The sequence below is a fragment of the Bradyrhizobium sp. 153 genome (assembly GCF_023073835.1).
In the GTDB taxonomy this organism is placed as follows: domain Bacteria; phylum Pseudomonadota; class Alphaproteobacteria; order Rhizobiales; family Xanthobacteraceae; genus Bradyrhizobium.
The window spans coordinates 54,455-109,836 of sequence record NZ_JADPKH010000019.1; the positions used below are offsets into that span (position 1 = coordinate 54,455).

The window sequence follows — 55,382 nt, forward strand, 5'->3', positions numbered from 1 at the left end:
CAAACCCGAGACCTTCAAGCTGATGGTGACCGATCAGGTCGGACCAGGCTCCGGCGTCGAGCGCGACTACTTCTACTTTCCCGGTGACGGTTTTGGCTTCGGCCTCGGCCTTGCCGTCCGCACTGATCCCGGCAATGCCAAGCCGCCGCCCCCGGGCAATCTCGGCGAATTGAAGTGGGACGGCGCCTCCGGCTGCTATTTCGTGATCGACCCCAAGCAGGACATGTTCTTCGTCCTCCTGGAACAGACCCCGACCGAGCGCCAGCGCGTGCAACGGACATTGAAGCAGTTGGTCTATGAAGCCATGGAGAAGTGAAGTGCGCGGGCGCCGCGCGCTGATCGCGGGGCTCGTTGTTCTGGTCGGTGCCTTCGGTGCGAAGGCCGGCTCTGAGGGACGGGCCGCGCGCAGCTTCTCGCCCGAGGGGTTGGCGAAGGTTTCCGACTACATCCGAAACGAGATCGCCACCGGCAAGATCCCCGGCGCCATCCTGCTCCTCCAGCAGCACGGCAAGCCGGTCTATTACGAAAATTTCGGCGTCCGCGACGTCGCGACCGAGATCTCGATGAGCGCGGACACGATCTTCCGGCTCTATTCGATGTCGAAGCCGATCACCTCTGTCATGGCGATGATGCTGGTCGAAGAGGGCAAGCTTTCGCTCGACGATCCCGTCTCGAAATACATTCCGGCCTTCGCCAAGATGAAGGTCGGCGTCGAGAAGAAGGCCGAGGACGGCAAGGTCGCGCTGGCGTTGGAAGCGCAGAATCGTCCCGTCACGATCAAGGACCTGCTTCGCCACACGTCGGGTCTGCCCTATGGCTATTATGGTGGCGGCATGGTGCGGGAGCTCTATGCCGAGGCCAATCTGTTCCAAAGCAATCTCAGCAATGCCGACTTCGTCGCGAAGATCACCACGCTGCCGCTGGTCGAGCAGCCGGGCACCGCGTGGGATTACGGCTTTTCCACCGACGTGCTCGGCCGCGTCATCGAGGTGGTCGCGGGAAAGACCCTGCTTCAGTTCGAGAAAGAGCGGCTGCTCGATCCGCTCGGCATGACCGAGACCGCGTTCTTCGTCGCCGATCCCGCCAAATTCCCGCGCATTGCCGAGCCGATGCCCGAGGATCGCAACATCAACCCGACCACGCCGGTTCGCGACATCAGGCGGCCGTCGAAATGGGAATCGGGCGGCGGCGGCATGGTCGGCACGGTCGGCGACTACGCCCGTTTCGCGCAGATGCTGCTCAGTGGCGGCATCTATGAGGGACGGCGTTATCTCAAGCCCGAGACGATCGCGCTGATGGCATCCGATCACATCGGACCTGAGACGAAGATCGCGCGCGACCAGAACTATTACCCGGGCGCCACCAGCGGATTCGGCCTCGGCTTCGCCGTACGTACCGCGGTGCCGCCGGGGACTTCCTGGCCGCTTGGCGAATATCGCTGGGACGGCGTCGGCGGCACATTCTTCTTCATCGATCCCGAAGACGACCTGTTCGGGATCTTCATGGTGCAGACCCCCTCGCAGCGTGGCCGGATCCAACTGGCGCTGAAGACGCTGATTTATCAAGCGATGGGGCGGTGATCGCGAGCGGTTGGTTGGTCGGCCCGTTACTCCATCTACGCGACTTTACGCCCCGCGCACGATCTCGCGCACGTATCCGATCGTCTCCTCGATCTGGCTCGCATTGACGTCGAGATGGGTGCAGGCGCGGATGCGGCCGTCCATCATCGCAAGCGTCACGCCGCGCTGGCGCAACGCTGCGACCATCTTGTCGCCGGGAATGCCGGCGCCGTCGGGCTTGAAGAACACCAGATTGGTTTCGGGCTCCTGCACCTCGATGCCTGCGATCTGCGACAGCCCGCGGGCGAGCGCGCGCGCATTGGCGTGATCGTCGGCAAGGCGCTCAACGTGATGGTCGAGCGCGTAGATGCAGGCGGCCGCACAGATGCCGGCCTGCCGCATCGAGCCGCCGAGGCGCTGCTTCCATTGCCACACCGCGTCGATGAAGACGCGTGAGCCTGCAAGCACGCCGCCAATCGGCGCGCCGAGGCCCTTGGAGAAGTCGATCCAGGCCGAATCCCATCCCGCGGTCATGTCACGCGGCGAGATTCCGCTCGCCACGGTGGCGTTGAGCAGGCGCGCGCCATCCATGTGCGTGATGAGGCCGTGCTGCTTGGCGATCGCGACGATCTCGTCGAGCGCCGCCTTCTTCCAGATCGTGCCGCCGCCGATATTGGCGGTCTGCTCGACGCTGACGACGGTCTGCGGCGGCTGATAGCGCGTGCGTGGATGCAGCGCCTTACGGAGAGTCTCCGGCGTGAACTGGCCGTTGGCGCCCTTGAGCTGCGTCACCTGGAAGCCGCCGATCGCGGCATGCGCGCCGCCTTCGCGGGCGATGATGTGCGCGGTCTCGTGCGCAAGGATCTCGTCGCCGGGACGGCAATGCACAAGCGTCGCGGTGACGTTGCACATCGTGCCCGAGGGCATGTAGACCGCCGCTTCCTTGCCGAGCAGATCCGCCACGCGCTCGCACAGCGCGTTCACCGTCGGATCGTCGCCGACCTGCTCGTCGCCGACCTCCGCCCGCGCCATCGCCTCGCGCATCGCAGCCGTCGGCTTGGTCTGCGTGTCCGAGAGCAGATTGATGCGCACCGGCGGTGCCTTGGGGTCGATGGGGGGAGGGGTGTAGAGCATCAACTTGCTCCCTGAGGGATTGGCATTCACTCGCGGTCAGCGAGTTCTAGGTGGACGCCGAGCGGCGTGACGAAACCGCATAATAGCGATTTCTGTCTCGGTCACACGATAATCGATCAGATAAGGATAAGCGTTGACCGGCAAGCGACGGACGTATGCACGCGTGGTCTGCCGCCCTGCATAAGGATGCGGATGGGCTGAGACATCGGAGTGGCTGCCTGAACGAAAAAGGCCCCGGAAACCGGGGCCTTTAAACTTCGATCTGCCGAAACGATTAGCGCGAATAGAATTCGACGACCAGATGCGGCTCCATCTGCACCGGGAACGGCACGTCGGAGAGGTTGGGGATGCGCGTGTATTTCGCGGTCATCTTGCCATGGTCGACATCGAGATAGTCGGGCACGTCACGCTCGGGGAGCTGGCTGGCTTCGAGCACGTGGGTGAGCTGCTTGGAGGCTTCCTTGACCTCGACGACGTCGCCGACCTTGAGCTGGTAGCTCGAGATGTTGACCTTGCGGCCGTTCACCTTGATGTGGCCGTGGTTGATGAATTGGCGCGCGGCGAAGATGGTGGAAACGAACTTGGCGCGGTACACGACCGCGTCGAGACGGCGCTCCAAAAGGCCGATCAGGTTCTCGCCGGTGTCACCCTTGAGGCGGCTGGCTTCCACGTAGATGCCGTGGAACTGGCGCTCGCTGATGTTGGCGTAGTAGCCCTTCAGCTTCTGCTTGGCGCGCAGCTGCACGCCGAAGTCGGAGAGCTTGCCCTTGCGACGCTGGCCGTGCTGGCCGGGGCCGTATTCGCGGCGGTTCACGGGGCTCTTCGGGCGGCCCCAGATGTTCTGGCCCATACGACGATCGATCTTGTACTTCGCCTCACTGCGCTTAGTCATCGCGTCCTCTTCAGGTACATGGTTTGAGGAAACGCGCCCTCCTGTGTGACGGGGAAATCCCGGCACCGACAGGTCCGATCCCCAAAGCTTAAGGGACAGAACCACGGGTCGCGAAACGCTTCGCGGGCCGAAATCGGCCCGCGAGCAAGGCGGCTTTTAGGGGAGTTTGGGGTTCGCTGTCAATGCGAATGGACCCGGAATCAGGTACCCACCGCCCGGATCGGCTTTGGCCCGGCCGCACGCAATTCGCCAGCGATTTCAGTGTTCAGGACCTGTTCCAGCCGGGTCAGGACCCGGGCGATCGGGGCGGCATCCGTCACCCGATGGTCCCAGCGGATCACGACATGGATGGTCTGGTCCGCCTCAACCACCCCATAGCTGACGATGAAGGGTCCCGGCGTGATGGGGTGGAGCTCGCCGCCGCCATAAGCGGCCACCGAGCTCACCGCGAAGCTGCCGAACCAATTGCCGCGCTGCCGGCCGAAATTCAGCCCCACCGCCCAAGACAGGCGTCGCAGCGGCAACGGGAGGCGGGTCGCCCGCATGATCTTGCGGTACATGGGAACCTCCTCAACCGGTGCCGTCTTGGCGCGCCGGATCTCGGCGTCGACCGCCGCCAGCGTCATGGCCTCGGGGGCCGCAATTCGCTGTGGCATCACGCATTCCTCGCCATCCTCGACGCGGGCGACCGCCACCAGTGCCACGCTCCTGGGCAGTTCATAGAGGGCTGGCCGGGGCCATTTGGCGTAGAGCGTGCGGAGGATCGGCTCCTCACTTGCAACCAGGGCGAAAGCCTTCACGAACATCGCTGCCCAGCCGGCGCGCGCCGTTGCGCCCGCGCGAGCTTCCAGCAGAGGGCGGACGTTGAGCGAACGGGATAGCGAAACGAAGGGCACGCCCATCGAAGCGTGCATGAGGTCGCAGATCAGACGGCGCCGCAGGGAGATGGTCTTGGGCGTCCCGCGCATTGGTCTCCGGGTCCTGGGGATCAAAGATGAAAGTATGTGCAGCGAGTGGGTCGTCCGCTCGCCGCGTGCTCTAGCACGAACCAACGGGTTTGGACCCGGTCGGTTCGCCGCATCAGGGTGCCGGCGACGCCAGCGGCTTGGTTTTGTCGACGACGTAAATTCCAAGCACTTTCAATGATTTGTCACCATGGGTCTTGGCGTCGTGCACGGAACCCGCCGGGATCTGGTAGGAATCGCCGGCTTTCAGGCGCTTGTCCGGCTGGGCGTCGATGAGGAGGTCGAGCTCGCCCTCCAGGACATAACCCGTCTCGATCCCCGGATGGGTATGCCGGCCGGCGGCGCCGCCGGCCGGCACCTCGGCGATGGCGGTCACGGTCGTGTAGCCCTCCGGAAAGTCGATCTTCTGGAGCGGGGTGCGCTTGATGCCGGATTGCTGGGCAGAGGCCGCGACGGCGATGCCAGTGAAAGCGAGCGCAAGCAAAGTCTTTCTGAGCATGGTTTTTCCTCCCTGGAGCCGACGACCCTAGCAGCGCCGCGGTTCCCAGCAAGGCCGTATCGGCGATTCAGCGCCTGACCCCTTCGAACGCCGCCATGATGCCGCGCTGGAACAGCGACCAGTCGAAGCCGAGCGCGATCGCGCGGTAGCCACGGTCAATCAGAGCGTTGGCCTGGTCGGCGGTGCGGGCCACGCCGCCGATCGGCACGCCGCTTCTGAGGATGCCGACTTCCGCACGGGCGACCAGCTCGAGCAGCTCCGGATCGTCCATCTGACCGCGCTTGTTGATGGAGGTGGCGAGATCGCCCGGACCGATGACCGCGACGTCGACGCCCGGCGTCGCCATGATCTCGTCGATGCGATTGACGGCGTCGACATGCTCGATGGTGATCATGCAGATCATCTCGTCGTCGGCTGTAGCCATATATTCCGGCATCGACTGGCCCCAGCGGAATGGCGCGTGGAAGGGACCCCAGAGTCGATCGCCGCGCGGCGGGTAGCGCACGCTGCGCACCGCTTTCTCGGCATCGTCGCGGTTGGTGATCATCGGGAAGTTGATGCCGAAGGCACCGATGTCCATCGGTGCTTTCGCAAGCCATGGCTCGTTCGCGGCGATCCGAACCAGCGGCGTGCACGGCGTGCCTGTGGTCGCGGCGATCATCGCATGTGCTTCGGTCAATCCAATCGGGCCATGTTCGAGATCGACGATGATCCAGTCGAGCGAGCGCGCCATGATCTGCACCATCTGCACACTCGGGATCGTCGCGATCGCGCCAAAGGCGGGGCGCCCCTCGCGCCAGAGCTGGCGAAGACGGTTGAGTGGTGTGGAGGGGACCGACATGGGAAGGCCTGCGGCAAGGTGACGACGGCAAAGCCTAGCAGCGCGCCGTTGCCGCGCAAAGTCAGGCGAGGGCGCGGCCGCCGAAGAACGGCGTCAGCATCGCCGAAAGGCTATGCACGCGGTTCGAAGTAAAGATCATCTCGGCGCCGGACTGCGCGATGCCGACGATCCGCCGGCCAAGCAGATCCGAGACGCGGCGGGCGATCGCGGGCGCCGGGTCGATCCAGTCAACCGGCCAGGGCGCCAGCCGCTTGAGCCGGCCGAGCAGCAGCGGATAATGCGTGCATGCGAGCACCACCGTGTCGGTGCGCGATGTCGCATCCCCGGCGTCGCCCACGAAGCAGGGAGCGAGTTCGGCAAGGATGGCCTCATCGCTGATCGGAGCGCCGCTCAGCTCGGCTTCAGCCAGCGAGGCAAGCTGGGGCGAGCCGACCAGCGTCACCTCGCAGCCCTGCGCGAACTCGCGGATCAAAGCTTTCGTATATTCCCGCTTCACCGTGCCCTTGGTGCCGAGCACCGAGACGCGGCGGGTCTTCGACTGCGCGCAGGCCGGCTTGATCGCCGGCACCGTGCCGACGAAGGGCAGGGAGTAAGCGGCGCGCAAGTGAGACAGTACCAGGGTGGATGCCGTGTTGCAGGCGATAACGACGAGGTCGGGATCATGCGTGCCGATCAATTCCCCCATCAATGGCACCACGCGGGCGATGATCTCGTCCTCGCCATGGTGGCCATAGGGGAAGAAGGCGTCGTCGGCGACATAGACGTAATGCGCGTCCGGGCGTGCGGCGACGACCTCACGGAGCACCGTGAGTCCGCCAAGGCCGGAATCGAACACCAGGATCGTCGGAGAATTGGTCACGTCATTATCCTAAGGCGCCATGGTTACCAATCTGTTTTTAGGGCGGTTTTGCGGCGGGGCCGCTTGGGGCGGATCTGGATCGGCTGAATGCCCTGCGGAGGGCGACACATCCGCAAAATTCCCGGGGGGCACCGCTGAAGCGCTGCGCTGCGTCCGGCGCAGGAGGAAATGTGGCACGCGCAACGACGGAGCAGATGTGTCCCCGCCATTCCGTATCGGCGCCGGCCGCAGCGGTCACGCGATCCTGTTCGTCGTTGCCGCTCGCTCGGCCGCGAGCTGGCTCTGCAGACGCTCGATGTTTTGCAAGAGGCGCTGGCTGGTTAGCACCAGGAAGTAATAGCCGAACTGCGGATCCTGGAAATAAATCTCGAGCAGCCGGTCATAGGTGATCGTCAGCACGTGTCCGTCTTCGATGCATTCGACCGTTCCGGTACGCCGGTTGTCCGGCGTGAGGAAGCCCAGTTCACCCATCAGAGCTCCGGGCAAAATTTCGACGTTGATCTCCTTGACCAGAAACTTGCCCGTGACCGTGAGGAACATTTCGTTAGCGGGGTCGCGCAGCTTGAAGAGGATGTCGCCGCGGCGGTATTTGCGCTCGGTCATGAACGGCTTGAGCCATTCGATCGACATGTCGCCTTCGGCGGCATGGCGCGCCTTCTTGACCAGCTTGAGCATCTGCCGCAGGCGCAGGGCGTTGATCGGAAGCAACAGAAGATACAGCAGGAACGTCGCGACGTTGGCGGAGAGCGCGCCGAAAACGGCGAACAACGCGCAGCCGACCATGTTCGCGACGCGCAGCGGCACCATCGTCCGCATCAAGAGGGTGGCGACGAAGAAGCCGGCGCCGACCGCGGCAAACAGATTGGCCAGCGTGATGTTCTGGACAAAGATCTCCAGCAGCCGATTGAAGATGGCGTCGTAGGTGACGTTGTTGGGATCGAGGCCCATCTGGACCAGGATCTTCGCGATCCTGAGGTTGTCCGTTGCCGCGTCGAGAATGCGGTCGAGGATCGACGAAACGTCTGCGCTGCCGGACGGCATGATACTAACCCCGCGTAAGGCCTTCAGTCCTGGTCGGTATGCTCGACACGTGTAGCCCAAATCGAATGACGGCTGGCTGAAATGAAGCCTTTGGCCGTCATGCCGCAAGAGGCAAATTTTAGCTCGATCGGGCGTTTCGGCAATTGCCCGTTGGTTTGCGCGTCTGGCCGCGGCGCGCTGATGATTCGAGGCCTCGGCGCGGGCTTTGGTGCCGGGGATGGACCCGGGCGCCGCAACAACGCGGGGCCGCCCGATCTCCGCCTCAGGGCCTGGCGGCGGGCTGCACGACCTGCTGCTCGACGAGGCCAAGGCGTCCGGGCAGTGAGCCCGCGCGCAACAGCATGGCGATGCTGTTGGCCTCTTCCAGGCTGAAGTTGCCGGAGATCTGGCCGGAGCCGCCGGTGATGGGCTCGCGGATCACGGGGGTGGAGAGCACCCTGTCTTCGAGCACGATGGCGAAGGGCTTGCCGATGTTCTCTGCGGTGATGTGGGCGAAACGCCGCGTGCCGCGGCCGTTGAAACGGAACGAGGCGATCGGCTCTTTCGTGCTGCTCGCAAATCCCGGTCCCGCATAGCTGATGTCGTCGCCGTCGAGCACGCTGGCCTTCACCAGATAGGGGAGCTTGTCCTTGAAGCCGAGCAGGACTTCCGTGCCAGCGGGCGGCGTGCCGGATTGCGCCTGCTCCGGCGACATCGAGAGATCGATCAGGCGGAAGCTAACCCGCACCTTCTTGGCGAAGATCGCGGTGATGCGCTCGGGCTGCATCGTGCCCGGCAGCAAGATGCGGATGCGGTCTGTTCCCTCAACCTGGACGCTGGCGAGCGTGATGCCGGCGTCCTTGAGGCGCTGCTCGATCATGGCGATGGAATCTTCGACTAGGTCGTGCAGCCGTGCGGCAGATGCGGCGTCGGTCGGCGCGAGCCTGATCAGTCCATCTCCGGCATCGGTCACGCTGAGCGCTTGCGTGGCCAGCCCCTCCGCCGCCGAGGTGAGCATGTGCGTGAGCTGTTCGCGGCCCTTCGCGTCCGGGATTTTAACGTCGACGCCGCCGTCACGGATCGCAAGCCCGGAGAAGGCGATCCGGCCCTCGCGCAGGATCTTGTAAATGTGGTCGCGCAGGTCCGTGACAACCGCCTCGCGCAGGGCGTCGGTGTCGACCTTGTAGATGATGCGGGACCCGCCCAGCTTCTCCATCTTGTCGGCGACGAAAGCCGCGACCTTGGCGCGCATCTTGTCGAATTGAGTGTCGGCGAACGCCGCGCGAGGCAGCACGATCGTCGATGCCATCGCGAGCACGACGAGCAGGCTTGTGATGCGGTTCCGCAGATGCGTAGGCATAATCACCTCAAGTCTTGCGGCAGGACGCTGGTAGGCGAATCCGACGCCAGTTCTTGGTCCCGGGATCGGGCGCGGAGGTTCAAATTCGGTCTAGATCGAGCCTAACCGCCGCTGTCCACGGCCATGGACGAACGCCAAATCATCCATCATTCTGTCCGCGCTCGACGGGCCATCGGTCGAGGCCCCGCCGAACCAAATGTCAAAAGAAGGGGTGGGGACATGCATCTGAGGGAGGACGGAAATCCATGGCGGGCATCCACGCGCTCGATCGGCTCATCGGCAACGACTATCCGGATTTGTTGACAGACGCGGAGGTCCGGGCCTTCGAGCAGGTTCCTTACGCCGATCGCGTCGCGGCCGAGAGCACGTATGACGCGATCCGGCTGGGTGCAACGCGCAACCCCGACGGGGCGGCGATCCAGTTCCTGCAAAACGCCGATCCCGCCGACACGCCGGTCGTGGTCACGTATCGCGATTTCATGGCGCGCGTCACGCAGGCCGCCAACATGTTTCACGCGCTGGGCGCGGAGAAGGGCGACGTCATCAGCTTCATGCTGCCGCTGGTGCCGGATGCTTTCGTGACATTGTTCGGCGCCGAAGCCGCCGGCATCGCCAATCCCGTTAATCCGCTGCTCGAGCCGCACCAGATCGCGGAGATTCTGGAGGCTGCGAACACGAAAATCCTGGTGGCGCTTGGGCCGATGCCGGGCACCGACATCTGGCAGAAGGTCGAGCAGATCCGGCCGCAACTCAAGCATCTCAAGGCAACGGTCCAGGTGTTCGGCGGCGGCGATCCGGCGAACGGCATCTTTGCCTTCAGCGACCTGATCAAGCTGCAACCGGCGGACCGGCTTATCAGCGGCCGCAAGATCTTGGGCAGCGACATCGCCGCCTATTTCCACACCGGCGGCACCACCGGCACGCCGAAGCTGGTGCGGCACACCCATGCCAACCAGGTCTATCAGGCCTGGGCGCTCAATCTGCTGCTGAAGGCCAAGCCGGGCGCAAACCTGCTGTTCGGCATGCCTCTGTTCCACGTCGGGGGCTCGCTGACACAGGCGTTGCTGACGCTGTCAAGCGGCGGCTCGCTGGTCGTGCTGTCGCCGAGCGGCTGGCGCAATCCGAATGCGGTGAAGAACATCTGGGGGCTGGTCGAGCGCTTCAAGCCCGAGGCGCTGTCGAGCGTGCCGACGGTGCTCGCTGCCGCGCTGGCGGTGCCGCCGGGCAAGGCGGATATTTCGAGCCTGAAATATGCGGCAGGTGGCGGCTCGGCGATTCCGGTCGCGGTCGGCTCGGCGATTCAGAAGAAACTGAAGCTGCCGGTGATCGAGGTCTACGGCATGACGGAGACCTCGAGCGTGCACACGCTGGCCTATCCGTCGCGGCCCATCCGGCTCGGCTCGGTCGGCCTTCCCATGCCTTACGCGCGTGTGCGCATCGTGCAGCTCGATGCCGAGGGACGCCTGATCCGCGATTGCGCGCCCGACGAGATCGGCGTCGTCATCATGGCCGGGCCCGGCGTGTTCGGCGGCTATCTCAACGACGAGCACAACAAGGGCGCCTTCATCGATGAGGTCTGGGTCAATTCCGGCGATCTCGGTCGCCTCGATGCCGACGGCTATCTCTGGATCACAGGCCGCGCCAAGGACCTCGTGATCCGCGGCGGCCACAACATCGATCCGGCGCCGATCGAGGAGATCATGTTCAGACATCCCGCCGTCGGCTTCGCCGCCGTGGTCGGCCAGCCCGACGCCTATGCCGGCGAATTGCCGGTGGGGTATGTGCAGTTGAAGCCCGGCGCGAGCGTCGAGCAGGGCGAGCTCGAAGCGTGGGTGCGCGAGCGCACCCCGGAGCGCGCCGCCGTGCCGGTGCAGGTCATTCCGATCGATCCGATGCCACTGACGGGCGTCGGCAAGGTGTTCAAGCCGCAGCTGCGCTGGGACGCAGCGCAGCGTGTGTTCACCAAGGTGCTGGCACCGCTGGTCGAGCGCGGCATCGATTGCAAGGTCAAGGTCGGTCCGCACGGCAGCCACGGCTCCATCGCCACCGTGACGCTGACCGGCTTGCCGGCGGGTCAGCGCGAAGCGGTCGAGGGCGAGGTGCACGCGCTGCTGGCACCGTTCGTGATGCGCCACGAGGTGGTGCAAGCGTAGCAGCCCCGAAGGACCGTGGCGTCAGCTGGGGCAGCAGGGCGACGCTTCGCCGCATTATCCATACCCCTGTTTGAGGACCTCTATGTGACCGGTATCACATAGGAAGAATTAGCAATCGGCGACGCTACCGAATAGTCTCAGGGAATTGCATCCGGGGGGACGCAAGTGATTCCGTTTCGGCTATTTGCATTGTTGATATTGGCGATGAGCCTTGCGTGCGGACCGGCACACGCCGACCGGCGGGTCGCGCTCGTCATCGGCAATTCCGCCTACAAGAGCGCTCCGAAGCTCGGCAATCCCGTGAACGACGCCACCCTGGTCGGCGGCATGTTCAAGAAGGCCGGCTTCGATTCTGTCGACGTCAGGCTCGATCTCAGCGCCAGCGAGATGCGGCGCATGCTGCGCGAATTTGCCGGCAGGTCGCGTGATGCGGAGATGGCGGTGATCTATTACGCCGGCCATGGTATCGAGCTCGACGGCAACAACTATCTCATCCCGACCGACGCCACGCTGGAGACGGATGGTGACGTTCTCGATGAGACCATTCCGGTCGAGCGGGCATTGTTCGCGGTCGAACCGGCCAAGCAGCTGCGGCTGATCATCCTGGACGCGTGCCGGGACAATCCGTTTGCGAAGACGATGAAGCGCACGCTGGCCTCGCGCGCGGTCGGGCGCGGCCTCGCCAAGGTCGAGCCCACCAGCCCGAATACGATGATTGCATTCGCCGCCAAGGCAGGATCGACGGCATCGGATGGCGATTCCCGAAACAGCCCGTTCGCCGCCGCGCTGGTCGAGCACCTGCCGAAGCCGGGTCTTGATCTGCGCAAGGCCTTCGGCTTCGTGCGCGACGACGTTTTGAAAGCGACCGGCTACAAGCAGGAGCCCTATGTCTACGGCTCGCTCGGCGGCGACGACGTGCCGTTGGTCGCGGTCAAGCCGGCCGCGACTGGTCCGCAGGCCAACCCGCAGGAGGCCGTTCGCAGGGATTACGAGCTGGCGCTCCAACTCGGCACGCGGGACGGCTGGGAAGCGTTTCTGGCGGCGTATCCGGAGGGCTTCTACGCCAACCTGGCCAAGGGGCAGTTGAACAAGATCGCCGCCGAGGAGACGCGCGCGGGGGCCGAACAGAAGGCAAAGGCCGCCGAGCAGGAGAAGGCGAGGCTCGTTGCCGAGCGCGCCCAGAAGGCCGAGCAGGAGAAGGCGGCCGCGGCGGCCAAGGCCGCCGAAGAGGCGCGGATCGCGGCCGAGAAGCAGAAGCAGATCGAGCAGGCGAGGGCCGAGGCCGCCGAGCAGCAGCGCAAGGTGGCCGAAGCGGCGGCGGCGAAGGCATTGGCCGAGAAGCAAGCAGCGGAGAAAGCTAGGGCCGAACTCGCTGCAAAGCAGGCGGCAGAGAAAGCGGAGCAGGCCGCAAAGCCGGCGACCGACCGGCAGATTCCCGAAGTTGAGAACCAGAAGGTGGCCGCGCTCTCGCCTGCACCGACCTCGACGTTATCCGCAGCTGAGCTCGCCAAATCGGTTCAGAGCGAACTGCGCCGCGTCGGCTGCCTCACCTCGGCTGCAGAGGGCGAGTGGACTTCGGCCGCGCAGCGCTCGCTGACGCTGTTCAACAAATATGCCGGCACCCAGTTCGACGTGAAGCTCGCAAGCAGCGACGCACTCGATGCGTTGAAGGCGAAGCCGGGGCGCGTCTGCCCGCTGGTGTGCAATTTCGGCTTCAAGGCCGACGGCGACCAATGCGTGAAGATCACCTGCCGTGCCGGCTATCGCGTCGGTGACGACAATGAGTGCGAGAAGATCCCGGAGAAGAAGCCGGTTGCGACGCGCGAGGATTCGAAGAGGCGGGATCGGGACCGAAAACAAACGGAAGCCGCGCCCTCAGCGCCGCAGGCATCTGGTCAGGTGATCTGCAACGCGGCCGGGTGCAGGCCGATTGCCAAAGGGTGCCGGCTCGGGACGGCCAATCATCCTTCCAATCCGGCGTCTAAAATACCTGCCGAAATATGCAACTGATGATCAAGCGTTCATTTCGAGCGTACTCGTCGCGCTTAGAGCTCTCGGCCTGGACCTGCGCAAAGCGTTTGGCTTCGTGCGCGATGATGTGCTGAAGAGCACTGCCGGAAGACACGCGTGCCGCAGCCGAGCAAAAGGCGAAGGCGGCCAAGCAGGAGAAGGTGAGGCTCGTTGCCGAGCGCGCCCAGGTTGAGGCGACACCGTCCAAGCCGCATACATCTGGCCAGATCTTTTGCAATGCTGCCGGCTTGTCGGGAACGGATGCAGAATGGAGCGCGCTAGCACCGCTGATGCGAGTTCAGTGATGGTTGGCCGGACGAGAGACGTCTGCGATTGAGTCGGGTGAGTTAGCAAGTGTAGCCGACCACTTTACGTCCGCGTCGACAGAAAAATGGTGGGTTACGCCTTCGGCTAGTCCACTACAGACTCTACGCCGGCATCCGCGTCTCGATCAGCCGGGCCCAGAACGAGGCGCCGTGGCCCAAAATGTTGTCGTTGAAGACATAGGCCGGGTGGTGGCACTCGTTGCCGTCGCCCATGCCGACCAGGATCATCGCGCCGGGGCGGGCTTCCAGCATGAACGAGAAATCTTCGGCGCCCATCATCGGAATGAACTTGTCGTTGACGCGCTCGGTGCCGACGATGTCGCGGGCGACGTCGGCGGCAATGCCGGCCTCGCGTGCGTGGTTCATCGTCACCGGATACATCCGCGTGTACTTCGTCTCGGCCGAGCCGCCATAGGCGCGGGCGACGCTGTCGGCGACTTCGCCGATGCGGCGCTCGACGAGATCGCGCACTTCAGGATCGAGCGTGCGCACGGTGCCCGCGAGCTCGGCGACCTCCGGGATGATGTTGAAGGCCGTGCCGGCGTGGAATTGCGTGATCGAGATGACGGCCGATTTCAGCGGATCGACGTTGCGCGCGACGATCGATTGTAGCGCACCCACGATCTGCGAGCCGATCAGCACGCTGTCGATCGATTTGTGCGGACCCGCGCCGGCGTGGCCGCCCTTGCCGTGGACGGTGATCTGGATGTTGTCGGACGAGGCGAGCATCGCGCCAGGGGTGGTTGCGAAATGACCTTCGGGCAGGTTCGGCATGTTGTGCATGCCGTAGACCTCCTGGATGTTCCAGCGCGTCATCAGCCCGTCCTCGACCATGGCCCTGCCACCGCCGCCGCCTTCCTCGGCCGGCTGGAAGATCAACACGGCCGTGCCGTCGAAATTGCGCGCCTCGGCGAGATATTTGGCAGCGCCGAGAAGCATGGCGGTGTGGCCGTCATGTCCGCAGGCGTGCATCTTGCCCGGGACCTTGGAGGCGTAGGGCACGCCGGAGGTCTCCATGATCGGCAGCGCGTCCATGTCGGCGCGCAGGCCGATGGTCTTGCCGGATGCCGACTTGCGGCCGCGGATCACGCCGACCACGCCGGTGCGGCCGATGCCCGTCACCACCTCGTCGCAGCCGAATTCGCGCAGCTTGTCGGCGACGATGCCGGCGGTGCGGTGGACTTCGTAGAGCAGCTCCGGATTCTCGTGGAAGTCATGGCGCCAGGCGGCCATTTCGTCGGACAGGGCGGCGATGCGGTTGACGATGGGCATGGGGGATCCGTTTCTTGTGGGTTCTTGTCTTTCCGGGGGGATGCGAAGCATCGAGCTATGGTGCGCATTTGTGCACCAGAGAATCTGGAGATTGTAGCGCGAGATTCCGGGCTCACGCTTCGTGTGCCCCGGAATGACGAAGAAAATTCAGCTCTGCCCGAACACGCGCTTGAAGATCGTGTCGACGTGCTTGAGGTGATAGCCGAGGTCGAACTGCTCCTCGATCTCGGCGTCGGTAAGATACTTCTTCACCTCAGTGTCCTTCTTCAGCAGCTGAAGGAAGTCGCCTTCACCGCGCCATACCGGCATCGCGTTGCGCTGCACGAGCTTGTAGGAATCCTCGCGGCTGGCGCCCTTCTGCGTCAAGGCCAGCAGCACGCGCTGGGAGTGCACGAGGCCGCCGAGGCGGTCGAGATTCTTCTGCATGTTGGCGGGGTACACCAAGAGCTTGTCGATCAGGCCGGCGAGGCGCACCAGCGCGAAGTCGAGGGTCACCGTCGCGTCCGGGCCCATCATGCGCTCGGCGGAAGAGTGCGAGATGTCGCGCTCGTGCCAGAGCACGACGTTCTCCAGTGCCGGCGTCACATAGGCTCGCACCATGCGCGACAGGCCAGTGAGGTTTTCCGACAGCACCGGATTGCGCTTGTGGGGCATCGCGGACGAGCCCTTCTGCCCCTCCGAGAAGAACTCTTCGGCCTCCAGCACCTCGGTACGCTGCATGTGGCGGATCTCCACGGCGATGCGCTCGATGGAAGAGGCGATCACGCCGAGGGTCGAGAAATACATCGCGTGGCGATCGCGCGGGATCACCTGGGTCGAGATCGGCTCCGGCACGAGGCCCATGGCCTTGGCCACATGCTCTTCGACGCGGGGATCGATTTGCGCAAATGTGCCGACGGCGCCGGAGATGGCGCAGGTCGCGACCTCCTTTCGCGCCGAGACCAGACGTTCCTTCGCGCGCGTAAATTCGGCATAGGCATAAGCGAGCTTGAGGCCGAAGGTGACGGGCTCGGCGTGGATGCCATGGCTGCGGCCGATGGTCGGCGTCATCTTATGCTCGAAGGCGCGCTTCTTCAGGGCGGCCAGCACCTTGTCGATGTCGGCGAGCAGCAGGTCGGCGGCGCGAGTGAGCTGGACGTTGAGGCAGGTGTCGAGCACGTCGGAGGAGGTCATGCCCTGGTGCACGAAGCGCGCCTCGGGACCGACGATCTCGGCAAGGTGGGTGAGAAAGGCGATGACGTCGTGCTTGGTCTCGCGCTCGATCTCGTCGATGCGGCCGACGTCGAAAATAGCATCCTTGGCCTTGGCCCAGACCGTCTTGGCAGCTTCCTTCGGGATGGTGCCGAGCTCGGCGAGCGCGTCCGCCGCATGCGCCTCGATCTCAAACCAGATCTTGAACCGGGTTTGCGGCTCCCAGATCGAGGCCATTTCCGGGCGGGTATAGCGGGGGATCATCTGACGGCTCCAAGAGGTGGGCGGGACGCCCCTGGGGATGCTGGGGGCGTGGGCACCGGCCAAAATGCTTTTTACGCCGCGATTTAGCAGAGCGGGGAGGGCGAAACAAACGATCCGGGCCCGCGGCCGGGGGTGCGGGGTAACTATCCACCGGTGGGCGGAGCCAGCCACGCGCTGGACCAAAGATCAGCTATCAATCACGGATCATTGACTGACAGATATTGAAATCTGTCAGCGAGATGTGTATATCCGTCTCCGGACGCTCCGATTGGGCGTCCCGCGACAAGCCCCGGGGAGCCCGACATCCGAAGCAAGCTCGGATCGGAGGGCCGATTGAAGAACGGGGAAAGCGGACGAATGGAGACTTAAGACATGACGACCGAAATCCTCAATTTCACCGGCATGATTGGGCATTGGCTCAATTTGCTGGTGGCGCGCCAGATCGCGGCGCAGGCTGCAAAACTGCCTCATTAAGGCATAGGCTTTCCGAAACGACCGGCGAGGGCGCTTCGGAAACAGCCCTACTGCCGGGTAACTGAGCCCTGAACGGGAACAATGGTGCTGGCATGAATGAAGCTGTTGTCTTGACGCCGGAGCGGATCCTCGAAGTCACCGAGGACGTGCTCAGGCGCTTCGGACTTGCCAAGGCCACCGTGGTCGACGTTGCCCGTGCGCTCGATGTGAGCCACGGCAGCGTCTACCGCCATTTCCCGAGCAAGGCCTCGCTGCGCGAAGCCGTTGCCAAACGCTGGCTCGACCGCATCGACGCGCCGTTGCGCGCGATTGCCGAGGAGCAGGGCCCCGCGCCTGATAGGCTCGGCCGCTGGCTGCGCACGCTGTTCGCCGCCAAGCGTTCGCGCGTCCTCGACGACCCCGAGATGTTCCAGACTTATCTGACGCTGGCGCGCGAGGCCTGCGCAGCCGTCAAATGTCACAAGGACACCATGATCGACCAGATCGCGGCGATCCTGGCCGACGGCATCAAGCAGGGCGTATTCGAGGTGGACGACGTCAAGACGACCGCGCGCGCCATTTTCGATGCCACCGTCCGCTTCCACCATCCGGCCCATGCCGACGAGTGGAAGGACGCCGATCTTTCCGCGCGGGTCGATGCAACGCTGGCGCTACTGCTGCGCGGATTGAAGGCGGGTTAGGCCACGCCACCTGCCCAATTGGCGCGAGGGCCATCAACCTCTCGCCTTGTGAAGAAAGCTACCATTGCGGGCCGGGGGCGCCGAAGCCGAGCGTTTCCGCGCATGGAAGTTCGGCTCGGACGATGGCACCACCGGGGGACTTTCAGGGTATGCATTGACCGCGATTTCGACAGCATCCTTTGACCGCTTGCGCAGGCGGTAGAAGGTTAGCTCCTGATCGAGCATGGGGCAGCGGAAGTGGACGACGGCGGTGTCCGGCAGACGGCAGAGTTCGTCGATGAGCTCGCCTACTGTGATGATCGGGGGATGGTCGACTGCGTTGTGATGACCCTTACTCATGACCGTTTACTCCTTCTGCCGTACTAACCGGAGCCGGATGGGCTCCGTTCCAATTTCGTTCGGCAGATTGGCGAGCTTCAAGACGGAGTGCGGCAGCTTTGCTGCTAGATCCTCGTCAGCCCGCACGTTGCTGCGAGCCGCACGAGCTGTGCATCCGTGCGTGCGCCGGTCTTTGATTTGATCAAATAATGGTAGTTCTGGACTGTTTTCACACTGAGATTGAGATGCGTTGCAATCTGCTCGGTGGTAGCGCCGCCGGCGAATTGGCGCAGGATCTCGATCTCCCGCTCGCCCAGCTGATCCAGCGCTGAACCCGTCGGCGATAGGCTGTCCTCGGCGAGAATATGCGCGATGTCGTCGCTCATGGCGCGCTCGCCGCGCGCCACGCTGCGGATCGCATTCACGATGGCGGACGGCTCGCTGCTCTTGGTGACGAAGCCAGAGGCGCCGGCGCCGAAGGCGGCTTTCACCAGCACGGCTTCGTTGTGCATCGTGAAGATGAGAATGCGCGCCCGCGGGCTGCGCGCGCGGATGTTGCGGATCGCTTCCAGCCCGCTCGCGCCGGGCATCGAGATATCCAGCACGACCACGTCGGGGTCATGCGCCTTGAAGGCGCCATAGGCGTCCGCAGCATTGTCGGCTTCCGCGACGACACGAAGATCGCCCTGGCTTTCCAGCACACGCCGGTAGCCCTGCCGCACGATCGGGTGGTCGTCGACCAATAGCACGGAGATGCCTGTTGCCGCGATATCATTCACGTCGGCCTCATGCGGCGAGCGGGATGGTGGCGGCCACGCTGAGGCCGCGGTTCGCAGGCAGGATCGACAGCGATCCACCGGCGGCTGAAAGGCGTTCGCGGATGCCGGTGAGGCCGAATCCGGCCGATTGCGCGACGCGCTTGGCATCGCCGCCGCCGTCGTCTTCGACCCGGATCAGGAGCGCGTCGTGCTCGCCCGCGCGCCGCTCAACGCGTAGCGAGATCTCGCGCGCGGAGCTGTGGCGCAGGGCGTTGGTCAGGCATTCCTGCGCCACGCGATAGGCGGTGATGGCCGCCGGGCCGCTGATATCGGTAAGATCGCCCCTGAGGTCGAGCTGGATTGTCGGTCGCGCCGCGCTCTGCGAACGCCAGCTATCTACCAAATTCACGAGACTTGCCTCGAGCCCGAGCTCCTCGGGCAGGGGATTGCGCAGCCGCTTCAGCGCATCGCGCAGCGAGGCCATCAGATGATGGGTGGCCTGTGAGATCATCCGCGCATCCTGCGCGATGCCTTTATCCCTGTCATGCTTCGCGCTCGCCGTCTCGATGGTGTTGGCGAAGGCGAGGATGGCGGAGAGATTTTGTCCGAATTCGTCGTGCAGCTCCCGGGCGAGCGCGCGGCGTTCGTCGTCGCGGATCTCGATCAGCCGCCGGGTCAGCGCCGCGCGCTGCTCGGTCGCTTCCTCCAGCCGGCCGCCGAGCGCATCGACGGCGCTGCCGATCATCGCAAGCTCCATCGAACGGAAGCGCGGCAGCTTCGTGCGATACTGGCCGCGCGCCATACGCTGCAACGCGGTGACGATGGTGCGTGCCGGCGCCAGCGCGTGCGCGATGGCGAGCGAAGCCAGCAGCGCGATTGCCGCCGCCATCAAGAGCGCGACGTCGATCACGTTGAGGATGTACTCCCAGGCGAGCGAGATCGCGGCGGCGGCGTCCGGGGTTGCAACCACCGTGCCGGCGGCCGCTGCGCGCGGACTGACGGGCCGCACCACCTCGGCATGGCTGCCGAGGAAGGTCGGCACGATCGATGCGAACCAGTGCGGCGGCGTCTTGCCGATGCCTTGGCTCTGGCCGCAGAGCGGCTTCTCGAACGCCGCGGCCGGCTGGAACTCGACGCAGACGCCGGGCGAGATCAGCTTCATTGTCTCCAGCGAACGCCAGTCCGGAACCGGCAACAGATGTTCGCGTGCTCTGCTGCTGCGCAACAAGAGCTCGCGCCAATATAGCGCCTGAAGCGCCTGCGCGACCCTTTGTGCGGAAGCCGCGGTCGCTCGGTCGACGCTGCGATAGGCGTCGAACGTCGCCCATACCGTCGCTGCTCCCAGGCACAGCGCCACGATGAGCAGCAGACGGGCGACGAGCTGAAGCACGAGGCGCATGCGATCACCCCCAACCTTTGGTAAGCTCAGCCTAACAACGCCGCCGCGCCTTGCCAATTGCGGGGAACGGCAGGATGGCAGCTCGGGCAAATTTCCCAAGCCGGATTGGGCATGGCTCTTTGGACCTGGCGCGGCGGCTTTGATCTAATCGGCCAAAGAATCCTTCTAGGCCAATCTTTCTCGGCCAATCGTCGCAAGCCAGGAGCAGTGCAGCATGAGTTCGATGACGATTGGGCCGATCGCGGGCCACGCTGCCGACCCGACCGAGCGCAGCGCGCTGCTGTTCTGGATGATCTTCACCGGGCTCTCGATCTTCGCCGTCGTGCTGTTGTGGCGCTTCGGCCTGATCCACCTGATGCTGACCTCGGACCGCACCTACATTTCGAGCGTGATCGCGCTGCTTTACGTCGTTACCTGCGGCCACTGCTTCCTGCGGACGCGGGCGATCGCGCGGGAGGGAGCAGCGGCACGGCGCTGCCGGGCGGTGCTGTCGGCCGCCGGCGGCAGCAAGGCGCTCGACGCTAGCGCAACAGCGCTTCCGCGCGGCCTGGTGCGCGACCACATCGAGAGCCTCGTGACCAAGGCCGCTGCGCAAGGCTACCGGCCGGTCGACCAGACGCTGCTGCTGCGGACGCTCGCCGACCGGCTGCGCGGCTCCAACGGTTTTGGCGCCTTCGTCTCGGACACGCTGATGAAGCTCGGCCTGCTCGGCACCATCATCGGCTTCATCATCATGCTGGCGCCGATCGCGGGCCTGGATGCCGCCGACAAGGCCGCGATGCGGTCCTCGATGGGGCTGATGAGCGACGGCATGGCAGTGGCGATGTACACGACGCTGGCCGGCCTCGTCGGCTCGATCCTGGTCCGCATCCAGTACTACATGCTGGATGCCGCCACCCAGCGGGTGTTCTCGGACGCGGTGGTGCTGACCGAGACCTATGTGACGCCGGTCCTGGAGCGCAAGGGTGCTGGAACGCCGTCATGATGGATGATTTCGGTCTCTATCCGCGCGAGGAGCCGTTCGATCCGCTCGGCGTGATGCTGTTCAAGGCGCTCCAGGTGATCGCCTTCCTGTTCTTTCTGGCGCTGCTCGCGGTCTCCCCGGACGCCAAGGAGGGCAAGATCGACTCCAAGGCCGAGTTCATGATCACGCTGGACTGGCCGGACAACCACCCCGATGATCTCGACCTGTTCGTGCAGGACCCCGCCGGCAACATCGCCTGGTATCGCCACCGCGAGGCCGGCTTTCTCACGCTTGATCGCGACGACCGCGGCGGGGCCAACGACTTCATCATCGTCGCCGGCAAGAAGATCGCCTCGCCCATCCGCGAGGAGATTGTCACGGTGCGGGGCATCGTCGCCGGCGAATACACCGTCAACGTCTCGCATTTCGTGGCGACGACCGGCGAGCCCGTGACGGCCCACGTGAAGGTGCAGAAGCTCAATCCGACTGCGCAGGTGGTCTTCGACAACAAGTTCACGCTCGATCACACCGGCGACGAGAAGACCGCGGTCCGGTTCCGGCTCGATGCCGAAGGCAAGGTCGTCAATGTCGACCAGCGGCCGAAATCGCTATTGGAGACGTTCCGCAGCAGCTGGCGCAACGGCGCCGATGTCGATCCGAAGACCCGGGTGAGGGTGCGCCGTGAGTAATCTGCAAACGGTCATCCTCACTTTGTCGGTCGCCTATGCGGTGATCGGTGCGCTGCTGCTGGTCGTGCTGGTCTATGCGCGGCTGCACTGGGTCCTGAAGGCGACGGCCGTCGTCATCACCAGCGCCTTCTATGTCGTCAGCTTTACCGAAATGCGCGGACTGCTCGGCTGGGCCAGCTCCGACCGGATGCCGACCGCCTTCAAGCTGCTCCAGGCCCGCATCGTCGAGCCGCATTCGTTGGAGGGCGATCCCGGCTCGATCTATCTCTGGGTCGAGGCGCTCGATGAGGACAATCGGCCGAGCGGCATTCCGCGCGCCTTCCGGGTGCCCTATGACGACAGGCTGGCCGACAAGACCCATGCGGCGCAGAACGAGATCGCGGCTGGGCATCCGCAGGGCGGGCGCGCCGCCGATTTCGGCGGCGGTGACGGCAGCCTGATCGACATGGTGCGGGAATATGTGACGCCGAAGACGATCTTGGAGACCAGCGGCGGCGATTCTTCGACCGGCGAGTTCAACGCCCCGCCGGCCGGCGCGCAGGGCGTCGTGTTCACGCCGCTGCCGCCGCCGCGGATGCCGCCAAAGGACGAGCAATAGCCCTTCACCATCGCGGCAGCGGCCCGCTGGAAAACCGGCACGCGCCGGCGCATGTTCTTGACGTCCCTCAATTTGGCCTTATCGGCTTCAGATAAGATTTTGAGGGTGGAGGGTGCGTGCTCCTAGCTGTCTTCTCGGATATCCACGGCAACCGGCAGGCGTTCGAGGCGTGCCTGAAGATGGCCCGCGCGAAAGGCGCGGAGCGCTTCATCCTGCTCGGTGATTTCGTCGGCTATGGCGCCGATCCGGAATGGGTCGTGGACACTGCGATGGAGCTCGTTGCCCGCGGCGCCATCGCCGTGCGCGGCAATCACGACCAGGCGGTCAATTCCTCGGCTGAGACCATGAACGCCGAGGCGCAGGTTGCGATCGAATGGACTCGCGGCCGGCTCGACAGGGCGCAGCGTCGGTTTTTGGCCGAATTGCCGATGCTGATGGAGGACGACGGTCGCCTGTTCGTGCATTCGGAAGCCTCCAGCCCGCAGCGCTGGCACTATGTCCGGTCGACGGCGGATGCGGCCAAGAGCCTGATCGCGACACCCGCGCATATCACCTTCTGCGGCCACATCCACAGACCTGCGCTCTATTCGATGTCGGTGACGGCGAAGATGACGAGCTTCGTGCCGAAGACCGATGTCTCCGTGCAGCTCCTGCGTGGGCGGCAATGGCTTGCCGTGCTCGGCTCGGTCGGCCAGCCCCGCGACGGCGATCCGTCCGCGTCCTTCGTGCTGTTCGACACGGTCTCGTGCCAGATCACCTATTGCCGCGCGCCCTATGACGTCGCGACCGCGGCCGGCAGGATCCGCGACAACGGCCTGCCGCATTGGCTGGCCGACCGGCTGTCGCAGGGGCGCTGACGGTGATGCCGAAATCCCTGGTCAAAGCAGGTGCGGAAATCGACGGTTTCACCATCGGTGAATGCGTTCATGCTGGCGGCATGGCGACGTTGTGGACCGTCACCCATCCCGGCATCGACATGCCTTTGCTGATGAAGATCCCGCGGGTGTCGGAGGGTGAGGATCCCGCGGCGATCGTCTCGTTCGAGATGGAGATGATGATCCTGCCGCGGGTTGCAGGCCCGCACGTGCCGGCCTGCTTCGGCACCGGGGATTTCGCGCATCAGGCCTATGTCGTGATCGAGCGTATCCCCGGGGCGACGCTCTACAAGCGACTGCCGGACTTGCCGCTGCCTTATGACGAGGCGCGGCAGCTCGTGGCGAAGATCGCGACCGCGCTCGCCGACCTGCATCGGCAGAACGTGATTCATCACGACATCAAGCCGAGCAGCATCATGTTCCGCGGCAGTGGCGAGGCCGTGCTGATCGACTACGGCTTGTCGCACCACAACCATCTGCCTGACCTGTTGCAGGAAGAATTTCGTCTGCCTTACGGGACCGCGCCCTACATGGCGCCGGAGCGGCTGTTAGGCGTGCGCGACGATCCGCGCAGTGACCTCTTCTCGCTCGGCGTGCTGCTCTATTTCTTCACCACGGGCGAGCGTCCCTTCGGCGAGGGTGAAACGTTGCGCGCGATGCGGCGCCGGCTGTGGCGCGATCCCTATCCGCCGCGCGCATTGCGCGCCGGCTATCCGCCCTGGCTGCAGGAGGTGGTGCTGCGCTGCCTCGAGATCGAGCCGGTGTGGCGTTATCCGACGGCGTCCCAGCTCGCCTTCGATCTCACCCATCCGGACCAGGTCAAGCTCACCGCGCGCGCGGAACGGCTGAAGCGTGATTCCCTCGGCGTGGCGTGGCGGCGCCGCTTCAATCAGGGCGTCATGCAGCCACGAGCGAAATCGGATGTCGCGGCGCAGATCGCGTCGAGCCCAATTCTTGCGATCGCGCTCGACACTGTGGAGGGCGCACCGGAGCTGAACGAGGCACTGCGCGTGACGACCGAGCGCATTCTCGCCACGCTGCCCTCGGCGCGGCTGGCCTGCCTCAACGTGCTCAAGCTCAATCGCATCGCGATCGACCGGACGCTCGACGAGCAGGGCTCCAACAAGCATATCGACCGCCTGGTGGCGCTCCGGCATTGGGCGGCGCCGCTCAAGCTGGACGAGAGCCGGTTGTCGGTCCATGTGCTGGAGGCCGTCGATCCCGCCGCTGCCATCCTGGAGTTCGCCGAGGTCAACCATGTCGACCATGTCATCATCGGCGCGCGGCAAGGCTCGTTCAGGCGCACCTTGCTCGGCAGCGTCTCGGCCAAGGTGGCCTCGGAGGCGAGCTGCACCGTCACCATTGTGCGGCCGCCGCGGATGGCGGGGGATGTGGCTGAAGCGGATGACGGCGAGGCGGCCGGATAGGGCTGCGCCTACAAACGGCGGATCAGGCCGCGTGGGCCGTGTGAGCCGCGTGCTTACGGCGGATGGGCCAGGAGAATTGCGGGTCAGCCTCGCCGTGATCCGCGCTGCCGCCGAAATACTGGATGATCTCGCGGCAGGGCTCGCAATTGAACAGGTTACGCGACGCGGATGCCTTGGTCATTTCCTTCAGGCAGTTCGGGCAATGCGGTCTCATGGGGCGGTCCGGAAAAGGAAATCTCAGTGTCGGCGCTGCGAGGCAAACGAATGGTCGACGTCCGCATTGCTGGGCCCGGCATCGTCGTTCCGCGTGCGATCGGCGCGTTCGAGGCGGCCGAAGAAGTAGTCGAGATTCGGATGCGGTCGCCGTGGAATACGGCACCTGCGCTTCGGCTGACGTTTCACGAGTGCGAGCTGCATGGCATCACCCCCGGCGACGCTGAAGGTGAATGATGCGGGCAGAGGATGCGGCCTTCACCGGTCGCGCCATGTAGAGGCTGCGAGCTGCAATCGCAGCATTCAATCCAAACCACAACGCTACGCCAGTCCAAACCAGGGTCGTCGTCATGATGTGCTCCCGTCAAAAGCAGGCAGGAGTCACTTGCGGTGATTTGCGCGAATCAGGGAAGTCCGGATGAGTACGGATCAAGATTCCGTTTAGGCATTGCGCGCCGCAACACTTGGGAGCTGCAGGTTTGCGGACTCCCGATCCAGCTCAAATCGCTTCGCCGCGTGCGCCTGCGGCTGCGTTGCGGATGGCAGCGATGTTGGTCTTGTAGGCCTCCTGCGTGCCGCCCCTGAACACGGAGGTGCCGGCGACGAAGGCGTTGGCGCCGGCGGCCGCAAGCGGGCCGGCAACGTCAGGACCGACACCGCCATCGACCTCGATGTCGATCGGGCGTCCCGCAATCATCGCGCGGATGTCGCGGATCTTGCCGATCGCGGAGGGGATGAAGGCCTGGCCGCCGAAGCCGGGATTGACCGACATCACCAGCACGAGATCGACCAGGTCGAGGACGTATTCGAGCGCGCTGATCGGCGTGCCCGGGTTGAGCGACACGCCCGCCTTCTTGCCGAGGCCGCGAATGGCCTGGAGCGAACGGTGCAGATGGGGACCTGCCTCCGCATGCACCGTGATGTGGTCGCAGCCGGCTTTCGCGAAAGCCTCAAGATAGGGGTCGCAGGGCGAGATCATCAGGTGCGCGTCGAAGATCTTCTTCGTATGCGGGCGCATCGCCTTGATGACCTCGGGACCGTAGGAGATGTTGGGAACGAAGTGTCCATCCATCACATCGAGATGGATCCAGTCGGCGCCTGCCGCGTCCACCGCGCGCACCTCCTCGCCGAGCCTTGAGAAGTCCGAGGCGAGGATCGAGGGCGCGATGGCCAGGGGACGGGGGGCGAAAGCTTGGGTCATGGCGCGTTTTCCGGGTGGCGGCCGAAGAAGAATGGCCTCGCCTAACATGGGCCTCTGCGGCGGGCAATGCAGGGGGAGGCTGCTTCCTGTGGGCGGAAATTTCTGCCGCGACCGGCACGAATTGCCGGTGTTCCCGGGCTGTGCAAGGCGCAGCGAAGGCGGATTTTGTTGAGCTTTTGACGCTGGCACGACGCTTGCTGACGTCGTTCGGAACATTGGCCGCGGCATGCCGCATCGGGTTGGAGTTGTGCAATGTTGTTTGCCCTTGGCGCGGTATCGAGTGCGCTCGACGCGATCCAGTCGTTGACGAACTCGAAGTCGTCATCGGCAACGCAGAAGGCCGGATCGACGCATAAGACCGGATCTCCGCAAGGCGCGACCAACCCGTTCGCGATCGACAGCAGCAGCATGACGTCCTCGTTGGTCGGCTCAGGCAGTCCGCCACAGATCGCGCCGGCGACCATGACGGCGCTGCTCGCCGCGCAGAGTCAGTCGACCGATGGTGCGAGCGGCGCGACCAGTTCGACCTCATCGGCGCCCTCGACCTCGAAGGGCCGGCAGGCGGCGCTGAAAGATCTGTTCTCGCAGATCGATGCGGACGGCGACGGCAAGATCACGAAGGCCGAGTTCGAGGACGCGCTCAGTGCCGGCGGCACCAATCTCGCACAGGCCGATGACGTGTTCTCGAAGATGGATGCGAATTCGGATGACAGCATCAACCTCGGCGAAATGACGAAGGCGCTGACGAGCGGCCATGGCCGCCATCAGGCGCAAAGCGCCGGCGGATCGGGCGATGCGGCAGGCGGCGGATCGGAATCCTCGAAGGCAAGCAGAGGATCGACCTCGACGACGACGACCAATGCCGATGGCTCGACCATCACCACCGTCACCTATGCGGACGGCTTCAAGATGTCGACGACGGTCCCTGGCGCGTCCCGCTCGTCAACCGCGAATAGTGGCGGCAATTCGCCGTATGACTGGTTCGGGCAGATGATGCAGCGCCAGGCGCAGGCCGCGTCCACCGCTTCTTCGACGTCAATGAGCGTGTGAGCGGGATCCAGGCTACAGCATGATCTGGGAAAGCGTGCAGCGGTTGTCCGAATAGATCATGCTCAACCAATAACCCAAAGCGCAATGACGTTCATCCTGATCTCATCGCGCTTTAGCCTACGTAGTCGTGGGTAGTGTCACGATAGGCATACCGATCGCGGATTTCGCGGTTGAAGAACGATCCCTTTGAGCGGGCCTGACTGAACGCGGCCGCGACCTCGGCCGGAACGTCCTCGTAGACATACAGGCGACCGCTGACGAAAGTCACCTTCAGCTCACGCGTATCGGGCGCATAGCGAAAGAAGCGGATCACTGACGACGGCATGACGGTGCACCTTGGCTCCGTCGGAATAACGCCATGTCAGGCGTTTCGTTGCTCTCCGAAGCGATCGTTCCACGCCGGCTGCGCCCCGGCGAACGGCAGGGCCGTCGCGCCGTAAACGCCGCGGGCGATGGCACGCGCGACCACGTTGGCTGCGACCGTGCCGAGTTCGGTGAGGCCGACCAGCGGCTCGATCGGCTTCACGCAGGTCGCGGCGGCGAACAGCACGTCGCCGTCGGTCGGCGCATGCACCGGATAGATCGCGCGGGCAAAGCCGGTATGCGCGATCATCGCCAGCCGCTTGGCCTGGGGCTTGGTCAGCACCGCGTCGGTGACGACGACGCCGATCGTGGTGTTTTCGCGCGCGCTCGCGGCAGGACCGCCCTTGATGCGCATGCGGAGCATGTCGTCGGTGAACTTGTCCGGCAGGCCGCGTCCGCCGAATTCGCCGTCCACCTCGAACGGCGCCGCCCAGAACCACGGTCCGTTGCCGACGGTGACGCTGCCCACCGCGTTGACGGCGACGATCGCCGCGACCTTGACACCGTCGGGCGTCAGCGCCGAGGCCGAGCCCAGCCCGCCCTTGAACGTTGCGGTGGTGGCACCGAGGCCGGCGCCGACGCTGCCGAGCGCGAAGTCCGTGCCAGCGGCGGCTGCCGCGGCGTAGCCGAGCTCGCGATAGGGCGAGAAGCGTCCCCAGGCCTTGTCGCCGCCGTTGAGGAGATCGAACAGGATCGCGCCCGGCACGATCGGGATCAGCGCTTCGCGAACCCGGTGGCCGCGGCCCTGCTCGGCGAGCCAGGCCTGCACGCCGCCGCCGGTATCGAGGCCAAAGGCGGAACCGCCCGACAGCGCGATGGCGTCGATGCGCTCGACGGTGTTGGCAAGATCGAGCAATGCGTCCTCGCGTGTGCCGGGTCCGCCGCCGCGAACGTCGATCGCGGCGATCGCGGGAGAATCGAAGATGACCGCGGTCGCGCCAGAGGCGACTTTTGCGTCTTCGGCATGGCCGACGCGGACGCCGGCAACGTCGGTGAGGAGATTCTTCAAACTGGCCTCGCGAGCTGAGAGGAGTTCGCCTCTGCGATAGCGCAGAGACGTCGCAGGCTCAACTGGCGAGGGCCGCCCTGAGCATCTTGGCGAGCTCGGATTTGCGGTAGGGCTTGGCCAGCAGCAGCACGCCGGAATCGAGCCGGCCGTGATGGACGATGGCGTTCTCGGTGTAGCCCGAGGTGAATAGCGTCTTCAGGTCGGGGCGGCGCTTCTGCGCTTCGTCGGCAAGCTGGCGGCCGTTCATGTTGCCTGGCATGATGATGTCGGTGAAAAGCAGGTCGATGGTCTTGTCGTTGTCGATAATGGTGAGGGCCTCGGCGCCGTTGGCGGCCTCGAGCGCGGTATAGCCGAGGCTCCTGACCTGCGTCACAACATATTGCCGCACCAGGGCGTCGTCCTCGACGATCAGGATCTTCTCATTGCCGCCGGCGATCGGCGCATTCTGGAGCGCCTCGAACGCGGTCTCCTGCACCCCGGTCGAGCGCGGCAGGTAGATCTTCACGCTCGTGCCGTGGCCTTGCTCGCTGTAGATTTTGATGTGGCCGCCCGACTGCTTGACGAAGCCGAACACCATGCTCAAGCCCAGGCCGGTGCCCTTGCCAACCTCCTTGGTGGTGAAGAAGGGATCGAATACCCGGTCGATCAGGTCCGGCGGAATTCCGGTGCCGGTGTCGCTGACGGCGATCATCACGTAATTGCCGGCGACCACGTCGGGATTCATACTGGCATAGCCGTCGTCGAGGAAGATGTTGCGCGTCTCCAGCACCAAGGTGCCGCCGTCGGGCATGGCATCGCGCGCGTTCAATGCGAGATTCAGGATCGCGGTGGAGAGCTGGCCCGGATCGACCAGCGCGGGCCAGGCGTCCTCGGTGAGCTGCGGCAAGATCGTGATCTGCTCGCCCAGGGTCGGATGCAGCAGCTTGGCAGCTTCGAGCACCAGTGCATTAACGTCGATCTCGCGCGGCTGGAGCGGCTGCTTGCGTGCGAAGGCGAGCAGGTGCTTGGTCAGTTGCGCGCCGCGTTCAGCCGCATCGTCGATCAACTTGGTGATGGCGGCAAGCTCCGGCCTGTCGGCGACGGCGTCGCTGAGAATGCCGATCGTGCCCGTGATGACGGTCAGCACGTTGTTGAAGTCGTGAGCGACGCCGCCGGTCAACTGGCCGATCGAATCCATCTTCTGGACCTGCCGGAGCTGGGCCTCGGCCGCCTGCTTGTCGGTGAGATCGCGGCCGATGAAGAAATGGCGTTTCACCGGCTCCGACCAGGTGCCCATCCAGTTCAGCGTGACCTCGTGACCGTCGTAATGGTAGTAGCGCGCCTCGAAGCTGCGCTTGACCGCGCCACGCCGGGCTGCGCGCATCTCGCTCCGCGTCTTCTCCAGATCGTCAGGATGGATGAACTCGGTCGCGCTGTGCCCGACCATGTCCTCGGGGCTGTAGCCGAGAATGTTCTTCACGCTCGGGCTGACCTGGACGAAATTGCCATAGCCGTCGGTGACCAGGATCAGGTCCTGCGATGTCTCGAAGATGCGCTGGCGTTCTTCAGTCTCGCGGCGAAGCTTCTCTCTCGCCTGCTTCTCTTCGGTAATGTCGTGGGCGATCTTGGAGGCGCCGATGATCTCGCCCTGATCTGTGCGCAGGGGAGAGATATTCAGGACGACGTCGAGTGGGCGTCCGTCTTTTCGGATGCGGACCGTCTCGTGCTGGGCGATCGACTCGTTGCTGGCGACCCGGTTGAGGATGCTCCTGACTTCGCCCTTGCGGTCCGGCGGCACGATGATGTCGATTGGCTGGCCGACGGCTTCCGCAGCGGAATAGCCGAACAGATGCTCGGCGGCCTTGTTCCAGCCGGTGATGATGCCGTCGAGCGTTTTCGTGATGATGGCGTCGTTGGAGGACTCGATCACCGCGCCATATAGCGCGAGGCGCTTGCCGTAATAGTCGCGTTCCGAAGCCGATTGCTGGCGCAACCTGCCGACGAGGCCCATCGTGTGCGCCTGAAGACGGACATTCTCGATGAGGAGCACCGCGAGCACGAAGGTCGCTGCGGCGAGGCCGTAGAGCCGGCCGGCATAGAAGCCGAGGTCGAAGCGCGCGACGTTGACGATCGCCGACAGCGCGATGTCGAACAGCCAGGCGCACATGACGACCATGAGCCAGACGTCGATGACCGTATGCGGTCTGCGGAACCAGAGCGAGACAAGCGCGGCAAAACTCAGCGACCACACGAAGGACACGACGCCGATCATGGTCGGCGTGTAGTGGCCGTCGCGCAGCAGGACCGGCAACAGATCGTGTTGCGCGGTGACGATCCAGGTGCAGACGGCCATCGCGACGATGATTCCGAGCACGCAGGCATAGATCGCACTGCTCGTCGCACCCCGGAGCCGGGAGCCTCCGTCCTTTTCCTTCAGCCAGGCATAGCCCAGCACGCATAGCGGGAAGACGCCGTGCCAGATCATGTAGAGCCAGACCGTGGTTTGCCGGCCCGCGCCGAAGAGCCCGGTTGGTGTGAACAGGCCGGGGAAGGTGAGGGCATGGACCAGTGCCGCTGCGGCGGTGAAGAGATAACCGGTCGCGAGCCATAGCAATGCACGAGTCCGCAAGACTGCGAATTGCGAGAGCAGCAGCACTGCCGTGACGATGTCGCTGATGGCGAGCGCCGATTGGTAACTCGCGACGAAGGCGGGGACCGGCAGTAGCGGGATACCCGCGAAGGGTACAGCCGCTGCGAACAGGATCGAGGACACGCCGACAATCGTCAATGCCGCAGCGCGGTCGGTCGAGGTGGCCGGCAGGGTCGAAAGAAATGTGCTTCGGTCGATCGTTGCAGGCACGTCCACCTCTCGCAGGTCGATTTTGAGCTGGTCGGTCTTCAGCAGGGTCTTGAGCATCTCCGCTAGTCTCATTCGACTGCGAGCCCGTTCATGGTAGCGGGTTCTGGCGCTCATCGTGAACGGAACCGGCTTACGACTCAACCGACGATTACAGCTTACTTAATTCTGGTGAGAACGCGGAGCAGGGATCGGTAAGATGGGCTTTACTGGACGGTGTCATAATGCCCCTCCGCCGCGGCGGGTTCCAGGTTTAAATCAGGCGATCTGATTTCGATATCGAGAGTTGTCCCATGCCCCGCGTTCTCGTCATCGACGACCAAAAGGACGTCCGCGCGATGGTCGCGATCGTGCTTCGGGTCAATGGTTTCGAGGTCGTGGAGGCCAAAAGCGGTGCGGCGGGGCTGAAAGCCTTCGCGGAAAGCCCCTTTGACGGGGCGATCGTCGACATCTTCCTCGGTGATACCAACGGCCTGGATGTCATCGCGGCCCTGCGCGAGCGCGCGCCTGCGCTCCCCGTCATTGCGGTGTCCGGAATGACGACGCTCGATTTCATGGACCAATCGCCCCACCTCGCCAATGTGGTCTGCCTGCAAAAGCCGTTTCGACCGAATGATCTCCTGCAAGCTCTGCGAAAGGCCGAGGCGGCGCCGAGCGGCGAGCTGCCGGCCGCGGTCTGACCTCACGCAAGAAGAACGCCCCGGGGCGAGCCGGGGCGTGGTGATGATTGGTCGGTCTGAGGCCACTCTAGCGGGGTTAGGTGCCGTTGCCCCTGATCTCGACGTAACCGCCCTTGGCATCCCATTTGTAGACGACGTAGTCGATCTGCTTGATGTCGCCCTTGGCGTCATACTCGATCGGGCCGATCACGGTGTCCCACTTGCCGGCCTTGATCGTCTCCATGACCTTCTTGGCGTCGGTGGTGCCGGCCTTCTTGGCCGCCTGCGACCAGACCTGCATCGCCGCGTAGGTGTAGAGCGTATAGCCCTCGGGATCGATGCCCTTGGCCTTGAACGCCTCGACGATCTTCTTCGCCGTCGGCTTATTGCGCGGATCGGGGCCGAAGGTGAACAGCGTGCCTTCGCCGGCCGGACCGGTGATGGAGGCGTACTCCTTGTCGGCGAGCGCGTCGCCGGCCATTAGCACGGTCTTGAGGCCCTGATCGCGCATCTGACGCAGGATCAGGCCGCTCTCCTGATGATAGCCGCCGACATAGACGAGATCGATGTTGTCACGCTTCAGGCGCGAGACGATGGCGTTGAAGTCTTTGTCACCCTTGTTGTAGGACTCGTACATCTTCTCGGTGATGCCGGCCTTGTTGAGCGCCTTCTTGGTCTCGTCGGCAAGACCCTTGCCGTAGGTGGTCTTGTCGTTGAGGATCGCGATGTTCTTGCCCTTGTAATTCTTGGCGATGTATTGCGCCGCGATCAGGCCTTGCTGGTCGTCGCGGCCGCAGACGCGCGCCACGTTCCAGAGCTTGCGCTCGGTGAACAGCGGGTTGGTCGAGGCCGGCGTGATCTGGAGCACGTTGCCGTCGGCATAGGCCTCCGAAGCGGGAATCGACGAGGACGAGCAATAATGCCCGGCCACGAACGGGATTTTCGCGCCGGCGATCTTCTCGGCGATCGAGCGCGCCTGCTTCGGATCGCAAGCGTCGTCCTCGACGGACAGGGCCAGCTTCTTGCCGTTGAGACCGCCGGCGGCGTTGATGTCGGCCACGGCCATCTCGGCGCCATTCTTCATCTGGCGGCCGAAGGCGGACTCGCCGCCGGTCATCGGGCCTGCGACTGCGACGGTGACATCCTGCGCGAATGCCGCGCTCGAGAGCGCGAGCGATGCGCCGAATGCCAGGCCGATGAGCTTCAGTGATTTCATGAGATACCTCGCGGGTGGTCGCCTGTGGAAGTTGCCGGGCTTGCCCGGTTCAAACCGGCGCCATTCTCGAATGAATTTGAGGAGAAGTCACCGGCAAAATACGGGCATCGGCGGAGATATCTCGCCACATTCGGCCCGCACGTGGGTCGGCCCTTGTCCGGCTTCGGCGGGCGTCAGCCGCGCCGGCCGCCTTCGAGGTAGGCGGCGCGAATCTCGGGGCGCTGCAACAACTCGGCGCCGGTCCCGGCCAAGGTGATCAGGCCATTGACCATGACATAGCCGCGATGGGCGAGCTTGAGCGCATGGTTGGCGTTCTGCTCGACGATCAGAACGGTCAGACCATCCTGCCGGTTCAGGGTGCGGATCGCATCGAAAATCTGACGGGCGATCAACGGAGCCAACCCGAGCGAGGGCTCGTCGAGCAGGAGCAGGCGGGGGCGGCTCATCAGCGCGCGGCCAATTGCCAGCATCTGCTGCTCGCCACCGGACAGGGTTCCACCGCGCTGGGCATAGCGTTCCTTTAGCCGCGGAAACAGCGTGAACACGCGCTGGAGCGTCACCTCGCGCTCCACATCCGTGCATTCGGTGGCATCCGCTCCCATCTGAAGGTTTTCCGCAACGCTCATGCGCGGGAAGATGCGGCGGCCTTCCGGCGATTGCGCGATGCGCAAATGCGCGATCTCGTGGGTGGGAACGTCGGTGATATCGCGGCCTTCGTACAGGATCTGGCCGGCACGGGCGCGCGGCTTGCCGAAGATCGTCATCATCAGCGTCGACTTGCCGGCGCCGTTGGCGCCGATCAGGGCAACGATCTCGCCGGCATTGATCTCGACATCGACGCCCTTCAGCGCCTCGATCTTGCCGTAGGCGGCGCGAAGGCTGCGGATCGCGAGCAGGGGATTGGGCGCAGACGTCACGTCCCGCCCTCCATCACGGCCACCGCCTCGTCCTCGTCGGCGCCGAGATAGGCGGCGATCACCTTGGGATCGTCGCGGACGTCGCGCGGAGAGCCTTCCGCAATCTTGACGCCATGGTCCATCACCACGATGTGGTCGGAGATTTCCATCACCACCGACATGTCGTGCTCGATCAGCAGGATCGAGGTGCCGAGCTCGTTGCGGATCGAGAGCAGGAGCTCGCTCAAGGCCGCGCTCTCGCGTGCATTGAGGCCAGCGGCGGGCTCGTCCAGGCACAATAGCGCGGGCTCGGTGCACATCGCGCGGGCGATCTCGAGCCGGCGCTGGTCGCCATAGGCGAAATTGCCGGCAGCGTCGTCGGCGCGCTCGAGCAGGTTGACCCGTTGGAGCCACTCGGTGGCGAGATCAATCGCGCGCTTTTCGGCGTCGCGGTAGGCGGGCACGCCGAGGAGACCGAGGAGGGTGAAGCCGGAGGCGCGCATCAGCGCGTTGTGCTGCGCCACCATCAGGTTCTCCAGCGCGGTCATGCCGGGAAACAGGCGGATGTTCTGAAAGGTGCGCGCCACCTTGGCCTGCTTGGCGATGCGGAAATCGTTCAGGCTCTCCAGTGCGATCAGCTTGCCGTCGTCATGCTTCAGGCGGATGCTGCCGCCGCTCGGCTTGTAGAAGCCGGTGATGCAGTTGAAGACGGTGGTCTTGCCGGCGCCGTTCGGGCCGATCAATGCGGTAATCTTCTTCCGCTCCGCCGAGAGCGACAGGTCCTGCACGGCGACGATGCCGCCGAAGCGCATCGTGAGCCGGTCGACGCTGAGAATCTGGTCGCGGCTCATCCGTGCCCTTCCTTGACGAGATCGGAGGAGATCGCATGCGCCTTGGTCAGATACACGGTGGGGGCGCGATGGCCGATCAGGCCGCGCGGCCGCCAGATCATGATGAGCACCATCGCCATGCCGAACACCAGCATGCGGTAAGTCTCAAGGCTGCGGAACAGCTCGAAGCCGCCGATCATGGCGAGCGCCGCGAGCGCAACGCCGAGCTGCGACCCCATGCCACCGAGCACGACGATGGCGAGCACCAGCGCCGATTCCTGGAAGGTGAAGGATTCCGGGCTGATGAAGCCCTGGCGCGTGGCGAAGAACGCGCCGGCGAAGCCGCCGAACATGGCGCCCGTCGCAAATGCCGTGAGCTTGGTGGTCGTGGTGTTGATGCCGAGCGCGCGGCAGGCGACCTCGTCCTCGCGCAAGGCTTCCCAGGCCCGCCCGATCGGCAGGCGGCGCAGGCGAATCGTGACCCAGTTGGTGAGAAGCGCCAGCGCCAGGATCAGATAGAACAGGAAGACGATGCGGTGGGTCGGCGAATATTCGATGCCGAGCTTGGCAGCTAGCCCGTCGTCGCTGTTGTCGAGCGGGATGCCGAAGAAGGAGGGCCGGGGAATGCCCGAGACGCCGTTGGGACCGCCGGTGAGCTCCTGCCAATTGATGATGACGAGGCGGATGATCTCGCCGAAGGCGAGTGTCACGATCGCGAGATAGTCGCCGCGCAGGCGCAGGACGGGGAAGCCGAGCAGCACGCCCCAGAATGCGGCGAGGATGCCGGCGAGCGGCAGGCAGATCCAGAACGACCAGCCGAAATTGGTGGCGAGCAGCCCGTAGGAATAGGCGCCGACGGCATAGAAGGCGACGTAGCCGAGATCGAGCAGGCCGGCGAGGCCGACCACGACGTTCAACCCCCAGCCCAGCATGACATAGGTGAGCACGAGGATCGCGAGGTCGAGGATGTAGCGCTGGTTATAGAAGATCACGGGCACCAGCAGCGTGAAGATCAGGAGCGCCGGCGCGAGGTAGCGGCCGATGAAGGATATGCCGCTCTGCACCGCCGGAGGTACCAGCTTCTCGGCACCGCTCGAGCCGATCCATTGCCGCAATAGCTCCATCACGATCGAGCCGCCGAACACCACGGCGACGAGGGAGGCGACCTCGCCGAATCGCGTCCAATAGGTGAGCTGGCCGGAGGATCCTGCCTCGGTGCGCACGCCGACCATCAGCGAGAACAGCACCAGCGCGATTAGCGCGCTAAGGAAGGATTTCTTCAAAATGTAGGAGATGCCTGCTGGGCGATGGTCGGACATGGTCGAGGGAGTTGTCACGCGGGCCGGTCCGTCAGACTTTTTCGACTTCGGGACGGCCGAGCAGGCCGGTCGGCATGAAGATCAGCACGACAATCAGAATCGAGAACGCGGCGACGTCCTTGTACTCCACCGAGAAATAGGCCGACCAGAACGTCTCGATCAGGCCGATCGCAAGTCCGCCGAGCATGGCGCCGGGCAGCGAGCCGATGCCGCCGAGCACGGCGGCGGTGAAGGCCTTGATGCCGGCGACGAAGCCCATGAAGAAATCCACCAGGCCATAATAGAGCAGGTACATCAGGCCTGCGACCGCGGCGAGCGCGGCGCCGATCACGAAGGTCATGGAGATGGTGCGGTCGACGTCGACGCCGAGCAGCGCCGCCATGGTCTGGTCCTGTTCGCAGGCGCGCATGTCGCGTCCGAGCCGGGTGCGTGACACCAGCCAGGTGAAGATCGCCAACAGCACGATGGTGGTGATGACCACCATGATCTGGATGTTGGAAAGCTGGATGACGAAGCCGTCCGGGCTCTCATGCAGCGTGTAGCCGCCGGTGATGAAAGGCGGGATCGGCTTGACGCGCGCGCCTTGCGCCACCTGCGAGTAGTTGGTCAGCACGAAGGACATACCAATCGCCGACAGCATCGGGGCGAGGCGGAAGGAATGACGCAGCGGCCGGTAGGCGATGCGCTCGATGGTCCAGCCGTAGAGCGCGGTGATCGCCATCGAGACCAGCAGAACCACGAGCAGGATCACCGGGATTGCGGTGAGGCCGAGCGAGATCAGAATCAGGAAGGTAATCAGCGCAATGAAGCCGCCGATCATGAAGACGTCGCCATGGGCGAAGTTGATCATGCCGACGATGCCGTAGACCATCGTGTATCCGATCGCGATCAGGCCGTAAATCGAGCCCAGGACGAGACCGTTGATGAGCTGCTGGGCGAAATAATCCATGGGCTGCCGTTACCAAACCTGACGCGGCTCAAAGGGAGCTCTTCGAGAGAGAGGTCGCAAGTTCTCCTCGGGCCCCGGCAGCCCTTGAGCATTCTTCCAGTTTTGTAACAGGAGGGAACTGGACGCTGCAACTGGCCAGATGTCGACATCCAGGCTTGTACAGAGGTCATTTTCGCCTTCGGTTCCCTCGAACCGCGAGGAATCGGGTTCCTGAGCAACCAAAATGGAGCGTGGCCGTTGTCTCGCCTCTGACGTCCAACAAGGGAGTTCCCCCGAATGACGAAGCAGCAGAACCAGAATCCGGGTCAGCAGAGTCAGAACCCCGGCCAGCGCACGCCTCAGCAACAGCAGGGCGGCGGCCAGAAACCCGGACAGCAGCAGCAGGATCCGATGCGCCAGGGCGACCGGCCCGGTCAGCAACAGGGTCAGGACAAGTAGTTTGGGAGCCCAGACGTGAAGAGGGGCCCTGCCGTAAGGCGGGGCCTTTTTTGTGGGCGCCCGGTCCGCCGGGCGGTTAAGGTAAACAAAGGGTTTAAATTGCCGCCACAGTCTGATGCGAGTTAGCTCCGGCAAAGCCATTGCCTTCCGTTGAGGGCTTTCGGCAAGCAAGCGGGAAGCGGCATGTTCAGGAATTGGCGGATCGGCTCGGTCAACGGCGCGCTGCTGGCGGCCTACTTCATCCCGGCCTGGACGCTGGTGGCCTTCAACATCATGGTCGCACCGGTGCACGGCCTCTACGAGCGGCCGAGCGTCGCGGTCGCCCTGTTCCTCAGCGACCATCTCGACATGGCGGGGATGAGCACGGTGCGGGCCGCCTGGCTGCTGGCCCTGGGACGGCTGACCGTCGTGGCGTTCTTTCTGATCTATCTCGCGCTGCTCTGCATCCGCCGCACGCGGAAGAATGGCGGCAGTGACGAGGCGCTCGGCATTGCCCTGGCGATCGGCAGTCTGATCTCGTTTGCCAGCATGGTGATGGCCTCGAAGGTCGGCGAGATGGCCGCGCTCCGGCTGCACGCGACCGAGCTTCTGCTTCTGCTCGGCGCGGCCATCGTCGTGGTGATCGAGAAGCCGGCGGCAGCGCCGAAGACCGTCGAGATCGCCGCTCCCCTAGGTCTTGAGCAGGCCGAGCTCCTGCACAATCGCTGAGGCTTCCTTCACGGCGTGGTTCGCCGCCGGAACGCCGCAATAGATCGCCTGCTGCAGCAGGATCTCCTTGATGTCGTCGGGCGTGAAGCCGCCTTCGGCGAGCGCCGCGCGCACGTGCAGGCGGAATTCGTCCCATTGCCCGAGCGCGACCATGGTGCCGATCACCAGCACCCGTCGCGTGCGCTCGTCGAAATGCGGCCGCGTCCAGATCTCGCCCCAGGCGTAGCCGGTGATCAGGTCCTGGAAGTCGGTGTTGAAGGCGTTGCGGTTCGCGATCGACTTGTCGACCCAGGCATTGCCCAGTACTTTTCGGCGTACATTCATGCCGGCATCGCGGCGGTTTTGGTCGTCCATATCTATCCTCCTCTCTGTCATTGCGAGCGAAGCGAAGCAATCCAGAATCTTTCCGCAGACGGCAGTCTGGATTGCTTCGCTGCGCTCGCAATGACGCGTGGTGAGATCAGCGCTGCGTCAAAAATCCTACCACCGCATCTGTAAACGCGTGCGGCTGCTCGACGTTAGAAATGTGGGCGGCATCGATGATGGTCATGCTGGCGCCGGGAATGTTCGAGCGGATCAGCTCGCCCGCCGAGATCGGCGTCGCCATGTCATGGCGGCCGGCGATCACCAGCGTCGGGCTCTTGATCTTGGGAAGCAGCGCGCGCTGGTCCAGCGTCGACAGCGCCTCGCAGCAGGCGAGATAGCCCTCGACGGGCGAGGCAAGCAGCATCGACTTCATCTTCGCGGTGATCTCGGGCTCGCGCTCGCGGAAATCCTGGGTCAGCCAGCCCGCAAGCACGGCATCGGCGACCGCCGCGATGCCGCCCTTCTTCACAGCGTCGATGCGTTCCAGCCATTTGGTCGGTTCGGCATAATAGCAGGAGGTGTTGGCGAGGATGATCTTACCGAAGCGTTCCGGCGCGTTCGCGCCCAGCCATTGTCCGACCATGCCGCCCATCGACAGGCCGCACCAATGCACCTTCTCGATGTTGAGATCGTCGAGGATCGCGAGCACGTCGCGGCCGAAGCGCTCCATCGTGTAGGGACCGGGCGGAACGTTGGACTTGCCGTGGCCGCGGCGGTCGTAGCGGATGACGCGGAACACCTGCGTCAGCGCCTTCATCTGCGGCTCCCACATTTGCAGCGTGCAGCCCAGCGAATTGGAGAGCATCAAGGTCGGTCCGCCGTCGCGGCCCTCGACCGAGACGTTGAGCAGGCAACCGTCGGCATCGATCATGGGCATGCGGCGTCTCCGTCGGATTCGCGGTTCTTATTCGCGATCGAGGCTGTCGAGCAGCCGGTCGATCAGGGCTTGGGAAGCTCCTTGATAGGCCATCGGCTCGAACAATGCCGCAATTTTTTCCGGCGGCAGATGAGCGGTAACAAGCGAATCAGCCGACAGTACCTCGCGCAGATGCTTCTTCTCGGCGACCGCGCGCTTGCTGGCGGCCTCGACGAGATGATGCGCATCGCTCTTGCCGATCGTCTCTGCCAGCGCAAAGGTGACCGCTTCCGCCATGATCAAGCCGTGCGTCGCATCGAGATTGCTGCGCATGCGCGCGGTGTCGACGTCAAGGCCCTCGGCGATGTCAACGACGGCGGCAAGCGCGCCCGAGGTGACCAGCATCAATTGCGGCAGCGTCGGCCATTCCGCGTGCCAGGGGCCGGCGCTGCGTTCGTGGTCCTGCACTTGCGCGGCAAAAATCGTCGCGGCGAGTTGCGGGGCCATGGTCGCAGCGCCAAGCGCGCTGGCGGCGGCGACTGGGTTGCGCTTGTGCGGCATAGTCGAGGAGCCGCCGCGGCCTTCGCCGGCGGGTTCGAACGCTTCGGCGACGTCGGTCTGCATCAGCAGCGAGACGTCGCGGGCGATCTTGCCGCAACTGCCGGCGAGAATCGCAAGGCAGGACGCCGCCTCCGCGATGCGGTCGCGATGGGTGTGCCAGGGCGCATCCGGCAATGGCAGGTTCAGCTCCTGCGCCAGCCGCTCTGCAACAGCTAGTCCCTTGTCGCCGAGCGCGGCGAGCGTGCCGGCGGCGCCGCCGAATTGCAGCGCGAGACCCTCGCGGGAGAGCCGCCTGAGGCGGCAGCGGCTGCGGGCAAGGCTTGCGGCGTATTCGGCAGCCTTCAGCCCGAACGGCATCGGCAGCGCGTGCTGGAGCCAGGTGCGCGCGACCATCGCGGTGGCGCGATGGGCGCGCGCCAATGCGGCAAGACCCTTGATGGCGCGGCTGAGGTCGGCGTCCAACGCACCGATGCCCGCGCGCAGCGTGAGCATGGTCGCGGTGTCGATGACGTCCTGGCTGGTCGCGCCCCAATGCACGTAACGCGCGGCCTCCGCATCGGCCCTGCCGACATTGGCGGTCAGCGCCTTGACCAGGGGAATCGCGAGATTGCCTGATCGCGTCGCGGCCTCGGCCAGGGCTGCCATATCAAAGGCATCAGCCTTGCAGGCGGACGCGATCGACTCCACCGCGGATGGGGGAATCACACCTGTGGCGGCTTCGGCCCGTGCCAGAGCTGCCTCGAAATCGAGCATGTTCTGGAGGGTCGACCGATCGTCGCAGACCGCGCGCATGGCTGCGCTTGACAGCATCGGCGCGAGCAGGGGGGAGAGGGATGTGCTCATATTGTGCGGGACCTAACCACCATGGCCCGCCTGTGCCAATCCCAAACCATCGGCGCAAGCTTTTTGCAGTTGCGAATATGCATTGCACGTGACCGGGGGCCGCCCTTTCCTTTACGGCCTCCGTGCGTTACTTGAGCAGCATTATAGTTGTGCGATCCGGGAGGCACCCATGGCCATGACGATGAACGGCGAAGTTCAGCTTGCGGCGCCGCGCGAGGCCGTGTGGGACAAGCTCAACGACCCCGAGGTGCTGAAGGCCTGCATCCCCGGCTGCGAGGAGCTGGAGAAGACCGACGACGGCGGCTTTCGCGCAACGGCGAAAATGAAGGTTGGCCCGGTGTCCGCGCGCTTCAAGGGCAAAGTCATGCTCTCCGATCTCGACCCGCCCAACGGCTACAAGATCTCCGGTGAGGGTGAGGGTGGGGTGGCCGGCTTCGCTAAGGGCGGCGCGGCCGTCAGGCTCGCGGAGAAGGACGGCGGCACACTGCTCTCCTACGACGTCGAGGCGCAGATCGGCGGCAAGTTGGCGCAGCTCGGCCAGCGCCTGATCAACGGCGCCGCCAAGAAGCTGGCCGACGAATTTTTCGCGAACTTCGCCAAGGCGGTACAGGGCTAAAGGCTATCGCCTTTGGACATGGCGCCTTGCGTCCGGGGCGATGTTGCTCCCGGGCATAATGGCCCATATGATGGGTCGGAATAATTATAAGAACCGCTTCGATGGGACCCGTCGGGGCGCTGATAGAGAGTGCTTATGGCAAAAATCTCCCTCATCGTGAACGGCAATCCAGTCACGGCCAATGTCGATCCCCGCACCCTCCTGGTGCAGTTCCTGCGCGAGAATCTGCGGCTGACCGGGACCCATGTCGGCTGCGACACCTCGCAGTGCGGCGCCTGCGTCGTGCATCTCGATGGCAAGGCCGTGAAGTCCTGCACCACGCTGGCGGTGATGGCCGATGGCCACGAGGTCAAGACGATCGAGGGGCTCGCCGCGGATGGCGCGCCGTTGCATCCGATGCAGGAGGCCTTCCGCGAGCATCATGGCCTGCAGTGCGGCTTCTGCACGCCCGGCATGATCATGACCGCGATCGACATCGTGCATCGCAAGGGCCATGAGCTCGACGACCACACTATCCGCGAAGAGCTGGAAGGCAATCTCTGCCGCTGCACCGGCTATCAGAACATCGTCGCCTCGATCACCGCCGGTGCGAAGGCGATGGCCAAATCCGATCTCGCGTAGACCGCGCGCGCATTCCGCGATCAGGACACACCCATGTATGAATTCAAATATCATCGCCCCGGCACCGTGCGCCAGGCGGCCAATCTCCTGGTGAAGAACGAAGACGCCAAGGTGATCGCCGGCGGCCACACGCTGATTCCCGTCATGAAGCAGCGCCTCGCCAGCCCGCCGCATCTGGTCGACCTCTCTCACATCGAGGGGCTCGACACGATCGAGATGAAGGGTCGCTCGCTGGTGATCGGAGCCACCGCCAAGCATGCCGAGGTCGCAAGCTCCCCGATCGTCGGCGAGGCGATCCCGGCGCTCGCCAGCCTTGCGGGTGGAATCGGCGATCCCGCCGTGCGTCACAAGGGCACGATCGGCGGCTCGCTCGCCAACAACGATCCGACCGCGGATTATCCGGCCGCCGTCCTCGCGTTAGGGGCGACCATCGTCACCAACAAGCGCCGCCTGAAGGCGGAAGAGTATTTCCAGGGCCTGTTCTCGACCGCGCTTGAAGCCGACGAGATCATCACCAAGGTGATGTTTCCGCTGCCGAAGAAGGCGGCCTATGTCAAATTCCGCAACCAGGCTTCGCGCTACGCGCTGGTCGGCGTGTTCGTGGCGCGGCGTCCGTCGGACGTGCGCGTCGCCGTCACCGGTGCCGGCTCCGAAGGCGTGTTCCGCGTCACCGCGTTCGAGGAGGCCCTGAAGAAGCGCTTCTCGTCGAAGGCGCTTGACGGCATCGTGATGCCGGCCGAAGGCCTCAACAGCGACATCCACGGCAGCGCCGAGTACCGTGCGCATCTCATCGGCGTGCTGACGCGCCGCGCCGTCGATGCCGCCAATGCCAAGGAATGAGCTGACCTCATTCCGCGGCCCAAACTGTCCCCGGTGAGGGCGTAGCGAGACTGGCTTTTTCATGACTTCAGCGGCCAATTCTTCCGGTGCTTTGCCGGCATCGGTCGATGCGATGCTCGAACTCCTGACCTCGTGTGGCTACCTCGCCGAGCGGTCGCTGGCCACGGTGACCTATCTCTCGCTGCGCATGGGCCGGCCGCTGTTCCTGGAAGGCGAGGCCGGCGTCGGCAAGACCGAGATCGCCAAGGTGCTTTCGGCGGCGCTGCGGCGGAAATTGATCCGCCTTCAGTGCTACGAGGGCCTTGACGTCTCCTCCGCGGTCTATGAGTGGAACAGCGCCGCGCAGATGATCGCGATCCGGATGGCGGAAGCGGCCGGCGACACTGATCGCGACCAGCTCTCGAGCGACATCTTCGCGGACCGTTACATGATCAAGCGGCCGCTCCTCCAGGCGCTGGAGCCCGACGTCGCCGGTCCGCCGGTGCTGCTGATCGATGAACTCGACCGCGCCGACGAGGCGTTCGAGGCGTACCTGCTCGAAATCCTCAGCGACTTCCAGGTGACGATCCCCGAATTTGGTACCGTGAGGGCGCCGCACCCGCCGATCGTCATCATCACCTCTAACCGCACCCGCGAGATCCACGACGCGCTGAAGCGGCGCTGTCTCTATCACTGGGTGGATTATCCCGCCGCCGAGCGCGAGCTCGCGATCGTCAAGACGCGCGTGCCCGGCATATCGGCGAAACTTTCGGAGCAGGTCGTGCGCTTCGTCCAGGCGCTGCGCAACCAGGACTTCTACAAGTCGCCGGGTGTCGCCGAGACCATCGATTGGGCCACCGCTTTGTCGGAGCTCGACGCCCGTTCGCTGACCCCGCAAGTGGTCGGCGATACGCTGGGCGCGCTGCTCAAATACCAGGACGACATCACCCGGATGCAGGGCGATGCCTTGCAGAAGGTGCTGAAGGACGCCACGAGCGAGTCGTAGGTCCGTCGTTCCGGGGCGCGACGCAGTCGCGAACCCGGAATCTCGCGCCGCAATCTCTGGATTCCGGGTTCGCCGCTTGAGCGGCACCCCGGAATGACGGAGAGAGGGATTAGACCATGGCTATCAACCATCTTGCCCCGGAGCAGACCGAGCAGTTCGCCGACAACATCGTCGGCTTTGCCCGCGCGCTGCGTGCGGCGGGGATGCCGGTGGGCCCAGGCGCCGTCATCGATGCGATGAGCGCGCTCCAGGTGATCGACATCGGCAGCCGCACCGATGTCTTCGCCACGCTTGAGGCCATCTTCGTCAAGCGCCACGAGCATGCGCTGATCTTCAAGCAGGCTTTCAACCTGTTCTTCCGCGCCTCTGAAGAGTGGAAGCATATGCTGGATTCGGTGCCGCTGCCGGAGCAGGCCAGGAAGAAGCCGCAGGCAGGCTCCCGCCGCGTGCAGGAGGCGATGTCGCAGCCGCGCATGACGGAGACGCCGCAGCACCAGGAGCAGGATCTGCGCCTGTCGGTCTCCGACAAGGAGATCCTCCAGAAGAAGGACTTTGCGCAGATGAGCGCGGCCGAGATCGCCGAGGCGCTTCGCGCCGTCGAGCGGATGCGGCTGCCGCAAGCCGAGCTCCTGACGCGCCGGCGCCGGCCCGATCCACGCGGGCTACGCCTCGACCTGCGCCGCACGCTCCGAGCATCTTTACGCACTGGCGGCGACATCATCGACATCCATCGCCTTGGACGGATCGAGAAGCCCGCGCCGATCGTTGCGCTGCTCGATATCTCGGGCTCGATGAACGAATACACCCGCCTATTCCTGCATTTCCTCCATGCCATCACCGATGCGCGCAAGCGCGTCTCGGTGTTCCTGTTCGGCACCCGGCTGACCAACGTCACCCGCGCGCTGCGCCAGCGCGACCCTGATGAGGCGCTGGCGAGCTGCTCGGCGTCGGTCGAGGATTGGGCCGGTGGCACGCGGATCTCTGCCTCGCTGCACAACTTCAACAAATTGTGGGCGCGGCGCGTGCTGAGCCAGGGTGCCATTGTGCTGCTCATCTCCGACGGGCTGGAGCGAGAGGCCGATTCCAAGCTGGCCTTCGAGATGGACCGGCTGCACCGATCCTGCCGGCGGCTGATCTGGCTGAACCCGCTGCTCCGGTTCGGCGGTTTCGAGGCCAAGGCGCAGGGCATCAAAATGATGCTCCCCCACGTTGACGAATTCCGCCCGGTACATAATTTGAGTTCGATCCAGGAGCTGATCACCACGCTCTCCCAGCCGCTGCCGCCGCATCACCGCAGCCTGATCCGCTCCGCAGCTTGAGAGGCCACCCATGCTCGATCGCGACGAGGATATTATGAAGGCGGCGGAGGACTGGCAGAAGGCGGGCCGTGGGGTTGCGCTCGCCACCGTCGTGGAGACCTGGGGCTCGGCGCCGCGTCCGGCGGGCTCGAGTCTCGTCATCAATGACGAGGGCACGTTCTTGGGCTCCGTCTCCGGCGGCTGCGTCGAGGGCGCCGTGGTCACCGAAGCCATGGACGTGATCGAGAGTGGCAAGCCCAAGATGCTGGAGTTTGGCGTGGCCGACGAGACCGCCTGGAATGTCGGGCTGTCCTGCGGCGGCACCATCCGCGTCTTCGTCGAGAAGGTCGGCTAGCCGTGAAGCTCGCGATCCTGCACGAACTCAACGCCGAGCGCGCCGCGCGCCGGCCGGTCATTCTGGTGACGGACACCGAAAGCGGCGAGCAGCGCCTGGTGAAGGCGAAGGACTTTGCCAAAGATCCGCTGCGCGCAGAGCTGGAAAAGCAGCTTCGCGCCGGCAAGAGCGCCAATGTCGAGGCCGGCGGCAAGAAGCTGTTCCTCAACGTCTATGCGCCGACTGCCAAGCTCGTCATCATCGGCGCGGTGCATATCAGCCAGGCCTTGGCGCCGCTGGCGCGCTCGCTCGGCTACGACGTCACTGTGATCGATCCACGCACGGCGTTTGCAAGCCCTGAGCGCTTCCCCGATATTCCGCTGATCGCCGAATGGCCCGACACTGCGCTGCCGCCGCTCAATGTCGATGCCTACACCGCCTTCGTCGCGGTAACGCACGATCCCAAGATCGACGATCCCGCGCTGCTGCACGCCTTCGAGCGCAATTGCTTCTACATCGGTGCGCTCGGCTCGCGCAAGACGCACGCCAAGCGGGGCGACCGGCTGCGGGCGCAGGGCGCGAAAGAAAGCGACATCGCGCGCATCCATGCGCCCATTGGCCTTGCGATCGGCGCGGTCTCGCCGGCCGAGATCGCGGTGGCGATCATGGCCGAGATCACGGCGGTGCTGCGCCTGCCTCCGAAAGAAAGAGAAGAAGCGGCATGAAGTTCGGCCCGGCGAGTCCGAGGGATGCGATCGGCGGGGTGACCGTCCACACCCTGCGCCAGGGACCGCTGGTGCTCAAGAAAGGCACGACGATCGGCCCCACCGAGGTCGAGACGCTGGAGCGCGCCGGCATCAAGCAGATTGTCGTGGTACGCATGGAGGCGGGCGACGTCTCCGAGGACGTTGCGGCCGCCAGCATCGCGCTTGCCGTCGGCGGCGAGGGCATCCATGTCGAGCGCGCCTTCACCGGCCGCGCCAATTTGTTCGCCGCGCGGGCGGGCGTGCTGGTGATCGACCGCGCCGCAGTCGACCGCATCAACAATGTCGACGAGGCCATCACCTTTGCCACGCTGCAGGCGTTCAAGCCGGTGGTCGAGGGCGAGATGGTCGGCACCGTCAAGATAATCCCGTTTGGCATCGGGGAGAGTTTGCGCGATGCCGCGGTGAAGGCCGCCGGCAAGGACGTTCTCAGAATCGCCCCTTACGTCGTCAAGCGCGTCGGCGTGGTCTCAACGCTGCTGCCGGGCCTGTCTTCCAAGGTGATCGACAAGACGCTGCGCGTCACTGCCGAGCGCCTTGCACCGGCCGGCGCCGGCATCGTCGCCGAGCGGCGGGTCCCGCATGAGGAGCAGGCGCTGTCGGCGGCGATCAAGGAGTTGCTCGAGCTGGGGGCTGAGCTCGTGATCGTGTTCGGCGCGTCCGCGATCGCTGATCGCCGCGACGTGATTCCGGCAGCCGTCACCGGCATCGGTGGTGAGATCGAGCATTTCGGCATGCCGGTCGATCCCGGCAATCTGCTGCTGATCGCCCGCGCTGGCGACGTCCCGGTGCTGGGCGCGCCCGGCTGCGCGCGCTCGCCGGTCGAGAACGGTTTTGACTGGGTGCTGATGCGGCTGCTCGCCGGCATCAAGGTGACGCGGTCCGAGCTGATGGGCATGGGCGTCGGCGGCCTCCTGATGGAGATCGTGACGCGGCCGCAGCCGCGCGCAAAACCCGAGACCGAGGGCAACAGTCAGGTCGCCGCCATCGTGCTGGCGGCGGGCCGCTCCACCCGGATGGGCGGACCGAACAAGCTGCTCGCGGAGTTCGAAGGCAAGAAGCTGGTGCGGATCGCCACCGAGCGGGCACTGGCCTCCCGGGCATCCGAGGTGATCGTCGTCACCGGCCACCAGGCCGAGCTGGTCGAGCAGGCGCTGCAAGGCCTGAAGGTCAAATTCGTCCGTAACCCGGATTTCGCCGGCGGCATCGCGAGCTCGGTCAAGGCCGGTATCGCGGCCGTGCCCGAGACCTGCGATGGCGCCGTGGTTTGTCTCGGCGACATGCCGCTGATCGACGCCGGCCTGATCGACCGCCTCATCTACGGCTTTGCGCCGGACCGCGGCAACCTCATTGTCGTGCCCGTCAGCGAGGGCCGCCGCGGCAACCCGGTGCTATGGTCGCGTCGCTTCTTTAAGGAGTTGATGACGCTCGACGGCGACGTTGGCGCGCGACACTTGATCGCCAAGCACACCGAAGCGGTGGCCGAAGTGCCCGTCGACGGCGAGAGCGCCTTCCTCGACATCGACACCCCGCAGGCACTGGAAGCGGCACGGCGCGGATGACAGTGTCGTAGCAACCCTCGCAAGTCGCCCATTTCAACCGCCCGTTCACCATCTGGAAACGACCGCCGCTTAGAGTCGCCTTCGCCTGCCTTGGGGGGAGGGGTTTTTCCATGGCTTCGAACGTCGTCGCGCGCCGTTGCGCGATGTTTTTCTTTGCTCTCTCGGTTTGTGTCTCCGGCGCCCGTCACATCACAGAAGCTCACGCCGCCGGTGCCATTGCGGTTGGCAAGTGCGGCGCCTATGGCCAAGCCTATGATTACGGCGCCGAGCACGAGGCCCGCGCCGTGGCACAGAAGCAGTGCAAGGGTGATTGCACCACCGTCACGATGAAGCGCGCCTGTGCTGCGATGTCGGTCGATCTCGTCAACCCGTGCGGCGCCTATGGCTATGCCGTCAAACCGAAGATCTCGGCGTCGCTGAATGCGGCGACGCGCGAATGCTACAAATACGGCGGCAAGGAATGCGTGATCCGCGCCTGGGCCTGCGACGCCAAGGGTTGATCCCTCGAGCGCTGAATCTTCTTGCCGTCATTCCGGGGCGATGCGTAGCATCGCGCGTGGAATGACAGTTAGGAATACACATGCAGTTCGACACCAAGATCGCCATCGTGATCCGCACCGATCTTCAGGCCTGGCAGAAGCTCAACATCGTGTCTTTCCTCACCAGCGGCATCGCCGCGGCCTTTCCGGAATGTATCGGCGAAGCCTATGAGGACGCCTCGGGCACGAAATATCACGCGCTGATCGGCCAACCGATCCTGATCTATGGCGCGGATGGTCCGGCATTATCACGCGCGCTCGACCGGGCACTGACACGCAACGTCAAACCGGCGGTCTATACCGAGGACATGTTCAAGACCACGCACGATGCCGCCAATCGCGAGGCGGTGAGGGGCGTGGCGCGCGCCGAGCTCAATCTCGTCGGCATCGCGATGCGTGCCGAGCGCAAGGTGATCGACAAGATCGTCGACGGTCTGAAGTTTCACAGTTGAATTTAGCTGCTGGTGTTTCACCTCTCCCGCTTGCAAGCGCTGGTGTTTCACCTCTCCCGCTTGCAAGCGGGAGAGGGAACGCACCTCACCCCGGCGGCATGCCATCGAACTTTAGCAGGCTGGGGTCGAGGCGGTCCCAGTCATGGCCGCGCGCGGCGAAAGTGACCGCCTGCGGCTTGTAGCGGGCGGGCTCGTCGAGGCTTGCGGCGCGGATCGTGAAGACGTCGGGCTGTGCCGCGAAGGTCATGTACACAGGCACGCCGCATTGCGTGCAGAAACCACGCGTCTTGACGTTGCCGCTGTCGGCGACCATGTCCCAATGCTTAGCCTCGCCGGTCACCGTGACGCCGGCGCGTGCGAACGTCGCGTACGAGCCATGCCCACTGCCGCTTTCCCGCTGGCAGTCGCGGCATTGGCAGTGGTTGCTGAACAGCGGCTTGCCGGCAATCGAATAGCGGATCGCGCCGCAGGCGCAGCCACCGGTATAGGGTTTGTCCATCGCGATATCTCCTCACTTCTCGCCGCTGATCTCGTCGAGCTGTCTGACGACCTTTTTCCAGCCGCCGCTCATCACGTTGTAGGCCGACTCGTTCCTCGGCATGACGAAGCCCGCATGGATCAGGCGGATCCGGGTGCCGGCTTCGACCGGAGCGAGGGACCAGGTCACAACGGTTTCGAGCGGCGCGCCGTAACCGGTGTTGCGCTCATCGCCGCCTTTCCAGGCGTAGACAAGACGCCTGTTGGCCACCACCTCGAGAACCCGGCAATGAATGACGCCGTCCCAGGCGCCGCCCGGGGTGGTCTGGAATGTGAAGGTGTTGCCTTCAACCGGCTCGAAGCCAGTCGGCTTCATCAGCCAACGCCCGATCAACTCGGCACTGGTCAGCGCCTTCCAGATCGTCTCCGGCGCATGAGGGAGCACTTCGTCAACGACGATGTCCCGGACGATATCTTGGGTCTCGGCTTTCAACTCGGCTGCACTCACGGATCGATCTCCTTCAAGAGGTCACGCAGGTTCTGGAAGCGCTCGCGCCAGAACACGCCGTAATGGTCCATCCAGGTGACCAGGGGCTCGAGCCCTTGCGGCGCGGCGCGGTAGTAGACATTGCGGCCCTCGGCGCGCTCGGCGACGAGGCCGGCCTGCTTGAGGGATTTCAGGTGCTGCGAGATCGCGCCCTGGGTCACGCCGCTGCCGCGTGTCAGCTCGGCGACGCTGATTTCCCGGCTGTCGAAGACGCGTTCAAATACGGCGCGGCGGGTCGGATCGGCGAGGGCGCGCATCACGGCCGTTACGGGGTTGGGGGTGGCTTCCATCATGAGAGACGCATTAGCATACACTAATTCATTAGTAAATGCTAATTCGTCGCGTCTAGTGCGATTCCGTCACCTATTGACGATGACTGACTAGTCAGTCATGAATTATGCATGACGAAGAAGCCAGCCAGAACGATCGCATCCGCGGCTCAAGCCGCAAGCCAGGCACCCGAAGCCGGCGCTGAGGCCGAGGCCCGCGTTTCAAATCGGGCCGCCCGCGCGGCGGAGCGGCGCGCCGCGATCGTGGAGGCGGCGATGGACGAGTTCATCGCGCGCGGCTTTGCCGCGACCCGGCTCGACGAAATCGCCAAACGAGCCGGCGTCGCCAAAGGCACGATCTACCTGCACTTTAAGGACAAGGAATCGATGTTCGAGGAGCTGGTGCGCACCGTGATCGTGCCGGTGGTCACGCGCCTTACGACGCTGCCGCCGCCGACCGGAACGGTCCGCGACCTTGTCGAGACCTTCGCCAGCAACTTTCTGAAGGAGGTCATCGGCACCAGGCGCGGCGACCTCGTGCGCCTGATCGTGGCGGAGGGGCCGCGCTTTCCGTCCGTTGCCGATTTCTACTACCGCGAGGTCGTCTCGCGCGGAATCGCGGGCATGCGCGCGCTGATCGAGCTCGGCATCGCCCGTGGCGAGATCCGCGAGAAAAATCTCGCGCGGTTTCCCCAGATCCTGGTTGCGCCCGCGATGATCGCGGTGATTTGGCAGAGCTTGTTCGCACGGCACGCGCCGCTCGACGCGCAGGAGATGCTGCGCGTCCATCTCGATTTGATTTTTGGCGAACGGAGGACGACATGAGGTCGTCGCAAATCATGTCTGACCTCATCCTGAGGAGCGCGGAACGCGCGTCTCGAAGGATGCAGGCCCGGCTGTGGCTCCTCGCCCTTCGAGAGGCCGCGGAGCCTGTCATCGGGCCGCGCTCCGCGCGGACCCGTTGGCGGCTCCTCAGGGTCAGGGGGCGACAGCTGTCGCGCCTTTGCTCGATCGTGGTTCTGGCGATCGTAACCTCGCTTGGCGGCTGCAAGGAGAAGCGCGATCCCGGCTTCCAGGGCTGGGTCGAGGCCGACATGATCTTCGTCAGCCCGGACGAAGCCGGCCGGGTGACCAAGCTCAATGTCCGCGAGGGCGACGAGGTCAAGGTAGGCGATCACCTCTATTCCGTCGATGACGACCTCCAGCTTGCCGATCTCAACCAGCAGAAGGCGACGCTGGCGAATGCGCAGCAGACCTATGACCGGGCGGCCTCGCTGAGCAAGACCGGCTCCGGCACGCAGGCCAATCTCGATTCTGCTGTTTCGGCTTTACGGGTGGCGCAAGCGCGGGTGGCGACGTCGGAGACGCGGCTAGCGCGTCGCAAGGGCTTTGCGCCGGTCGCAGGCACCATCCAGCAGATCTATTTCCGCGAGGGCGAGATGGTGGCGGCGCAGCGGCCGGTGCTCTCGATCATGCCGCCCGGCAACATGAAGCTGCGCTTCTTCGTGCCGGAGACCGAGCTGCCGAAGCTCGCCATCGGGGACACAGTGCGCATCGCCTGCGACAATTGCGCGGCCGATCTCACCGCAAAGATCTATTTCATCGCGACCTCGGCCGAATACACCCCGCCCGTCATCTACAGTCTCGATGAGCGGAACAAGCTGGTCTATCTGATCCAGGCGCGGCCCTCGCGCCCCGACGCCTTGCGCGTCGGACAGCCGATCAACGTCTATCTCGATCCGAAGACACCGGTGGCGGATAGGCGATGAGCGGCGGCAACGGCATCGCGATCGACGTCAAGGGCCTGACCAAGTCGTTCGGGGGCCGCGAGGTCGTGCACGATCTGTCGATGCAGGTGAGGCGCGGCTCGATCTACGGCTTCCTCGGGCCGAACGGCTCGGGCAAGACCACCACCATTCGCATCCTCTGCGGCCTGCTCACGCCCGACAGCGGCGAGGGCACCTGCCTCGGCTACGACATCCGCCGCGATGCCGAAAAGATCAAGCGCCAGGTCGGCTACATGACCCAGCGCTTCAGCCTGTATCAGGATCTCTCGGTGCGCGAGAACCTCGAATTTGTCGCGCGCCTCTATGGCCTCACTGACGCGCGCGGCGCTGCGCGCGACATGATCAAGCGGCTCGGACTGTCGGGCCGCGAGGAGCAGCTGGCCGGCGAGCTCTCCGGCGGCTGGAAGCAGCGCCTGGCATTAGGTGCCTGCACGCTGCCCAATCCGCAACTCCTGCTGCTCGACGAGCCGACCGCCGGCGTTGATCCCAAGGCGCGGCGCGACTTCTGGAACGAGATCCACGCGCTCGCCGCCGACGGCCTCACCGTGCTGGTCTCGACCCATTACATGGACGAGGCCGAGCGCTGTCACGAGATCGCCTATATCGCTTATGGTCATCTCCTGACGCATGGCACGGTGGAGCAGGTGATCGCCAAATCCGCGCTCACCACCTACACGGTCACGGGCGAAGACCTCAATGAGATCGCGGCCGCGCTCACGGGCAAGCCCGGCATCGATATGGTGGCGCCGTTCGGCACCTCGCTGCACGTTTCGGGGCGCGACGTCGCTGCGCTCGAGGCCAGCATCGGGCCGTGGCGCGAGAGAAGCGGCCTGCACTGGCAGAAATCGTCGCCATCGCTCGAAGACGTGTTCATCGAGCTGATGAGCCGCTCAAAGGACAATTTCCAGTAAGGACAATTTCCCATGAGCGCTGTCGATCATCCCGCGCCGGCCCACGAAATCCGGGAGCGCTTCGGCTTCTGGAAACGCTCCTATGCGATGCTGGTCAAGGAGTTCATCCAGCTGAGGCGCGACCGCGTCTCGTTCGCCATGATCGTGATGCTGCCGGTGATGCAGCTCATGCTGTTCGGCTATGCCATCAACACCACACCGCGTAACCTGCCAAGCGCGGTGCTGCTCCAGGAGGACTCCGATCTCGCCCGCTCGATCCTGAAGGCGCTGGAGAACACCGCCTATTTCCGCTTCCTCTATGAAGTGCACGATGTCGATGATTTCGACAATCTGCTGAAATCCGGCAAGGTGCTGTTCGGCGTCGAGATCCCGCGCGGCTTCGAGCGGGCGGTGCGGCGCGGCGACAGGCCGGCGCTGCTGGTCGCGGCCGACGCCACCGATCCGGTTGCGGCAAGCTCGGCGATCGGTTCGCTCGGCATGGTGGTGCAGACCGCGCTCAAGCACGATCTCTACATCGGCGATCCCCCGGAGATGCCGTTCGAGATCCGCGCCCATGCCCGCTACAATCCGGCCGCGGCCTCCAGCCTCAACATCGTGCCGGGCCTCGTCGGCACCATCCTCACCATGACCATGCTGATCTTCACCGCGCTGTCGGTCACGCGCGAGGTCGAGCGCGGCACCATGGAGAGCCTGTTGTCGATGCCGATCAAGCCGGTCGAGGTGATGTTCGGCAAGATCGTGCCTTACGTCCTGGTCGGCTTCCTCCAGGCCTTCCTCATCATTGGCATTGGTGTCGGCCTGTTCGGCGTGCCCCTGCTTGGCAATCTGTTCCTCCTGGCGCTGCTCTCGACGCTGTTCATCACCACGAATCTGTCGATCGGCTACACGATCTCCACGCTGGTGCAGAACCAACTTCAGGCCATGCAGATGTCGATGATGTTCTTTCTGCCGAGCATCCTGCTCTCCGGCTTCATGTTCCCGTTCGCGGGGATGCCGGCCTGGGCGCAATATCTCGGCGAGGGCCTGCCGCTGACCCATTATCTGCGTATCGTCCGCGCCATCATGCTGAAGGGCGCGACCATGCAGAACCTGCGCTTCGACACGCTGGCGCTGGCGGCCCTGATGCTGCTTGCCATGACCATCGCAGTGACGCGCTTCCGCCGCACGCTGGATTGAGGCAAGATGCCCCCGGAATCGAGGGGCGGAATGGCGAAATTTGCGAGCAGGAAGACGCGGCAGCATGCCGTGCTATCGGACGATTTCGAGCGTGAGCTGACGCGGGAGGTGCTGCGCACCGAACTGTTGCGGGTGCGCGCGCTGATCATGACGGGCTGCGTCATGGTGTTGTTCCTCACCGCGATCTATCTGATCGAGCCCGCTGTCGTGAACCGGGTCTGGCGCGGAACGGAAGGGCTGATCGAGGTCTATGGCCTTCTGGTCGGTTTCATCCTGTTCGAAGTCTGGGTCCACACCCAGATCAGGAAGAACCTCCGCCTCGATCGCGACCTGCCGGTGATCAGGCGCTATATCGGCACGCTGATCGAGACCTCGCTGCCCACGGTGATTCTCATCCTGCAAATCCGGACCATGGGCGCGAGCCAGGCGCTCGGCTTCGCCGTGCCGCTGATGTACTTCATTTTTGTCATCCTCTCGACCCTGCGGCTCGATTTCTGGCTCTCCACCTTCACGGGTTTCGTGGCCGCCGCCGGACTTCTGGCCGTCGCGCTGTATTACAATTCGGCGAGCGAAGCCGGCGAGCCCCAGATCTATTTTCACGCGGTGCGCAGCATTGTCATCCTGATCTGCGGCGTGCTCGCCGGCGCCGTCGGCGCGCAGCTGCGGCGGCAATTTGCCGCGAGCATCGCGGCGGCGACCGCGCGCGACCGGGTGACCAATCTGTTCGGCCAACACGTCTCGCCGCAGGTGGTGGAGCGGCTGATGGCGGCGGGAACGAGCGCCAGCGGTGATCTCCGCCGCGTCGCGGTGATGTTCGTCGATTTCCGCGGCTTCACGGCCGGCGCGCAGTCCCGCACGCCCCAGGAGGTGGTCGACCGGCTCGACGGCGCCTTCGCAATATTGGTCGACATTCTCGATCGCCACGGCGGTATCGTGAACAAGTTTTTGGGTGACGGTTTTCTCGCGCTGTTCGGCGCGCCGCTGGAAGCCTCCGACGCCGCGCATCGCGCTGTCGCCGCAGGCCGCGAGATGCTAACCGCGATGAATCGCATCAACGCGCAAACCAGCTGGCCGCTGCGGATCGGCATCGGCATCCATTTCGGTGAGGTTGTCGCCGGCAATATCGGCTCGCCCCGACGCAAGGAATACACGGTCATCGGCGACACCGTGAACTTCGCCTCGCGGCTGGAGGCGCTGAACAAGGAGTTCGGCTCCCAGCTCCTGATTTCCGCATCCGTCCGCGAAGTGCTGGGCGACGACGGCAGCGACGCCGTGGCGCTGGGCGAGGTCGAGGTGCGCGGCTATGAGCGGCCGGTCGCGGTGTTTCAGCTGGGGTGAGCGCTGTCTGGAACGGGGCGTAGGCA

At 64.6% G+C, this 55,382-nt stretch carries 59 protein-coding genes (1 of these 59 cut by a window edge); 30 read left to right on the forward strand and 29 right to left on the reverse strand.

The annotated features are described in order from the left end of the window. Positions 1–316: the end of a serine hydrolase domain-containing protein gene (locus tag IVA91_RS05040; protein ID WP_247280691.1), read on the forward strand. It extends 971 nt beyond the left edge of the window; the window shows 316 of its 1,287 coding nt (coding positions 972–1,287); its start codon lies beyond the left edge, outside the window; its stop codon occupies positions 314–316. A gap of 1 nt (position 317) precedes the next feature. Next, a complete protein-coding gene (locus tag IVA91_RS05045; RefSeq protein ID WP_247280692.1) occupies positions 318–1,580 on the forward strand; it encodes a serine hydrolase domain-containing protein in 1,263 nt (420 codons plus the stop codon). A gap of 45 nt (positions 1,581–1,625) precedes the next feature. Here IVA91_RS05045 and IVA91_RS05050 read toward each other — a convergent pair whose 3' ends face one another. From IVA91_RS05050 to IVA91_RS05085, 8 genes are all read right to left on the reverse strand, one after another. Then, complete coding sequence (locus IVA91_RS05050) at positions 1,626–2,693, reverse strand: threonine aldolase family protein (protein WP_247280693.1); 1,068 nt, start codon at positions 2,691–2,693, stop codon at positions 1,626–1,628. 274 nt (positions 2,694–2,967) lie between these two features. Then, positions 2,968–3,585 carry a 30S ribosomal protein S4 gene (gene rpsD, locus IVA91_RS05055; RefSeq protein ID WP_247280694.1) on the reverse strand — a complete coding sequence of 206 codons (618 nt, stop codon included), beginning with the start codon at positions 3,583–3,585 and terminating at the stop codon, positions 2,968–2,970. 200 nt (positions 3,586–3,785) lie between these two features. Beyond that, positions 3,786–4,553 carry an acyltransferase gene (locus IVA91_RS05060; protein WP_247280695.1) on the reverse strand — a complete coding sequence of 256 codons (768 nt, stop codon included), beginning with the start codon at positions 4,551–4,553 and terminating at the stop codon, positions 3,786–3,788. A gap of 112 nt (positions 4,554–4,665) precedes the next feature. Continuing rightward, entirely contained in the window at positions 4,666–5,049 is a 384-nt protein-coding gene (locus IVA91_RS05065; RefSeq protein WP_247280696.1) for a cupin domain-containing protein, read from the reverse strand. Between the two features lie 67 nt (positions 5,050–5,116). Then, complete coding sequence (locus IVA91_RS05070) at positions 5,117–5,890, reverse strand: aldolase/citrate lyase family protein (RefSeq protein ID WP_247280697.1); 774 nt, start codon at positions 5,888–5,890, stop codon at positions 5,117–5,119. Between the two features lie 61 nt (positions 5,891–5,951). After that, positions 5,952–6,749, reverse strand: a complete 798-nt coding sequence (gene murI, locus IVA91_RS05075) for a glutamate racemase (RefSeq protein ID WP_247280698.1) — start codon at positions 6,747–6,749, stop codon at positions 5,952–5,954. Positions 6,750–6,983: 234 nt separating this feature from the next. Further along, a complete protein-coding gene (locus IVA91_RS05080) occupies positions 6,984–7,790 on the reverse strand; it encodes a cyclic nucleotide-binding domain-containing protein (protein ID WP_247280699.1) in 807 nt (268 codons plus the stop codon). A 262-nt stretch (positions 7,791–8,052) separates the two neighbouring features. Then, entirely contained in the window at positions 8,053–9,129 is a 1,077-nt protein-coding gene (locus IVA91_RS05085) for a preprotein translocase subunit SecD (RefSeq protein ID WP_247418786.1), read from the reverse strand. 245 nt (positions 9,130–9,374) lie between these two features. Between IVA91_RS05085 and IVA91_RS05090 the strand changes: the two genes are divergently transcribed. Both IVA91_RS05090 and IVA91_RS05095 read left to right on the forward strand, forming a co-directional pair. Continuing rightward, on the forward strand, positions 9,375–11,282 hold the full coding sequence (locus tag IVA91_RS05090; protein ID WP_247280701.1) for an acyl-CoA synthetase: 1,908 nt from the start codon (positions 9,375–9,377) through the stop codon (positions 11,280–11,282). Between the two features lie 204 nt (positions 11,283–11,486). Then, a complete protein-coding gene (locus IVA91_RS05095; protein ID WP_247280702.1) occupies positions 11,487–13,292 on the forward strand; it encodes a caspase family protein in 1,806 nt (601 codons plus the stop codon). A gap of 428 nt (positions 13,293–13,720) precedes the next feature. Here the strand turns inward: IVA91_RS05095 and IVA91_RS05100 are convergent, their stop codons facing one another. Next, positions 13,721–14,890 (reverse strand): M20 aminoacylase family protein, encoded by a 1,170-nt coding sequence (locus tag IVA91_RS05100; RefSeq protein WP_247451541.1) that lies wholly within the window; start codon positions 14,888–14,890, stop codon positions 13,721–13,723. 147 nt (positions 14,891–15,037) lie between these two features. After that, positions 15,038–16,345 carry an adenylosuccinate lyase gene (gene purB / locus IVA91_RS05105; protein WP_247280704.1) on the reverse strand — a complete coding sequence of 436 codons (1,308 nt, stop codon included), beginning with the start codon at positions 16,343–16,345 and terminating at the stop codon, positions 15,038–15,040. Positions 16,346–16,911: 566 nt separating this feature from the next. Here purB and IVA91_RS05110 point away from each other — a divergent pair. Further along, positions 16,912–17,499 carry a TetR family transcriptional regulator gene (locus IVA91_RS05110; RefSeq protein WP_247280705.1) on the forward strand — a complete coding sequence of 196 codons (588 nt, stop codon included), beginning with the start codon at positions 16,912–16,914 and terminating at the stop codon, positions 17,497–17,499. A gap of 33 nt (positions 17,500–17,532) precedes the next feature. On the opposite strand, the gene IVA91_RS05115 is transcribed toward IVA91_RS05110, so the two are convergent. The 3 genes from IVA91_RS05115 to IVA91_RS05125 form a co-directional block, all read right to left on the reverse strand. Then, positions 17,533–17,838, reverse strand: coding sequence for a hypothetical protein (locus tag IVA91_RS05115; RefSeq protein ID WP_247280706.1), 306 nt, complete (start codon positions 17,836–17,838; stop codon positions 17,533–17,535). Positions 17,839–17,942: 104 nt separating this feature from the next. Next, complete coding sequence (locus IVA91_RS05120; protein WP_247280707.1) at positions 17,943–18,596, reverse strand: response regulator transcription factor; 654 nt, start codon at positions 18,594–18,596, stop codon at positions 17,943–17,945. A 7-nt stretch (positions 18,597–18,603) separates the two neighbouring features. After that, the gene (locus tag IVA91_RS05125) at positions 18,604–19,974 is read right to left on the reverse strand and encodes a histidine kinase (protein WP_247280708.1); all 1,371 of its coding nucleotides are present in this window, start codon (positions 19,972–19,974) and stop codon (positions 18,604–18,606) included. A gap of 214 nt (positions 19,975–20,188) precedes the next feature. On the opposite strand from IVA91_RS05125, the gene IVA91_RS05130 reads away from it, so the two are divergent. The 5 genes from IVA91_RS05130 to IVA91_RS05150 all read left to right on the forward strand — a co-directional run bounded on the left by IVA91_RS05130 (position 20,189) and on the right by IVA91_RS05150 (position 24,527). Beyond that, complete coding sequence (locus IVA91_RS05130; protein ID WP_247280709.1) at positions 20,189–20,959, forward strand: MotA/TolQ/ExbB proton channel family protein; 771 nt, start codon at positions 20,189–20,191, stop codon at positions 20,957–20,959. Further along, complete coding sequence (locus IVA91_RS05135) at positions 20,956–21,627, forward strand: hypothetical protein (protein ID WP_247458402.1); 672 nt, start codon at positions 20,956–20,958, stop codon at positions 21,625–21,627. The genes IVA91_RS05130 and IVA91_RS05135 overlap by 4 nt, the downstream gene beginning before the upstream one ends. Beyond that, positions 21,620–22,225, forward strand: coding sequence for a hypothetical protein (locus IVA91_RS05140; protein WP_247280711.1), 606 nt, complete (start codon positions 21,620–21,622; stop codon positions 22,223–22,225). The genes IVA91_RS05135 and IVA91_RS05140 overlap by 8 nt, the downstream gene beginning before the upstream one ends. A 116-nt stretch (positions 22,226–22,341) precedes the next feature. After that, positions 22,342–23,082: a metallophosphoesterase family protein gene (locus tag IVA91_RS05145; RefSeq protein ID WP_247280712.1), complete on the forward strand. Its 741-nt coding sequence runs from the start codon at positions 22,342–22,344 to the stop codon at positions 23,080–23,082. A gap of 5 nt (positions 23,083–23,087) precedes the next feature. Beyond that, a complete protein-coding gene (locus IVA91_RS05150) occupies positions 23,088–24,527 on the forward strand; it encodes a bifunctional serine/threonine-protein kinase/universal stress protein (protein WP_247280713.1) in 1,440 nt (479 codons plus the stop codon). A 22-nt stretch (positions 24,528–24,549) separates the two neighbouring features. Here IVA91_RS05150 and IVA91_RS05155 read toward each other — a convergent pair whose 3' ends face one another. Next, positions 24,550–24,741 (reverse strand): hypothetical protein, encoded by a 192-nt coding sequence (locus tag IVA91_RS05155; RefSeq protein ID WP_247280714.1) that lies wholly within the window; start codon positions 24,739–24,741, stop codon positions 24,550–24,552. A gap of 50 nt (positions 24,742–24,791) precedes the next feature. Between IVA91_RS05155 and IVA91_RS05160 the strand changes: the two genes are divergently transcribed. After that, positions 24,792–24,977: a hypothetical protein gene (locus IVA91_RS05160; protein ID WP_247280715.1), complete on the forward strand. Its 186-nt coding sequence runs from the start codon at positions 24,792–24,794 to the stop codon at positions 24,975–24,977. A 262-nt stretch (positions 24,978–25,239) separates the two neighbouring features. Here IVA91_RS05160 and rpe read toward each other — a convergent pair whose 3' ends face one another. Continuing rightward, positions 25,240–25,941, reverse strand: coding sequence for a ribulose-phosphate 3-epimerase (gene rpe, locus IVA91_RS05165; RefSeq protein WP_247280716.1), 702 nt, complete (start codon positions 25,939–25,941; stop codon positions 25,240–25,242). A gap of 252 nt (positions 25,942–26,193) precedes the next feature. On the opposite strand from rpe, the gene IVA91_RS05170 reads away from it, so the two are divergent. Continuing rightward, positions 26,194–26,991 carry an EF-hand domain-containing protein gene (locus tag IVA91_RS05170; RefSeq protein WP_247280717.1) on the forward strand — a complete coding sequence of 266 codons (798 nt, stop codon included), beginning with the start codon at positions 26,194–26,196 and terminating at the stop codon, positions 26,989–26,991. A 112-nt stretch (positions 26,992–27,103) separates the two neighbouring features. Here the strand turns inward: IVA91_RS05170 and IVA91_RS05175 are convergent, their stop codons facing one another. Genes IVA91_RS05175 through IVA91_RS05185 form a run of 3 tightly spaced genes read right to left on the reverse strand, consistent with a single transcriptional unit; the run spans position 27,104 to position 31,259 of the window. Continuing rightward, on the reverse strand, positions 27,104–27,316 hold the full coding sequence (locus IVA91_RS05175) for a KTSC domain-containing protein (RefSeq protein WP_247280718.1): 213 nt from the start codon (positions 27,314–27,316) through the stop codon (positions 27,104–27,106). A 36-nt stretch (positions 27,317–27,352) separates the two neighbouring features. Then, complete coding sequence (locus IVA91_RS05180; RefSeq protein WP_247280719.1) at positions 27,353–28,363, reverse strand: P1 family peptidase; 1,011 nt, start codon at positions 28,361–28,363, stop codon at positions 27,353–27,355. Between the two features lie 58 nt (positions 28,364–28,421). Further along, complete coding sequence (locus tag IVA91_RS05185; RefSeq protein WP_247280720.1) at positions 28,422–31,259, reverse strand: PAS domain S-box protein; 2,838 nt, start codon at positions 31,257–31,259, stop codon at positions 28,422–28,424. A gap of 233 nt (positions 31,260–31,492) precedes the next feature. Between IVA91_RS05185 and IVA91_RS05190 the strand changes: the two genes are divergently transcribed. Further along, positions 31,493–31,879 carry a response regulator gene (locus IVA91_RS05190; protein ID WP_247280721.1) on the forward strand — a complete coding sequence of 129 codons (387 nt, stop codon included), beginning with the start codon at positions 31,493–31,495 and terminating at the stop codon, positions 31,877–31,879. 76 nt (positions 31,880–31,955) lie between these two features. Here IVA91_RS05190 and IVA91_RS05195 read toward each other — a convergent pair whose 3' ends face one another. The 5 genes from IVA91_RS05195 to IVA91_RS05215 form a co-directional block, all read right to left on the reverse strand. After that, positions 31,956–33,074 carry a branched-chain amino acid ABC transporter substrate-binding protein gene (locus tag IVA91_RS05195; protein ID WP_247280722.1) on the reverse strand — a complete coding sequence of 373 codons (1,119 nt, stop codon included), beginning with the start codon at positions 33,072–33,074 and terminating at the stop codon, positions 31,956–31,958. A 173-nt stretch (positions 33,075–33,247) separates the two neighbouring features. Next, positions 33,248–33,991, reverse strand: a complete 744-nt coding sequence (locus IVA91_RS05200) for an ABC transporter ATP-binding protein (protein ID WP_247280723.1) — start codon at positions 33,989–33,991, stop codon at positions 33,248–33,250. Further along, positions 33,988–34,821 carry an ATP-binding cassette domain-containing protein gene (locus IVA91_RS05205; RefSeq protein ID WP_247280724.1) on the reverse strand — a complete coding sequence of 278 codons (834 nt, stop codon included), beginning with the start codon at positions 34,819–34,821 and terminating at the stop codon, positions 33,988–33,990. The genes IVA91_RS05200 and IVA91_RS05205 overlap by 4 nt, the downstream gene beginning before the upstream one ends. Beyond that, positions 34,818–36,119, reverse strand: coding sequence for a high-affinity branched-chain amino acid ABC transporter permease LivM (gene livM / locus IVA91_RS05210; protein ID WP_247280767.1), 1,302 nt, complete (start codon positions 36,117–36,119; stop codon positions 34,818–34,820). The genes IVA91_RS05205 and livM overlap by 4 nt, the downstream gene beginning before the upstream one ends. 31 nt (positions 36,120–36,150) lie before the next feature. After that, a complete protein-coding gene (locus tag IVA91_RS05215) occupies positions 36,151–37,068 on the reverse strand; it encodes a branched-chain amino acid ABC transporter permease LivH (protein ID WP_247280725.1) in 918 nt (305 codons plus the stop codon). Positions 37,069–37,344: 276 nt separating this feature from the next. Between IVA91_RS05215 and IVA91_RS05220 the strand changes: the two genes are divergently transcribed. Beyond that, complete coding sequence (locus tag IVA91_RS05220; RefSeq protein ID WP_164934786.1) at positions 37,345–37,506, forward strand: hypothetical protein; 162 nt, start codon at positions 37,345–37,347, stop codon at positions 37,504–37,506. 183 nt (positions 37,507–37,689) lie between these two features. Next, positions 37,690–38,214: a hypothetical protein gene (locus IVA91_RS05225; RefSeq protein WP_247280726.1), complete on the forward strand. Its 525-nt coding sequence runs from the start codon at positions 37,690–37,692 to the stop codon at positions 38,212–38,214. Here IVA91_RS05225 and IVA91_RS05230 read toward each other — a convergent pair. The 3 genes from IVA91_RS05230 to IVA91_RS05240 form a co-directional block, all read right to left on the reverse strand. Continuing rightward, positions 38,176–38,568: a carboxymuconolactone decarboxylase family protein gene (locus tag IVA91_RS05230; protein WP_247280727.1), complete on the reverse strand. Its 393-nt coding sequence runs from the start codon at positions 38,566–38,568 to the stop codon at positions 38,176–38,178. The genes IVA91_RS05225 and IVA91_RS05230 overlap by 39 nt on opposite strands. Before the next feature lie 106 nt (positions 38,569–38,674). After that, positions 38,675–39,457, reverse strand: a complete 783-nt coding sequence (gene pcaD / locus IVA91_RS05235; protein WP_247280728.1) for a 3-oxoadipate enol-lactonase — start codon at positions 39,455–39,457, stop codon at positions 38,675–38,677. A gap of 27 nt (positions 39,458–39,484) precedes the next feature. Further along, complete coding sequence (locus IVA91_RS05240) at positions 39,485–40,840, reverse strand: 3-carboxy-cis,cis-muconate cycloisomerase (RefSeq protein WP_247280729.1); 1,356 nt, start codon at positions 40,838–40,840, stop codon at positions 39,485–39,487. Positions 40,841–41,009: 169 nt separating this feature from the next. Between IVA91_RS05240 and IVA91_RS05245 the strand changes: the two genes are divergently transcribed. From IVA91_RS05245 to IVA91_RS05290, 10 genes are all read left to right on the forward strand, one after another. Next, a complete protein-coding gene (locus IVA91_RS05245) occupies positions 41,010–41,456 on the forward strand; it encodes a carbon monoxide dehydrogenase subunit G (RefSeq protein WP_247280730.1) in 447 nt (148 codons plus the stop codon). A gap of 135 nt (positions 41,457–41,591) precedes the next feature. Then, entirely contained in the window at positions 41,592–42,077 is a 486-nt protein-coding gene (locus IVA91_RS05250) for a (2Fe-2S)-binding protein (RefSeq protein WP_247280731.1), read from the forward strand. Between the two features lie 33 nt (positions 42,078–42,110). Continuing rightward, a complete protein-coding gene (locus tag IVA91_RS05255) occupies positions 42,111–42,917 on the forward strand; it encodes a xanthine dehydrogenase family protein subunit M (protein ID WP_247280732.1) in 807 nt (268 codons plus the stop codon). A 61-nt stretch (positions 42,918–42,978) separates the two neighbouring features. Further along, a complete protein-coding gene (locus IVA91_RS05260) occupies positions 42,979–43,902 on the forward strand; it encodes a MoxR family ATPase (RefSeq protein ID WP_247280733.1) in 924 nt (307 codons plus the stop codon). A 116-nt stretch (positions 43,903–44,018) separates the two neighbouring features. Continuing rightward, a complete protein-coding gene (locus tag IVA91_RS05265) occupies positions 44,019–45,221 on the forward strand; it encodes a VWA domain-containing protein (RefSeq protein WP_247280734.1) in 1,203 nt (400 codons plus the stop codon). A 10-nt stretch (positions 45,222–45,231) separates the two neighbouring features. Then, complete coding sequence (locus IVA91_RS05270) at positions 45,232–45,555, forward strand: XdhC family protein (RefSeq protein WP_247280735.1); 324 nt, start codon at positions 45,232–45,234, stop codon at positions 45,553–45,555. Between the two features lie 2 nt (positions 45,556–45,557). Then, positions 45,558–46,259 (forward strand): XdhC family protein, encoded by a 702-nt coding sequence (locus IVA91_RS05275; protein ID WP_247280736.1) that lies wholly within the window; start codon positions 45,558–45,560, stop codon positions 46,257–46,259. Next, positions 46,256–47,860: a molybdopterin-binding/glycosyltransferase family 2 protein gene (locus tag IVA91_RS05280; protein WP_247280737.1), complete on the forward strand. Its 1,605-nt coding sequence runs from the start codon at positions 46,256–46,258 to the stop codon at positions 47,858–47,860. The genes IVA91_RS05275 and IVA91_RS05280 overlap by 4 nt, the downstream gene beginning before the upstream one ends. Positions 47,861–47,970: 110 nt before the next feature. After that, positions 47,971–48,360 carry a DUF4189 domain-containing protein gene (locus IVA91_RS05285; RefSeq protein WP_247280738.1) on the forward strand — a complete coding sequence of 130 codons (390 nt, stop codon included), beginning with the start codon at positions 47,971–47,973 and terminating at the stop codon, positions 48,358–48,360. An 80-nt stretch (positions 48,361–48,440) separates the two neighbouring features. Continuing rightward, the gene (locus tag IVA91_RS05290) at positions 48,441–48,851 is read left to right on the forward strand and encodes a DUF2000 family protein (protein WP_247458403.1); all 411 of its coding nucleotides are present in this window, start codon (positions 48,441–48,443) and stop codon (positions 48,849–48,851) included. Positions 48,852–48,936: 85 nt separating this feature from the next. Here the strand turns inward: IVA91_RS05290 and IVA91_RS05295 are convergent, their stop codons facing one another. The 3 genes from IVA91_RS05295 to IVA91_RS05305 are packed head-to-tail and all read right to left on the reverse strand — an operon-like array spanning position 48,937 to position 50,168. Beyond that, the gene (locus IVA91_RS05295) at positions 48,937–49,350 is read right to left on the reverse strand and encodes a GFA family protein (RefSeq protein WP_247280740.1); all 414 of its coding nucleotides are present in this window, start codon (positions 49,348–49,350) and stop codon (positions 48,937–48,939) included. Positions 49,351–49,362: 12 nt separating this feature from the next. Further along, positions 49,363–49,836: an SRPBCC domain-containing protein gene (locus IVA91_RS05300; RefSeq protein WP_247458404.1), complete on the reverse strand. Its 474-nt coding sequence runs from the start codon at positions 49,834–49,836 to the stop codon at positions 49,363–49,365. Beyond that, positions 49,833–50,168 (reverse strand): metalloregulator ArsR/SmtB family transcription factor, encoded by a 336-nt coding sequence (locus tag IVA91_RS05305; RefSeq protein WP_247280742.1) that lies wholly within the window; start codon positions 50,166–50,168, stop codon positions 49,833–49,835. The genes IVA91_RS05300 and IVA91_RS05305 overlap by 4 nt, the downstream gene beginning before the upstream one ends. Positions 50,169–50,276: 108 nt before the next feature. Between IVA91_RS05305 and IVA91_RS05310 the strand changes: the two genes are divergently transcribed. From IVA91_RS05310 to IVA91_RS05330, 5 genes are read left to right on the forward strand one after another with little or no spacing between them, the layout of a single operon-like run. Then, positions 50,277–50,969: a TetR/AcrR family transcriptional regulator gene (locus IVA91_RS05310; protein WP_247280743.1), complete on the forward strand. Its 693-nt coding sequence runs from the start codon at positions 50,277–50,279 to the stop codon at positions 50,967–50,969. Beyond that, complete coding sequence (locus IVA91_RS05315) at positions 50,966–51,913, forward strand: efflux RND transporter periplasmic adaptor subunit (protein ID WP_247280744.1); 948 nt, start codon at positions 50,966–50,968, stop codon at positions 51,911–51,913. Before IVA91_RS05310 ends, IVA91_RS05315 begins: the two co-directional genes overlap by 4 nt. Beyond that, a complete protein-coding gene (locus IVA91_RS05320) occupies positions 51,910–52,842 on the forward strand; it encodes an ABC transporter ATP-binding protein (RefSeq protein WP_247280745.1) in 933 nt (310 codons plus the stop codon). Before IVA91_RS05315 ends, IVA91_RS05320 begins: the two co-directional genes overlap by 4 nt. 12 nt (positions 52,843–52,854) lie before the next feature. Further along, positions 52,855–54,018 carry an ABC transporter permease gene (locus IVA91_RS05325; RefSeq protein WP_247280746.1) on the forward strand — a complete coding sequence of 388 codons (1,164 nt, stop codon included), beginning with the start codon at positions 52,855–52,857 and terminating at the stop codon, positions 54,016–54,018. Between the two features lie 30 nt (positions 54,019–54,048). Further along, on the forward strand, positions 54,049–55,356 hold the full coding sequence (locus tag IVA91_RS05330) for an adenylate/guanylate cyclase domain-containing protein (RefSeq protein WP_247451544.1): 1,308 nt from the start codon (positions 54,049–54,051) through the stop codon (positions 55,354–55,356). Positions 55,357–55,382 lie beyond the last annotated feature (26 nt).

Coding starts and splice junctions, on each gene's coding strand:
- IVA91_RS05050 (WP_247280693.1), bottom strand. CDS start 2,693: ATGCTCTACACCCCTCCCCCCATCGACCCCAAGGCACCGCCGGTGCGC.
- rpsD (WP_247280694.1), bottom strand. CDS start 3,585: ATGACTAAGCGCAGTGAGGCGAAGTACAAGATCGATCGTCGTATGGGC.
- IVA91_RS05060 (WP_247280695.1), bottom strand. CDS start 4,553: ATGCGCGGGACGCCCAAGACCATCTCCCTGCGGCGCCGTCTGATCTGC.
- IVA91_RS05065 (WP_247280696.1), bottom strand. CDS start 5,049: ATGCTCAGAAAGACTTTGCTTGCGCTCGCTTTCACTGGCATCGCCGTC.
- IVA91_RS05070 (WP_247280697.1), bottom strand. CDS start 5,890: ATGTCGGTCCCCTCCACACCACTCAACCGTCTTCGCCAGCTCTGGCGC.
- IVA91_RS05080 (WP_247280699.1), bottom strand. CDS start 7,790: ATGCCGTCCGGCAGCGCAGACGTTTCGTCGATCCTCGACCGCATTCTC.
- IVA91_RS05085 (WP_247418786.1), bottom strand. CDS start 9,129: ATGCCTACGCATCTGCGGAACCGCATCACAAGCCTGCTCGTCGTGCTC.
- IVA91_RS05090 (WP_247280701.1), top strand. CDS start 9,375: ATGGCGGGCATCCACGCGCTCGATCGGCTCATCGGCAACGACTATCCG.
- IVA91_RS05095 (WP_247280702.1), top strand. CDS start 11,487: ATGAGCCTTGCGTGCGGACCGGCACACGCCGACCGGCGGGTCGCGCTC.
- IVA91_RS05100 (WP_247451541.1), bottom strand. CDS start 14,890: ATGCCCATCGTCAACCGCATCGCCGCCCTGTCCGACGAAATGGCCGCC.
- purB (WP_247280704.1), bottom strand. CDS start 16,345: ATGATCCCCCGCTATACCCGCCCGGAAATGGCCTCGATCTGGGAGCCG.
- IVA91_RS05110 (WP_247280705.1), top strand. CDS start 16,912: ATGAATGAAGCTGTTGTCTTGACGCCGGAGCGGATCCTCGAAGTCACC.
- IVA91_RS05115 (WP_247280706.1), bottom strand. CDS start 17,838: ATGAGTAAGGGTCATCACAACGCAGTCGACCATCCCCCGATCATCACA.
- IVA91_RS05125 (WP_247280708.1), bottom strand. CDS start 19,974: ATGCGCCTCGTGCTTCAGCTCGTCGCCCGTCTGCTGCTCATCGTGGCG.
- IVA91_RS05130 (WP_247280709.1), top strand. CDS start 20,189: ATGAGTTCGATGACGATTGGGCCGATCGCGGGCCACGCTGCCGACCCG.
- IVA91_RS05135 (WP_247458402.1), top strand. CDS start 20,956: ATGATGGATGATTTCGGTCTCTATCCGCGCGAGGAGCCGTTCGATCCG.
- IVA91_RS05150 (WP_247280713.1), top strand. CDS start 23,088: ATGCCGAAATCCCTGGTCAAAGCAGGTGCGGAAATCGACGGTTTCACC.
- IVA91_RS05155 (WP_247280714.1), bottom strand. CDS start 24,741: ATGAGACCGCATTGCCCGAACTGCCTGAAGGAAATGACCAAGGCATCC.
- IVA91_RS05160 (WP_247280715.1), top strand. CDS start 24,792: ATGGTCGACGTCCGCATTGCTGGGCCCGGCATCGTCGTTCCGCGTGCG.
- rpe (WP_247280716.1), bottom strand. CDS start 25,941: ATGACCCAAGCTTTCGCCCCCCGTCCCCTGGCCATCGCGCCCTCGATC.
- IVA91_RS05170 (WP_247280717.1), top strand. CDS start 26,194: ATGTTGTTTGCCCTTGGCGCGGTATCGAGTGCGCTCGACGCGATCCAG.
- IVA91_RS05175 (WP_247280718.1), bottom strand. CDS start 27,316: ATGCCGTCGTCAGTGATCCGCTTCTTTCGCTATGCGCCCGATACGCGT.
- IVA91_RS05185 (WP_247280720.1), bottom strand. CDS start 31,259: ATGCTCAAGACCCTGCTGAAGACCGACCAGCTCAAAATCGACCTGCGA.
- IVA91_RS05190 (WP_247280721.1), top strand. CDS start 31,493: ATGCCCCGCGTTCTCGTCATCGACGACCAAAAGGACGTCCGCGCGATG.
- IVA91_RS05195 (WP_247280722.1), bottom strand. CDS start 33,074: ATGAAATCACTGAAGCTCATCGGCCTGGCATTCGGCGCATCGCTCGCG.
- IVA91_RS05205 (WP_247280724.1), bottom strand. CDS start 34,821: ATGAGCCGCGACCAGATTCTCAGCGTCGACCGGCTCACGATGCGCTTC.
- livM (WP_247280767.1), bottom strand. CDS start 36,119: ATGTCCGACCATCGCCCAGCAGGCATCTCCTACATTTTGAAGAAATCC.
- IVA91_RS05215 (WP_247280725.1), bottom strand. CDS start 37,068: ATGGATTATTTCGCCCAGCAGCTCATCAACGGTCTCGTCCTGGGCTCG.
- IVA91_RS05220 (WP_164934786.1), top strand. CDS start 37,345: ATGACGAAGCAGCAGAACCAGAATCCGGGTCAGCAGAGTCAGAACCCC.
- IVA91_RS05225 (WP_247280726.1), top strand. CDS start 37,690: ATGTTCAGGAATTGGCGGATCGGCTCGGTCAACGGCGCGCTGCTGGCG.
- IVA91_RS05230 (WP_247280727.1), bottom strand. CDS start 38,568: ATGGACGACCAAAACCGCCGCGATGCCGGCATGAATGTACGCCGAAAA.
- pcaD (WP_247280728.1), bottom strand. CDS start 39,457: ATGCCCATGATCGATGCCGACGGTTGCCTGCTCAACGTCTCGGTCGAG.
- IVA91_RS05240 (WP_247280729.1), bottom strand. CDS start 40,840: ATGAGCACATCCCTCTCCCCCCTGCTCGCGCCGATGCTGTCAAGCGCA.
- IVA91_RS05245 (WP_247280730.1), top strand. CDS start 41,010: ATGGCCATGACGATGAACGGCGAAGTTCAGCTTGCGGCGCCGCGCGAG.
- IVA91_RS05250 (WP_247280731.1), top strand. CDS start 41,592: ATGGCAAAAATCTCCCTCATCGTGAACGGCAATCCAGTCACGGCCAAT.
- IVA91_RS05255 (WP_247280732.1), top strand. CDS start 42,111: ATGTATGAATTCAAATATCATCGCCCCGGCACCGTGCGCCAGGCGGCC.
- IVA91_RS05260 (WP_247280733.1), top strand. CDS start 42,979: ATGACTTCAGCGGCCAATTCTTCCGGTGCTTTGCCGGCATCGGTCGAT.
- IVA91_RS05265 (WP_247280734.1), top strand. CDS start 44,019: ATGGCTATCAACCATCTTGCCCCGGAGCAGACCGAGCAGTTCGCCGAC.
- IVA91_RS05270 (WP_247280735.1), top strand. CDS start 45,232: ATGCTCGATCGCGACGAGGATATTATGAAGGCGGCGGAGGACTGGCAG.
- IVA91_RS05280 (WP_247280737.1), top strand. CDS start 46,256: ATGAAGTTCGGCCCGGCGAGTCCGAGGGATGCGATCGGCGGGGTGACC.
- IVA91_RS05285 (WP_247280738.1), top strand. CDS start 47,971: ATGGCTTCGAACGTCGTCGCGCGCCGTTGCGCGATGTTTTTCTTTGCT.
- IVA91_RS05290 (WP_247458403.1), top strand. CDS start 48,441: ATGCAGTTCGACACCAAGATCGCCATCGTGATCCGCACCGATCTTCAG.
- IVA91_RS05295 (WP_247280740.1), bottom strand. CDS start 49,350: ATGGACAAACCCTATACCGGTGGCTGCGCCTGCGGCGCGATCCGCTAT.
- IVA91_RS05305 (WP_247280742.1), bottom strand. CDS start 50,168: ATGATGGAAGCCACCCCCAACCCCGTAACGGCCGTGATGCGCGCCCTC.
- IVA91_RS05310 (WP_247280743.1), top strand. CDS start 50,277: ATGACGAAGAAGCCAGCCAGAACGATCGCATCCGCGGCTCAAGCCGCA.
- IVA91_RS05315 (WP_247280744.1), top strand. CDS start 50,966: ATGAGGTCGTCGCAAATCATGTCTGACCTCATCCTGAGGAGCGCGGAA.
- IVA91_RS05320 (WP_247280745.1), top strand. CDS start 51,910: ATGAGCGGCGGCAACGGCATCGCGATCGACGTCAAGGGCCTGACCAAG.
- IVA91_RS05325 (WP_247280746.1), top strand. CDS start 52,855: ATGAGCGCTGTCGATCATCCCGCGCCGGCCCACGAAATCCGGGAGCGC.
- IVA91_RS05330 (WP_247451544.1), top strand. CDS start 54,049: ATGGCGAAATTTGCGAGCAGGAAGACGCGGCAGCATGCCGTGCTATCG.